The 57,470-nt window shown below is 39.8% G+C and carries 63 protein-coding genes and 8 pseudogenes (2 of these 71 running past the window's edge); 66 read left to right on the forward strand and 5 right to left on the reverse strand.

Translation table 11 applies throughout. The features are described 5' to 3' along the window. The 13 genes and pseudogenes from DW904_RS01915 to DW904_RS01975 all read left to right on the forward strand — a co-directional run. Positions 1-290, forward strand: the 3' portion of a protein-coding gene (locus DW904_RS01915; protein WP_118577833.1) for a type II toxin-antitoxin system RelB/DinJ family antitoxin. Its footprint begins 4 nt before the window's first position; only the last 290 of its 294 coding nucleotides appear in the window; its start codon lies off the left edge, out of view; the stop codon is at positions 288-290. Further along, positions 280-594, forward strand: a complete 315-nt coding sequence (locus tag DW904_RS01920) for a type II toxin-antitoxin system RelE/ParE family toxin (RefSeq protein ID WP_118577834.1) — start codon at positions 280-282, stop codon at positions 592-594. The genes DW904_RS01915 and DW904_RS01920 overlap by 11 nt, the downstream gene beginning before the upstream one ends. Before the next feature lie 315 nt (positions 595-909). Beyond that, complete coding sequence (locus DW904_RS01925) at positions 910-1,461, forward strand: sigma-70 family RNA polymerase sigma factor (protein WP_202187649.1); 552 nt, start codon at positions 910-912, stop codon at positions 1,459-1,461. Between the two features lie 90 nt (positions 1,462-1,551). Beyond that, positions 1,552-1,728 carry a helix-turn-helix domain-containing protein gene (locus DW904_RS01930; protein WP_117768279.1) on the forward strand — a complete coding sequence of 59 codons (177 nt, stop codon included), beginning with the start codon at positions 1,552-1,554 and terminating at the stop codon, positions 1,726-1,728. Between the two features lie 95 nt (positions 1,729-1,823). Continuing rightward, complete coding sequence (locus tag DW904_RS01935) at positions 1,824-2,273, forward strand: DNA-binding protein (RefSeq protein WP_243110259.1); 450 nt, start codon at positions 1,824-1,826, stop codon at positions 2,271-2,273. Positions 2,274-2,342: 69 nt separating this feature from the next. Beyond that, positions 2,343-2,783, forward strand: coding sequence for a helix-turn-helix domain-containing protein (locus DW904_RS01940; RefSeq protein WP_202187650.1), 441 nt, complete (start codon positions 2,343-2,345; stop codon positions 2,781-2,783). 1 nt (position 2,784) lies between these two features. Then, positions 2,785-3,987 (forward strand): annotated as a pseudogene (locus tag DW904_RS01945) (site-specific integrase). Between the two features lie 208 nt (positions 3,988-4,195). Beyond that, positions 4,196-5,344 carry an SLC13 family permease gene (locus DW904_RS01950; RefSeq protein ID WP_118577837.1) on the forward strand — a complete coding sequence of 383 codons (1,149 nt, stop codon included), beginning with the start codon at positions 4,196-4,198 and terminating at the stop codon, positions 5,342-5,344. A 512-nt stretch (positions 5,345-5,856) separates the two neighbouring features. Beyond that, positions 5,857-6,249, forward strand: a complete 393-nt coding sequence (locus DW904_RS01955) for a hypothetical protein (RefSeq protein ID WP_347561991.1) — start codon at positions 5,857-5,859, stop codon at positions 6,247-6,249. 276 nt (positions 6,250-6,525) lie between these two features. After that, complete coding sequence (locus tag DW904_RS23450; RefSeq protein WP_227200176.1) at positions 6,526-6,966, forward strand: DUF4869 domain-containing protein; 441 nt, start codon at positions 6,526-6,528, stop codon at positions 6,964-6,966. A 336-nt stretch (positions 6,967-7,302) separates the two neighbouring features. Beyond that, positions 7,303-7,431, forward strand: a complete 129-nt coding sequence (locus DW904_RS24450; RefSeq protein WP_267904431.1) for a hypothetical protein — start codon at positions 7,303-7,305, stop codon at positions 7,429-7,431. After that, positions 7,428-7,685 carry a hypothetical protein gene (locus DW904_RS01970; RefSeq protein ID WP_243110260.1) on the forward strand — a complete coding sequence of 86 codons (258 nt, stop codon included), beginning with the start codon at positions 7,428-7,430 and terminating at the stop codon, positions 7,683-7,685. The genes DW904_RS24450 and DW904_RS01970 overlap by 4 nt, the downstream gene beginning before the upstream one ends. Positions 7,686-7,706: 21 nt before the next feature. After that, the gene (locus tag DW904_RS01975; protein WP_118577839.1) at positions 7,707-8,123 is read left to right on the forward strand and encodes a hypothetical protein; all 417 of its coding nucleotides are present in this window, start codon (positions 7,707-7,709) and stop codon (positions 8,121-8,123) included. Between the two features lie 52 nt (positions 8,124-8,175). Here the strand turns inward: DW904_RS01975 and DW904_RS01980 are convergent, their stop codons facing one another. Continuing rightward, complete coding sequence (locus DW904_RS01980) at positions 8,176-8,691, reverse strand: helix-turn-helix transcriptional regulator (RefSeq protein ID WP_015541512.1); 516 nt, start codon at positions 8,689-8,691, stop codon at positions 8,176-8,178. Positions 8,692-9,071: 380 nt separating this feature from the next. On the opposite strand from DW904_RS01980, the gene DW904_RS01985 reads away from it, so the two are divergent. From DW904_RS01985 to DW904_RS23470, 19 genes and pseudogenes are all read left to right on the forward strand, one after another. Continuing rightward, a complete protein-coding gene (locus DW904_RS01985; RefSeq protein ID WP_118577840.1) occupies positions 9,072-9,323 on the forward strand; it encodes a hypothetical protein in 252 nt (83 codons plus the stop codon). Positions 9,324-9,459: 136 nt separating this feature from the next. After that, entirely contained in the window at positions 9,460-9,855 is a 396-nt protein-coding gene (locus DW904_RS01990; protein WP_147422279.1) for a hypothetical protein, read from the forward strand. A 31-nt stretch (positions 9,856-9,886) separates the two neighbouring features. After that, the gene (locus DW904_RS01995) at positions 9,887-10,102 is read left to right on the forward strand and encodes a hypothetical protein (protein ID WP_118577842.1); all 216 of its coding nucleotides are present in this window, start codon (positions 9,887-9,889) and stop codon (positions 10,100-10,102) included. Positions 10,103-10,122: 20 nt separating this feature from the next. Then, complete coding sequence (locus DW904_RS02000; RefSeq protein WP_117990283.1) at positions 10,123-10,533, forward strand: peptide deformylase; 411 nt, start codon at positions 10,123-10,125, stop codon at positions 10,531-10,533. 67 nt (positions 10,534-10,600) lie between these two features. After that, positions 10,601-10,942, forward strand: coding sequence for an arsenate reductase family protein (locus tag DW904_RS02005; RefSeq protein WP_118577843.1), 342 nt, complete (start codon positions 10,601-10,603; stop codon positions 10,940-10,942). Positions 10,943-11,041: 99 nt separating this feature from the next. After that, positions 11,042-11,309 (forward strand): annotated as a pseudogene (locus tag DW904_RS02010) (SDR family oxidoreductase); the annotation flags it as partial. A 169-nt stretch (positions 11,310-11,478) separates the two neighbouring features. Continuing rightward, positions 11,479-12,732: an ATP-binding protein gene (locus tag DW904_RS02015; protein WP_118577955.1), complete on the forward strand. Its 1,254-nt coding sequence runs from the start codon at positions 11,479-11,481 to the stop codon at positions 12,730-12,732. 135 nt (positions 12,733-12,867) lie between these two features. Continuing rightward, on the forward strand, positions 12,868-13,137 hold the full coding sequence (locus DW904_RS02020; protein WP_118577844.1) for a metalloregulator ArsR/SmtB family transcription factor: 270 nt from the start codon (positions 12,868-12,870) through the stop codon (positions 13,135-13,137). Positions 13,138-13,202: 65 nt separating this feature from the next. Further along, positions 13,203-14,072, forward strand: coding sequence for an AraC family transcriptional regulator (locus DW904_RS02025; RefSeq protein WP_195589499.1), 870 nt, complete (start codon positions 13,203-13,205; stop codon positions 14,070-14,072). An 89-nt stretch (positions 14,073-14,161) separates the two neighbouring features. Then, a complete protein-coding gene (locus DW904_RS02030) occupies positions 14,162-15,937 on the forward strand; it encodes a DHHA1 domain-containing protein (protein WP_118577846.1) in 1,776 nt (591 codons plus the stop codon). 14 nt (positions 15,938-15,951) lie between these two features. After that, positions 15,952-16,365: a hypothetical protein gene (locus DW904_RS02035; protein WP_118577847.1), complete on the forward strand. Its 414-nt coding sequence runs from the start codon at positions 15,952-15,954 to the stop codon at positions 16,363-16,365. Positions 16,366-16,577: 212 nt separating this feature from the next. Continuing rightward, positions 16,578-16,682 (forward strand): annotated as a pseudogene (locus DW904_RS23455) (GNAT family N-acetyltransferase); the annotation flags it as partial. After that, positions 16,657-16,878, forward strand: a pseudogene (locus tag DW904_RS02040) (SDR family oxidoreductase); the annotation flags it as partial. The pseudogenes DW904_RS23455 and DW904_RS02040, both read left to right, overlap by 26 nt. A 470-nt stretch (positions 16,879-17,348) precedes the next feature. Further along, positions 17,349-17,552, forward strand: a pseudogene (locus DW904_RS23460) (recombinase family protein); the annotation flags it as partial. Continuing rightward, positions 17,538-17,669, forward strand: a complete 132-nt coding sequence (locus tag DW904_RS23465) for a helix-turn-helix domain-containing protein (protein WP_243110272.1) — start codon at positions 17,538-17,540, stop codon at positions 17,667-17,669. The pseudogene DW904_RS23460 and the gene DW904_RS23465, both read left to right, overlap by 15 nt. 225 nt (positions 17,670-17,894) lie before the next feature. After that, a complete protein-coding gene (locus DW904_RS02055) occupies positions 17,895-18,602 on the forward strand; it encodes a FadR/GntR family transcriptional regulator (protein WP_118577956.1) in 708 nt (235 codons plus the stop codon). A 134-nt stretch (positions 18,603-18,736) separates the two neighbouring features. Beyond that, positions 18,737-19,867 (forward strand): Ldh family oxidoreductase, encoded by a 1,131-nt coding sequence (locus DW904_RS02060; RefSeq protein WP_118577848.1) that lies wholly within the window; start codon positions 18,737-18,739, stop codon positions 19,865-19,867. 90 nt (positions 19,868-19,957) lie between these two features. Beyond that, entirely contained in the window at positions 19,958-21,133 is a 1,176-nt protein-coding gene (locus DW904_RS02065) for a malic enzyme-like NAD(P)-binding protein (RefSeq protein ID WP_118577849.1), read from the forward strand. Positions 21,134-21,450: 317 nt separating this feature from the next. Beyond that, positions 21,451-21,855 (forward strand): annotated as a pseudogene (locus DW904_RS23470) (AEC family transporter); the annotation flags it as partial. 247 nt (positions 21,856-22,102) lie between these two features. Here DW904_RS23470 and DW904_RS02075 read toward each other — a convergent pair. Continuing rightward, positions 22,103-22,460 (reverse strand): annotated as a pseudogene (locus DW904_RS02075) (DUF4143 domain-containing protein); the annotation flags it as partial. A 372-nt stretch (positions 22,461-22,832) separates the two neighbouring features. Between DW904_RS02075 and DW904_RS02080 the strand changes: the two are divergent. The 34 genes and pseudogenes from DW904_RS02080 (at position 22,833) to DW904_RS02220 (ending at position 55,758) form a co-directional block, all read left to right on the forward strand. Next, a complete protein-coding gene (locus DW904_RS02080; RefSeq protein WP_118577850.1) occupies positions 22,833-23,237 on the forward strand; it encodes a YbaN family protein in 405 nt (134 codons plus the stop codon). Between the two features lies 1 nt (position 23,238). Then, a complete protein-coding gene (locus DW904_RS02085) occupies positions 23,239-23,577 on the forward strand; it encodes a nitrous oxide-stimulated promoter family protein (protein ID WP_118577851.1) in 339 nt (112 codons plus the stop codon). Positions 23,578-23,596: 19 nt separating this feature from the next. Further along, a complete protein-coding gene (locus tag DW904_RS02090) occupies positions 23,597-25,336 on the forward strand; it encodes an ABC transporter ATP-binding protein/permease (protein WP_118577852.1) in 1,740 nt (579 codons plus the stop codon). Next, positions 25,336-27,123 carry an ABC transporter ATP-binding protein gene (locus tag DW904_RS02095; protein WP_118577853.1) on the forward strand — a complete coding sequence of 596 codons (1,788 nt, stop codon included), beginning with the start codon at positions 25,336-25,338 and terminating at the stop codon, positions 27,121-27,123. Before DW904_RS02090 ends, DW904_RS02095 begins: the two co-directional genes overlap by 1 nt. Before the next feature lie 51 nt (positions 27,124-27,174). Beyond that, positions 27,175-27,261 (forward strand): annotated as a pseudogene (locus DW904_RS24850) (hypothetical protein); the annotation flags it as partial. Between the two features lie 323 nt (positions 27,262-27,584). Continuing rightward, the gene (locus DW904_RS24855; protein ID WP_347561993.1) at positions 27,585-27,956 is read left to right on the forward strand and encodes a hypothetical protein; all 372 of its coding nucleotides are present in this window, start codon (positions 27,585-27,587) and stop codon (positions 27,954-27,956) included. Beyond that, positions 27,953-28,660 carry a hypothetical protein gene (locus tag DW904_RS02100; protein ID WP_347561994.1) on the forward strand — a complete coding sequence of 236 codons (708 nt, stop codon included), beginning with the start codon at positions 27,953-27,955 and terminating at the stop codon, positions 28,658-28,660. Before DW904_RS24855 ends, DW904_RS02100 begins: the two co-directional genes overlap by 4 nt. Positions 28,661-29,024: 364 nt before the next feature. Next, positions 29,025-29,198 carry a hypothetical protein gene (locus DW904_RS22685; RefSeq protein ID WP_202187651.1) on the forward strand — a complete coding sequence of 58 codons (174 nt, stop codon included), beginning with the start codon at positions 29,025-29,027 and terminating at the stop codon, positions 29,196-29,198. A 36-nt stretch (positions 29,199-29,234) separates the two neighbouring features. After that, positions 29,235-31,295, forward strand: a complete 2,061-nt coding sequence (locus DW904_RS02105) for an ATP-binding protein (protein ID WP_118577854.1) — start codon at positions 29,235-29,237, stop codon at positions 31,293-31,295. A gap of 296 nt (positions 31,296-31,591) precedes the next feature. Next, positions 31,592-32,914 carry an MATE family efflux transporter gene (locus DW904_RS02110; protein ID WP_118577855.1) on the forward strand — a complete coding sequence of 441 codons (1,323 nt, stop codon included), beginning with the start codon at positions 31,592-31,594 and terminating at the stop codon, positions 32,912-32,914. Positions 32,915-33,030: 116 nt separating this feature from the next. Further along, positions 33,031-33,717: an MBL fold metallo-hydrolase gene (locus tag DW904_RS02115; RefSeq protein ID WP_118577856.1), complete on the forward strand. Its 687-nt coding sequence runs from the start codon at positions 33,031-33,033 to the stop codon at positions 33,715-33,717. Further along, a complete protein-coding gene (locus DW904_RS02120) occupies positions 33,714-34,070 on the forward strand; it encodes a VOC family protein (protein ID WP_118577857.1) in 357 nt (118 codons plus the stop codon). The genes DW904_RS02115 and DW904_RS02120 overlap by 4 nt, the downstream gene beginning before the upstream one ends. A gap of 55 nt (positions 34,071-34,125) precedes the next feature. Continuing rightward, entirely contained in the window at positions 34,126-34,584 is a 459-nt protein-coding gene (locus DW904_RS02125; RefSeq protein ID WP_118577858.1) for an Lrp/AsnC family transcriptional regulator, read from the forward strand. A 582-nt stretch (positions 34,585-35,166) separates the two neighbouring features. Then, positions 35,167-36,156 carry a LacI family DNA-binding transcriptional regulator gene (locus DW904_RS02130; RefSeq protein WP_118577957.1) on the forward strand — a complete coding sequence of 330 codons (990 nt, stop codon included), beginning with the start codon at positions 35,167-35,169 and terminating at the stop codon, positions 36,154-36,156. 256 nt (positions 36,157-36,412) lie between these two features. Next, positions 36,413-37,663 carry a sugar ABC transporter substrate-binding protein gene (locus DW904_RS02135; protein ID WP_118577859.1) on the forward strand — a complete coding sequence of 417 codons (1,251 nt, stop codon included), beginning with the start codon at positions 36,413-36,415 and terminating at the stop codon, positions 37,661-37,663. A gap of 74 nt (positions 37,664-37,737) precedes the next feature. Next, positions 37,738-38,064 (forward strand): sugar ABC transporter permease, encoded by a 327-nt coding sequence (locus DW904_RS02140; protein ID WP_118577860.1) that lies wholly within the window; start codon positions 37,738-37,740, stop codon positions 38,062-38,064. Further along, positions 38,061-38,642: a sugar ABC transporter permease gene (locus tag DW904_RS02145; RefSeq protein ID WP_118577861.1), complete on the forward strand. Its 582-nt coding sequence runs from the start codon at positions 38,061-38,063 to the stop codon at positions 38,640-38,642. Before DW904_RS02140 ends, DW904_RS02145 begins: the two co-directional genes overlap by 4 nt. Beyond that, a complete protein-coding gene (locus tag DW904_RS02150; RefSeq protein ID WP_118577862.1) occupies positions 38,635-39,519 on the forward strand; it encodes a carbohydrate ABC transporter permease in 885 nt (294 codons plus the stop codon). Before DW904_RS02145 ends, DW904_RS02150 begins: the two co-directional genes overlap by 8 nt. A 27-nt stretch (positions 39,520-39,546) precedes the next feature. Beyond that, on the forward strand, positions 39,547-42,018 hold the full coding sequence (locus DW904_RS02155) for a GH116 family glycosyl-hydrolase (protein ID WP_118577863.1): 2,472 nt from the start codon (positions 39,547-39,549) through the stop codon (positions 42,016-42,018). 2 nt (positions 42,019-42,020) lie between these two features. Continuing rightward, the gene (locus DW904_RS02160) at positions 42,021-43,490 is read left to right on the forward strand and encodes a glycoside hydrolase family 32 protein (protein WP_118577864.1); all 1,470 of its coding nucleotides are present in this window, start codon (positions 42,021-42,023) and stop codon (positions 43,488-43,490) included. 68 nt (positions 43,491-43,558) lie between these two features. Further along, entirely contained in the window at positions 43,559-44,182 is a 624-nt protein-coding gene (locus DW904_RS02165) for a sugar O-acetyltransferase (RefSeq protein ID WP_118577865.1), read from the forward strand. Positions 44,183-44,343: 161 nt separating this feature from the next. Further along, a complete protein-coding gene (locus DW904_RS02170; protein WP_279254380.1) occupies positions 44,344-44,709 on the forward strand; it encodes an MATE family efflux transporter in 366 nt (121 codons plus the stop codon). Between the two features lie 360 nt (positions 44,710-45,069). Continuing rightward, positions 45,070-45,234 carry an IS110 family transposase gene (locus tag DW904_RS22610; protein ID WP_147422280.1) on the forward strand — a complete coding sequence of 55 codons (165 nt, stop codon included), beginning with the start codon at positions 45,070-45,072 and terminating at the stop codon, positions 45,232-45,234. 235 nt (positions 45,235-45,469) lie between these two features. Continuing rightward, a complete protein-coding gene (locus tag DW904_RS02175; RefSeq protein ID WP_243110262.1) occupies positions 45,470-45,799 on the forward strand; it encodes a response regulator in 330 nt (109 codons plus the stop codon). Positions 45,800-46,305: 506 nt separating this feature from the next. After that, the gene (locus DW904_RS02180; protein WP_118577868.1) at positions 46,306-47,616 is read left to right on the forward strand and encodes an ABC transporter substrate-binding protein; all 1,311 of its coding nucleotides are present in this window, start codon (positions 46,306-46,308) and stop codon (positions 47,614-47,616) included. Positions 47,617-47,680: 64 nt separating this feature from the next. Further along, positions 47,681-48,577 carry a sugar ABC transporter permease gene (locus DW904_RS02185; protein ID WP_118577869.1) on the forward strand — a complete coding sequence of 299 codons (897 nt, stop codon included), beginning with the start codon at positions 47,681-47,683 and terminating at the stop codon, positions 48,575-48,577. Between the two features lie 3 nt (positions 48,578-48,580). Next, positions 48,581-49,375 carry a carbohydrate ABC transporter permease gene (locus DW904_RS02190; RefSeq protein ID WP_118577870.1) on the forward strand — a complete coding sequence of 265 codons (795 nt, stop codon included), beginning with the start codon at positions 48,581-48,583 and terminating at the stop codon, positions 49,373-49,375. A gap of 20 nt (positions 49,376-49,395) precedes the next feature. Further along, positions 49,396-51,279: a histidine kinase gene (locus DW904_RS02195; RefSeq protein ID WP_118577871.1), complete on the forward strand. Its 1,884-nt coding sequence runs from the start codon at positions 49,396-49,398 to the stop codon at positions 51,277-51,279. Beyond that, positions 51,272-51,706: a response regulator gene (locus DW904_RS02200; protein ID WP_147422281.1), complete on the forward strand. Its 435-nt coding sequence runs from the start codon at positions 51,272-51,274 to the stop codon at positions 51,704-51,706. Before DW904_RS02195 ends, DW904_RS02200 begins: the two co-directional genes overlap by 8 nt. A 35-nt stretch (positions 51,707-51,741) precedes the next feature. Further along, positions 51,742-51,996, forward strand: coding sequence for a helix-turn-helix transcriptional regulator (locus tag DW904_RS02205; protein ID WP_118577873.1), 255 nt, complete (start codon positions 51,742-51,744; stop codon positions 51,994-51,996). 19 nt (positions 51,997-52,015) lie between these two features. Continuing rightward, positions 52,016-52,270 carry a hypothetical protein gene (locus DW904_RS23475; RefSeq protein WP_243110263.1) on the forward strand — a complete coding sequence of 85 codons (255 nt, stop codon included), beginning with the start codon at positions 52,016-52,018 and terminating at the stop codon, positions 52,268-52,270. Beyond that, complete coding sequence (locus DW904_RS02210; protein ID WP_243110264.1) at positions 52,195-53,574, forward strand: ADP-ribosylglycohydrolase family protein; 1,380 nt, start codon at positions 52,195-52,197, stop codon at positions 53,572-53,574. Before DW904_RS23475 ends, DW904_RS02210 begins: the two co-directional genes overlap by 76 nt. Positions 53,575-53,588: 14 nt before the next feature. Further along, positions 53,589-54,521, forward strand: a complete 933-nt coding sequence (locus DW904_RS02215) for a BadF/BadG/BcrA/BcrD ATPase family protein (RefSeq protein WP_118577874.1) — start codon at positions 53,589-53,591, stop codon at positions 54,519-54,521. Between the two features lie 136 nt (positions 54,522-54,657). After that, positions 54,658-55,758, forward strand: coding sequence for a glycoside hydrolase family 172 protein (locus DW904_RS02220; RefSeq protein WP_226854187.1), 1,101 nt, complete (start codon positions 54,658-54,660; stop codon positions 55,756-55,758). 378 nt (positions 55,759-56,136) lie between these two features. Here the strand turns inward: DW904_RS02220 and DW904_RS02230 are convergent, their stop codons facing one another. The 3 genes from DW904_RS02230 to DW904_RS02235 form a co-directional block, all read right to left on the reverse strand. Beyond that, positions 56,137-56,418 (reverse strand): hypothetical protein, encoded by a 282-nt coding sequence (locus tag DW904_RS02230; RefSeq protein ID WP_118577877.1) that lies wholly within the window; start codon positions 56,416-56,418, stop codon positions 56,137-56,139. Positions 56,419-56,448: 30 nt separating this feature from the next. Beyond that, positions 56,449-56,604, reverse strand: a complete 156-nt coding sequence (locus DW904_RS22690) for a hypothetical protein (protein WP_202187652.1) — start codon at positions 56,602-56,604, stop codon at positions 56,449-56,451. A 306-nt stretch (positions 56,605-56,910) separates the two neighbouring features. Continuing rightward, positions 56,911-57,470: the 3' portion of a FadR/GntR family transcriptional regulator gene (locus DW904_RS02235; RefSeq protein ID WP_118577878.1), read on the reverse strand. Its footprint extends 163 nt past the window's final position; the window shows 560 of its 723 coding nt (coding positions 164-723); its start codon lies beyond the right edge, outside the window; its stop codon occupies positions 56,911-56,913.

Below are 57,470 nucleotides of genomic sequence, written 5' to 3' on the forward strand. Positions count from 1 at the left end.
CAAGTACAATTCAGATCAGGGTAGACGATGATTTGAAAAATAAATCAGATCAGCTTTTTAAAGATCTTGGAACTGACACGACATCAGCAATAAGGATGTTTTTAACGCAGGCGGTTGCATATAATGGATTTCCATTTGAAATAAAACGAACTGTGTATAATCCTTATACATCTATGACAGAAGAAGAGATGCTTCAAAGACTGGAACAATCCAGAGAATCTTCAAAAAGGGGAAATTACCGAAATGCAGATGATGTGATTTCTGATATGAGAGGAAAATATGGATTATAAAATAGTTGTAACAGCTGAAGCAGAAGAAGACTTGAATCAGTTTATACAGTATCTGTTTTTCGCTAAGAAAAATAAGCAAGCAGCGAAAAATGTGCTTGATGATTTTGAGAATACTATTAAAAAGTTAAAGTATGTAGCAAGTAGTTTGAAAGTATGCGACAATCCACGTTTACAGAGTCTGGGATATCGTCGAATAAATTTTCAACAGCACAGATATTTTATGTTATATAGAATAGAAAATGATGTTGTATATGTGGATGATATTTTCCATGAGTTACAAGATTATGAAAACAAAATGATATAAGAAGCGTAATTGATACTTTATAGCCTGTATTTGGGATACCTCTGATACTTCCGCCTGATACAATGATTATGCTGGAAGTAGAAGATCAGCAGGACAATTTAATAAAATTTTTTAAAGCTCTATTGGGTTAAATACTCAATGGGGCTTTTTTTGATGCCTGAAAATCAATGATTTCCAGCCAAAGCCACGGGTCTGTCTATGACCGCGTGATTGGGAAGGGAATCAGGCATGATCAGATGCATCAGCGGATCACGTGCATCTCCGCCCCTGGATTTGAAACAGAAAACAAGATTTCAAATTCAGGAGGAAAAGAAGATGTACGTACAGCATCCATATAAATACGAAGGAAAATATTATGCAAAGATTGATGGAGTATTCTATGAGATCTCCAAGGAAGTAGCAATGGCAATGTTTGCCGAGTATCGAAATGAAATTTACCGTAGCCGTAAGTGGGCACCGGAGTCAGAAGAAGATGATCAGATGGAAGATTTTCAGGATTTGGAAAATAAACAAGAGAAAGAGGAGCCTGCGGATCAGAAAGATAAGAAATGGAAGCGTAAAACCAAGAGATGTGAAATCCTGGATTGCGCTTTCAGTGCCAACAGCGATGGGCTTTCTATTGCCGATATGTCAGATGACACGCAGATGAGCATGGAAGAAATGATGATTCTGAAAGAGGAGAGCAGAATTCTTCATGAAAAGATCGACAAGCTTAGTCTTCAGGAACAGTTCATCATTAAGTCGATATATTTTGATGACATGAAACAGAAGGATGTGGCAGAAATCCTTGGTGTTACAAAAGGAGCACTGAGTCAGAGACTTAATACGATTCTCAGAAAGATGCGAAACATGTACATGGAAGGATAAACAACATTTTTATAATTTTTTGTTTCCTTGCCTAAACTTTCTCCGTGTTTTTTGTATTTAGAAACTGAATAAACAAGTAGAGAAAGTGAGATGGCAGATATGGACAAGAGATGTTATTCAGTAGCAGAACTGCAGGAGATTTTGGGTGTAAGCAGACAGTGTATTTATGAGCTGCTCAAGAAAAAGAAATTCAGTTGGGTGATGGTCGGTGGCAAGTACCGTATTTCCAAGAAAAGCTTTGATGAGTGGCTGGATCAGCATCAATAGAAAGAGCGTTTAGGATGATTTGTTTTGTGTAAACGATGACATCCTAACGCTTTTTCTGCAGATGCGTTATGTTAGTAATGTAGGAGGTGTCACAGTTGTATTACAATCCATTGACAAAGGAAGAGGAATTCCATGAACTGGTGAAAGAGATAGAAAGCCAGAGCGCATATAAAAGGCAGCCTCCTCTGGAAAAGAAATATATGTCCGTACCAGAAATGGGACGACTTCTGGGGCTGAAGAAAACAGACCGATACTGGCTGGTGCACAAGAACTTTTTCAAAACAGAAGTGATCCTTGGCAAAATGCGTGTGGAGTTGGAAAGCTTTGAAAAGTGGTATGCCAATCAGGTGAAATACCATAAGGTCACAGGAGAAGAGCCAGGACTGGAACTGAAGAAAAGTTCCTATTCACCACGGGATATTGCAGAGATGCTTCAGATATCTGAGAACCTGGTTTATGAAAAAATGAAAAAGGCCGGAGTGGAGTTTGTTTTGGTGGACTATTGGAAACGATACCCCAAAAAAGCATTTGATAAATGGTATTGAAGTCAGAAACGGTACCGAAATGCCGAGGACCGGGAGAAAGTTTGTGACATTGTAGAAAGCTCCATGTCTATGCCAGAGATGGCTAGGTTATTAGGTGTTCCCAGATCTACCGTATATGGTCTTCTGAATCAGTCAGAGATTCTGAAAACCATTGAGTTTGATGGTCGAAGACGAGTGACAAAGAAGAGTTTTTATGAATGGTATGGCAGCCAGAATGATTATCATATCGTATCGGACGAAATGCCAGAGACAGTGAAGGATGAAGATAATCGCAGGATTGAAGCTTATAGAAGAGCGGTTCTGGAACGGGATGGTCATAGCAAGAATATAGGAAATGATGTTTATCTGACAGTAAATGAGGCAGCAGTTCTGGCAGGAGTAAATCCGGCAACCGTGCACAAATGGATTAAAAAAGAAAAAGTAGAAGCAGTACAAAGCAGCAAAACGATTCGAATTCCAAGGCAGGAGTTTGAGGGTTGGCTGCAAGGCAGAGAGAAAGTGGAGGTTTAACATGGCATCATTAGTAGAAAGAAATGGAAGATATTGTGTTGTTTACAGCTATAAGGATAAAACCGGAAAGCGCAGGCAGAAATGGGAAACATATAAGACCATGCAGGAAGCGAAGAAGCGTAAAAAAGAAATCGAATATCGTGCAGATGTGGGGCAAATGGTTGTGCCTCATTGTAAGACCGTAAAAGATTTGATGGAGGAGTATATTACTTTATACGGAAAAGAGGCCTGGGCCTTGTCTACATATTCTTCAAATGTGAGTATGATCAATAATTATATCGTTCCGATCATTGGCGGGGATAAGCTTGAAAATATCAATACCAGGTTTATCGAAAAGTATTATCAGCGGCTGCTCAGAACTCCGGCTGTGGTCAATCCGGCCACCGGAAAACGGTAGTCAGAGTATGTGTTACCGGCAACGATCCGGGATATTCATAAACTGCTTCGGAGCTGTTTTCAACAGGCGGTAAAGTGGGAACTGATGCCGAAAAATCCGGCAATCTATGCAACTGTTCCAAAGTACAAGAGCGCAAAGCGTGAGATCTGGACAGCAGAAACGCTGATGCATGCACTGGAAGTTTGTGAGGATGAGCGCTTGAAGCTGGCTCTAAATCTGGCATTTTCCTGTTCTATGCGTATGGGAGAAATGCTCGGACTCACCTGGGATTGCGTTGATATTTCTGATGAGGCGATTGAGGAAGGCCGTGCATTCATCTATATCGATAAGGAAGTACAAAGGGTAGATAAAGCAGCGATTCAGGAACTGCATGGAAAAGATGTGATTCTGGTATTTCCGGAGGAGAGCAGAAAGAACAAAACTGTACGTGTACTGAAACTTCCGAAGACGGAGAGCAGTATCCGTAAAGTATTTCTTCCAAAATCAGTAGCGGAAATGCTGGTAGAATGGAAGAAAGGCCAGGATAAGATCAAGGAAACACTGGGAGACTCCGGTCATTCACAGATCAATATGGTTACGGATGTGTATTCTCATATTATTGATGACGACCGCAGGAAGAATGCAGAGCTCTTTGAAGAAGCTTTTTACGAGAAAAAAGATCTGGATCCGAGTATGCATGCCCATGCTGCCGGCAAGACTGTTGAGCTTCCAACGGATGTTGATGCGGAATTATTAGCCAAGGTTCTTTCAAATCCGGAAATGGCAGCACTTTTATCTACCCTGGCCAAATCCCTGGAGAAAAAATAGAGAGTACGAGTTTGATTGTTATATGTGGTGAAATGGTAGCCAAGTTGGCTACCAATGATGATAAAAAATCTATTCTACTGGCATCGTCCCCATCATTTAAAAAGAGTTGATAAAACTGGAAATCCACAATACAAAATGATATTCTTTTTTTCTGGATGTTTCTGTGATATACTTATACGCGGTCGTATCAGACCGGAAAGGAAATATTATGTTACAAAAATTATATGTTTTTTTCAGGAAAGAAACCGTTTTGTCAATTGCAGTGATCCTGGCGCTTCTTTCTATGTTCTGGGTCAGACCGGATAAGGCTTATTTTACTTATATCGATTTCAGGACTCTCGGGCTCCTCTTCTGTTTGATGGCAATTGTAGCTGGTTTGAAGGCTGTTGGTGTTTTTGATATACTCGCCAAAAAATTGCTGATGGGAACATCGGGAACTGTGGGTGTGATCAGGCTGTTGGTACTCTTATGTTTCTTCCTGTCAATGGTGATCACCAATGATGTGGCATTGATTACTTTTGTTCCTCTTGCACTGATCATTGTGCATAAACTGCCAAGGGAACTGGGCAATTACTGGCTTCTTAAAATAGTAGCCATGCAGACAATCGCTGCTAATCTCGGAAGCATGCTCACACCAATCGGAAATCCGCAGAACCTTTATCTATATGCCAGAGCAGGGATGTCCGCGGCAGAATTAATAACCCTGATGCTTCCCTATTCCGCCACAGCACTTATCCTTCTTCTGATATGGATACAGATAGCCGCTGCCAAAGCACCTCACGTATGCGGTTCCGAAAAAGATAAAACTCTTTTGGGATTCTCTGACAGAAAAGAACTTAACATGGAATACCTGGCCGCTTACCTGATCTTATTTACAATCTGCCTGCTCACTGTTGCACGTATCATTCCATACCAGATTCCTCTTGTATTGGTTCTTATATATATGCTGCTAAGAAACAGGGAAAATATAAGCAGGGTGGATTACTCCCTGCTTGCCACCTTTATCGCATTATTTATTTTTATCGGCAACCTTGGAAGGATTCCGCAATTCAGCAGTTTTCTGGAAAGAATCATGGCAGGAAGGGAAACACTTACTGCTGTTCTTGCCAGTCAGATTATGAGCAATGTTCCCGCTGCGCTTCTTTTATCCGGCTTTACAGATAATTACCGGGCTTTAATTGTCGGAACCAATATTGGAGGTCTCGGCACTCTGATTGCATCCATGGCAAGCCTGATAAGTTTCAAATATATTGCAAAAGAGAACAGGAATCTGAGAGGGAAGTATTTGGGAATATTCACAGCCTCCAATATTATATTCATGATATTCATGTTAATATTGTATTTTTTTCTTAGATAAAGGTTTTCCCGGAATTACAAAAGCTATAGCAATTCTTTCTTCGCAAAAAATTCTCCGCGGCACTCTCCCATCCTGGAAGAAAAGCTGCGGAGAAATAAATATATTTTCGGTGCCAATACAAAGATCATTAATCTTTACACCACTTTACAACTTTTTCATAAAAAAATATCGTACAGGGCTTTCTGATGTATAATGAGTTTGCTCCAAAACATTACAAAGGAAAGTGCCCCTGTACGACAAAGACATTATACAACGAAAAGACTCTGACTGGTAGACTTCACAAATATTTTTTGATTTATTTTGAAACTTTTTCTGCTCCAACAGCAGATACTTTGTTTTTACTCGTTTTATCAATACTAACATTGGAATCTGTACATTCCATTCGATTTTTATATCAGCACTTTTTGTCTGGGATTACCACAAAATCCCTCAATACCTTTTACCACGCATGTTCCTATGCAAAAGTTGATTATTCCCACTTTATGAATATCACAGCTAAAGTTGCTTTGAGAATGATACCGGATTCACTGGCAACACAGCCGATATTTCTTTGTGTGGATGATACCATGGTAGCAAAGGCCGGAACTCGGTTTGAGAATGTTTCAAAACTCTTTGACCATGCCGCACATAATGGTTCCAATTATCTGAATGGACACTGCTTTGTAAATATTATGCTTTGCATACCTGTATGGAAGAATGACAGGATGAAACATATTCCGCTGTTTTTGTACTCGTTCCGGTGGAATATTGAAACAAGCTACTATGAGCAGAAAACCTTCTGGTCACTTTGCAGGTATATGGTACGAAGCTGCAAGGGTATTGAAATGCTGGTAAATCTGATCAATATCTGTTATTGTGCAATGACAAAGGCTTTAAAACAGCTGATTCGTCAGCAAGTCTATTAATTATAAAGTTGTAAACTGGTGTAATAAACAGAATCAAAAAAAATTTGTCTAAAGAGAATAAGATATAAAAACAGAATATAAAGCGTAAGAGCATGTAGAATCTATCTATGTGCTCTATTTTTTATATTTTTTCAAGAAAAGGGACTAATAGTCCGGCAGAAAGGAAATGGAAGCGATATTGCTTGGGTATAAAAGATGGACTGAGCCTAAAAAGTACGGTAAAATCAGTATTAGAAATGAAGCTCTGAAATCGGGAGCTGATGGAGGATAATCGTTATGATCAGAAAGATGCAGAATACAGATATTAATAGAGTTGCTGACATATGGTTAAAGACCAATTTAAAAGCACATGATTTTATTCCTGAGCAATATTGGACAAGTAATTATGAATTAGTGAAAGAAATGATGTCACAAGCGGAAGTCTATGTGTATGAAGATAATAAAATGATTCAGGATGTGGATCATTGCACAGTTATCAGTTCACATGTTATTGACAGTCCTATACTGGGAGCCATAACGCCACGCGAATTGTCTGGTGGTGTGAAAGTTTTGATTCTTATGTTGAAGGATGATTCTTTTATTTACAACATGTCCGGAATTATAGGATTTCCGACAACCATATTTGTAGATAATGCAGGAAATATTGTAGGTGATCCAATAGTAGGATCAGATATTGCTGCAACGGAAGAATATATAAAAAGTATGAATAAGGAATAACGAACCGTAGTGAGATATTAGAGGAAGCAATAAACCAATTAATAACGCCGATACAGGATTTTTATAATCCTATACCGGCGTTTTGATGGTTACAAGAGAATGTATTTTACGCTTATTTTCCAAATGTATTGCTGGATTTTTCAGTTCATCATTTTCCAATATGACTTCAATCAATTCATCTTCAGGAACAATTCATGCAGAGGAATATAAAGACAGAATTCTTAAAATTCGAGAAATATAAAGATGCAATTCCTCATGGTGGATGTGTATTATGAAAAAGAAATTTGTTATAGTGACAATATCAACAAAAAAGCAGAATATAAATGGAGTGATCAGATGGAAGCAGCACAGAGAATTCGATTAATCCGGATAATAGAAAAGATGGAGAAAAACCCGGCATTCAGTAATAAGCTTGGTATAAAGAACACATCTGAATATTTAGCAGAAAAAGAGCAGAATAAATGAAAGACACATATCAGAATGAGTTTCAGAGGGAGAAAAAAATGTTATCGTTATTATTTACAATTTGTATAATTTGGTTTGTCGGAAAATTTTTTGTTTTTGGGTTAAGAGCATCCTGGGGAATTATGAAACTACTTTGCACAGTTATTTTCTTCCCGGTGATATTGATTGGCATGGTTGTAGGTGGACTGATGTACATTGCTTTTCCATTATTGATTGTCGGTGGCATTATAGCTTTGGTGACGTCACATTCATAATGGATCAGGAGGAGAAAACGAATGGGATATGATATTGAAAAAGAAAAGAGAGAAGCAATTGAAGCTGGGCGCAGAGCTTTGAACAGTCTTCAGGCAGCAAAAGAAAATTTAAACAGTGCAAAGAACTGGGGCCTGGTAGATATGTTTGGCGGCGGCTTTTTCACTACGATGTTAAAACATTCTAAAATGGATCAGGCCAAACGGAATATGGAACAGGCAAAGTATGATCTTCGTAATTTCAGCAGGGAATTAAATGATGTAAATATGGTATGTAACTTGAATATCGATACTGGAGATTTTCTTTCTTTTGCGGATTATTTCTTTGATGGTTTTGTTGTGGACTGGGTGGTCCAGGATCGAATCAATAATGCAAAAAGACAGGTAGAAGAAGCAATTCGAAGAACAGAAAGTATCATCAATCAATTACAGCGTATGTAAAGGAAAAGGCAATGAGTCAGAAATGGTTCATTGCCTTTCGTCGAGTTATGGCTTATTTTAATTTTTCTTTTTCGGCGTTTAAGAGTTCAAGATTAAGCCCCTGTTCTCCGGCTGTCTTATCTACCCAAAGATTCAAAGAGTCTATGGCTAAAGAAATTTCATCAAGTTTTTTACTGATATAAGCAAAATCTTTCATTTCATCATCGCTGATCTTACCGTCACGGGCAATCTGGATCAGACGACCGGTAAGAGGATTGATTTCATTCAGACTGGCAATTGTCTCCAAAATGATATTTGACAGATCGGTCACTTCTACTTCTGGAACATAACGATGGCCGATTTCGCATTTGTGAGAGCAATAATAATTGCAAAGATCTGGTCTTTTATAGGCATCTGCCATTTGGAGGATATCATAAGGCGTAGGTTCTTGTGTTTCATATTCAAATTTTTCAATTTTTGAATCAGAGACAGCATCCATTTTTTCACTGGCCTCTGCTCTTGTAAGTCCTGCCGCTTCTCGGCAAAGCTGGTAAATTGTTTTGTTTTCCCTGGTGGATTGTTTACCCATGAGAATTTCCTCCCCGTATATCGCCAAACATGCAGAGCATCTATGTTCCAGGCTGCATGCTGAGCGTGTATTTTTTATATGAATTTTATTATACATAAATTATGAACTAACAACAAGTAATAGACTTTGTAAAATTATCATTTTAGGGTTTATATCAAAGAATGCTCAAGGAAGTTTAGCCGGTTGGTTGTCGGGATTTTTGTACAGCCATTTATTGTAAGATGATAACATCAAAAAAGAAGAAAAATCCAAGGAGGACTGGCAAATGAAAGGTTATGACACAAGCAACGGATATATGGGATATGTAGAAGGCAAATACATTTTATTTGCCAGTGAGCAAGAGTATTTCGAGTTTATGGAAGATTAAGGGAGGAAAAATTATGTTTGGATTTGATAAGATGTTTGATTTTAACAGAGACGGGAAATTGGATAGTTGGGAACGTGCTGTACAGTTTCAGTTCATGGACGAAATGATGAAGGATGATGAAAAAAGTATCTTTGATGACGACGATGAGATCGATACTTTTGCGGATGCAGGGCTGGATTATGATGAATTGGAATTTATGGATCCGGATGAAAGAAGAGAAGTTTTGGAAGATGCAGGACTGGATCCGGATGAGTTTGATTTTTGAAACTGAATGATATAGTTTAGAATAGCTGAGGCTGATTAGGGTCTCGGCTATTTGCTTTGGCTGAGGGGAAGAAACAAGGAAAGCAACAAAATACGGAAAGTTATTTATGACAATTTATTACATGTAAGGTATAATAATGAACAAGAGGTTTAAACTGTACCTCTTGTCTATTTTATATGGATTTTATAACGATGGCAATGTAAGGAGGGCTGTAACGGAAGATGAAGTGGTGGAAAGTTGGAAAAGATTTTTTAATCGCGGCACGAACTGGAAAGATTTTCCACAAGTAACTTCTTATGAGGAGTATCGAAAGATAACAGACAAGCAGCATTTAAGCAAAGCCAAAAGTATGCCGATTAAGTTTTTAAAAGCTTCGGGTAAAGGATTTTTTATAGATAAGGACGGCTATGCATTTGGAATTCGAGATGAATTGGCAGATGTAATTAAAGTTGATGCATTTAAGAAGCAGGTGAAAGATATTATTGAGTATCGTACGATGGAATATTATCGGAGAAGGTATGTAGAAAACTGATTCTTAATATTATCTCAAGAGGAATTAAAGTATGATGTATACAGTAAAACGAATCGATGAAGACCTGGATTTTGGTTGTGAAGAACGACTGGATGATGCACCAGTCATGGCACTAGTGACTCTTGTGGATTCTTCTGGAAAAGAAGTGACAGTAAAAGCAGAGGATGCCAAGCTCTATGAGCGTAATATCAATGAAGGAGACAAAGTTTGTCTCGATGTAAATAATAAATTGGAAAAAGCAGAATGAAAGCTACAGGGAGAAAGTAAATGGTAAAGCAAATTGTAAGAGACGTTTTCTTTTTAGGCCAACCATCCGAACCGGCCACGAAAGCAGATATCCAAGTTGGAAAAGACCTGCAGGATACGCTGCAGGCGAACCGGGAGCGTTGTGTGGGTATGGCGGCAAACATGATTGGTGTAAAGAAGAATATCATCATTGTAAATATGGGCTTCATAGATGTTGTGATGTTCAATCCGGTGATTGTTTCAAAACGTGACATGTATGAGACAGAAGAAGGCTGTTTATCCTTAGATGGTGTTCGTAAGACGACCCGGTACCAGGAAATAGAAGTAGAGTATTATGATTTCAACTGGAAAAAACAGCGGCAGAAGCTGTCCGGATGGACGGCTCAGATCTGCCAGCATGAAATTGATCATTTGTCTGGAAAGATAATATAACTGAATGCGGACCTGGAATGTCCGCTTTACAAAATGATACATATGGCGATGGACAAGGAGAATTAATTTGAATATACAGATTTTTGGAACAAAGAAGTGTAATGATACAAAGAAAGCAGAACGTTTCTTTAAAGAACGTGGGATTAAGTTTCAGTTTATTGATATGAAAGAAAAGGGCATGAGTAAGGGCGAATTTAATTCGGTTGCCCAGGCAAATGGTGGACTGGAAAATATGATCAACTGGGAGGGCAAGGATAAGGATCTGCTTGCGCTCATTAAATACATTGCAGAGGAAGATAAACTTGAGAAGGTACTGGAAAACCCGCAGGTGATTAGGACACCGGTGGTTCGTAATGGAAAACAATCCACTCTTGGATATCAGCCGGATATCTGGAAAGCGTGGAAGTAAGAGATCGGAGGATAGGCAGCTAATGGAAGAATGTAGATTTCATATTGGTGATGTAGTCCAGCATTTTAAACGGGAAAATGTAAATTTGGAAACAGCAGAGTATTTGTATCGGTTACGGCACCATTTTATCTGGCAAAACTATTTCAGCCATATTTCTCTGAAGGAGCTGCCATTGTTAATATTTCATCTTCCCGTGACCGTATGAGTCAGCCGCAAACAGAAAGTTACACTGCAGCAGCCGGTTCATCGTGGCGGAAATCCTATGGATATTGCCAATATGGTATTGTTCCTTTGCTCTGAAAAAGCAGGCTTTATCACAGGTGAAAACATTTGTATTGACGGTGGTATGACAAAACAAATGATTTAGTAGTCGATTTTGACACTGCAATCAAAAAAATGAAAAGATATTTATCTTATATTACATAAAAATGTGCGGATACACATAAGATGGGAATAGATATTGAAGCTCAGATTGTTCTATGATAGAATATTATTACTAAAAAGTGTGCAAAAGCACGGAATTGAGGAATATAATGATAGAAATTAAAAGAGATGCTTATCTACAGCAGTTGACCATGCGAAAAGATAATGGAATGATAAAGGTGATTACCGGTATTCGTAGATGCGGCAAATCTTTTTTGCTGTTTAATATTTTCAAGAGATATTTACAGGAGAATGGTGTTGATGCCGATCATATTATTGAGATTGCCTTGGATGGTATTGAGAATGAGGAATTAAGAGATCCCAAGGTGTGCTTTAAGTACATCAAAGATGCCATGAAGGATGATGATAAGTATTATCTTCTTCTGGATGAAGTACAGTTCATGCCACGATTTGAGGAAGTGCTGAATAGCCTGCTCCGCATGAGCAACATTGATGTGTATGTCACCGGAAGCAATTCTAAGTTCTTGTCCAGCGACATTGTGACCGAGTTTCGTGGCAGAGGTGATGAGATCAGAATCTATCCCCTCTCTTTTGCAGAGTTTTATTCTGTCTATAAAGGTGATTACGACGATGCATGGGATGACTACATGACCTATGGCGGATTGCCGCAGGTCGTAGGTTTACAGAGCGAACGACAGAAGGCAGATTACCTGAAAAATATCTTTGCAAATGTTTATCTGAAGGACGTAATTGAAAGAAACAAGATCCAAAATGTGGATGAAATTGGCATTCTGGTTGATGTGCTTGCATCTGCAATCGGTGCACCGACCAACCCTTCAAAGATTGCTAATACCTTTGCCAGTGAGCGTCAGATGAGTTATACAAACAAAACGATTTCCAATCATATCGACTATTTGGCAGATGCGTTTTTGATTTCTAAAGCAAGCCGATACGATATTAAGGGCAGAAAGTATATCGGTGCAAATATGAAATACTACTTTACCGATCTGGGTCTGAGAAATGCCCGTTTGAATTTCAGGCAACAGGAGCCTACTCATATCATGGAGAACATTGTTTATAACGAGCTACTGATTCGTGGCTACAATGTTGATGTGGGTGTTGTGCAGATCTTTGATAAAGATAAAGAGGGCAAGCGTGTACGTAAGCAGCTGGAAGTTGATTTTGTAGTTAACCAAGGCAATCAGAGATACTACATCCAGGTTGCTTATGACATGACTTCAGAAGAAAAGCAGACTCAGGAGTTCAATTCTCTGCGTAATACCCCGGACTCTTTCAAGAAGGTTGTTATTGTAAATGGCAGCAAAAAGCCTTGGAGAAATGATGAGGGATTTGTCATCATGGGAATGAAGTATTTCCTTTTGGACGCAGATAGTTTAGAGTTTTGACATTGGATATAGATAAATTAAATTGGAAGTCATGGAGATAGTTTTATTATGATTTTGTGCTTTTCAGGACATTGACAAGCATCTATGCGTATGGTAATTTGATGTATAGATGATTATCTATGTGAGGCGGCGAAAATGGAAGCAAAGGATATGATACTAATATGTAAAGCATTATCAGATACAAATAGACTGGAGATTGTTCAGATGCTGTCAGACGGAGAAAAATGCGGATGTAAGATTCTGGATAAATTCAATATCACGCAGCCTACTTTATCACATCACATGAAAATATTGGTTAACTGTGGGATTGTAAATGACCGTAAGGAAGGCAAGTGGCATTATTATTCTCTGAACAAAAAAGTAATAAGAGTGGCAAGTTCATTTGTTGAAGCTTTGGGAAGGTAGGAAATGAAAGAAGAATGCAAAAGGCAGAATACCGTTATTATGAAATTTCTCAGGATCTTCCTGTTATGGCATTAAGTGGTAAAAAATGGGAAATTATTTATGGGACAGATAATATGCACTTTCATAATTGTTTGGAGATAGGATATTGCCATTATGGAAATGGAACCATATGTGTCGCAGAAAAAGAATTGCCATATCATGCCGGTACGATAACATTTATTCCAAAAAACACACCACATCGGACATGTCCTACACCGGAGGAGCGTGGAAAAAAACAAAAATGGGAATATTTATTTGTGGATGTGGAAGAAATTTTAAAAAGAGGTTTTGTGAATGTTCCAGAAAAATATATTTATGTTGAACAGAATCTATCGAAGAAAATAAGTGTTTTGGAGAATGCTGGAAGTACGAAGGCTGCGGCACTTATGCAGATGATAATAGAAGAAATACAGCTGAGACAAGCAAATTATAGATATACTGTTTCAACGCTTGCGTTTAATCTTGTGCTGTTTTTTGATCGTTTAGATAATGAAAACATAAAGTTTCAGAATAATTCCCGGGAAACTTCAGATTATACACGTAAAATAATAAGTTATATAGAATTACATTATATGGAGGACATCGGGGGAAAGGATTTTGCAAGGGCATGTAATCTGAGTGAGACACATATGCGGAGGATCTTTATAGAGTCTGCTAATATTACACCATCAGAATATCTAAATCTGGTTCGGATTAAGAAGGCCTGTGAAATGCTCGCAAAAGAAAAATGTTCCATAGAAAAAGTGTCTAATTCTGTAGGATACCCGGTGATATCTACATTTATGCGTAATTTTAAGAAAATAACGGGAATTTCACCAAATGCATGGCGGAGAAAAGCGTTGGAGAATCCGGAAAATGTGGCAGCCTACCAAGTATCAGTGTTTAAGGGGTGGTAAAATATATAGGGTGCCACCAGGAACAGTAAAAAAACAGTTGCCAAAAGGACAAACAGTCACAATCCCTGTATTTTCAGCTAGGTTTTACCATGTATGAGGAAGAAGAAAACCGCTGGCGGTGTTCCTTCCGATCTGATGGAAAATGGATTAATGTAAATGAACTTTTGCAGGCATTTTGCGGAGGTGGACATGCTGCGGCAGCAGGCGTGCGCAAGCGTACGAATGACGTAGAAAAATTCAGGCAGGAAATACTTGAGCGGATTGTTATGATGAGAAAGATTTCCGGTCAGAATAAAGAATTAGAAACGAAACACAGGAGAACCAGGAGATGTAGAATGATGGAAAAGAAAAGAACCTATATTGCAATCGATCTTAAGTCATTCTATGCGTCTGTGGAATGTAAAGAACGAAATCGGGATCCTTTGACGACCAATCTTGTGGTTGCGGATAAAAGCAGAACAGAGAAAACGATCTGTCTTGCGGTATCTCCAGCTTTAAAGTGTTATGGGATCCCCGGAAGGGCTCGTTTATTTGAGGTTGTTCAAAAAGTAAAAGAAGCCAACAGTGCCCGCAGGTGGAAAGCACCGAACAGAACATTTATTGGTTCCTCTGATGACAGTGCAGAATTAAATAGTAATCCTGCACTGGAGATTGATTATATTGTTGCTCCTCCCCGGATGGCTCTCTATCTGGAATACAGCACCAGAATTTACAGCATTTATCTGAAATATATTGCGCCGGAAGATATTTTCCCGTATTCGATTGACGAAGTATTTATTGATGTAACGGATTATCTGCATACTTATAATATGACAGCAAGAGAACTTGCAATGGCCATGATACAGGATGTGCTGAAAACGACAGGTATAACGGCAACTGCAGGAATCGGAACAAATATGTATTTGTGCAAGATTGCGATGGATATTGTGGCGAAGCATATTAAAGCAGATAAAGATGGTGTACGAATTGCGGAATTGGATGAAATGTCATACCGAAGGAAACTCTGGAGTCACAGACCACTTACGGATTTCTGGAGAGTAGGGAAGGGATATGCAAAGAAGCTGGAAGAATACGGGCTTTATACAATGGGTGATATTGCAAGATGTTCCATCGGAAAAGAGAATGAGTTATACAACGAAGATCTGCTATATAAACTGTTTGGCGTTAATGCAGAGCTGTTGATCGATCATGCCTGGGGGTATGAACCCTGTACCATGGAAATGGTTAAGGCCTACAAACCGGAAATGAACAGTGTTTGCGCCGGACAAGTACTTCATTGTCCTTATGATTTTGAAAAAGCAAAACTGGTCGTAAAAGAGATGACGGATCAGATGGTTTTGGATTTGGTGGATAAGAAGCTTGTAACGGACCAGATCGTGTTGACAGTTGGTTATGATATTGAGAATCTGAACAATGCCGACAGGAGAAAGCAGTATCATGGAGAGGTTACCATTGACCGCTATGGAAGAAGAATTCCGAAACATGCACATGGAACGACCAATCTGAAACGGCAGACTTCCTCAACCAAGATGATAACGGATGCAGTAATAGAGTTATATGACAGGATTGTTGACAGAAACCTGCTTATCAGAAGAATCAATATCACAGCGAACAGGCTTGTGGATGAAAGTTCTGTGAAGAAAGAAGAAGTGTATGAACAGCTGGATCTTTTTACGGATTATGAGGCGCAAAGGAAAAAGCAGGAAGAGGAAGAGGCTGCACTGAATCGTGAAAAACGTATGCAGGAAGCGATGCTCAGTATCAAAAAGAAATTTGGAAAAAATGCTGTACTGAAGGGGATGAATCTTCAGGAAGGTGCAACCGCCAGGAACAGAAATGAACAAATTGGCGGACATAAGGCGTAAAGGAGTTGGAAGGGATGAAAAATAATGCTTATAACGATATCATCAATTTACCACATCCGGTCTCTAAGAATCATCCGCAAATGCCACTTCAGGATCGGGCAGCGCAATTTGCTCCTTTTGCAGCTTTGACCGGACATGATGCTGCGATAAAGGAAACAGCAAGATTAACCGATGAAAGATTGGAACTGAGCGAGGAAGTGATTGCTCAGCTGAACGAAAAAATCAACATAATCAGAAATAATATTGGTATAGAACAGAATGTATCGATAACTTATTTTATTCCCGATGCAAAAAAAAACGGTGGATCCTATGTTATGTGCTCTGGTGTTGTAAAAAAGGTAGACGAATACGAGCGTGCTATAATCATGACGGATCAAACGGTCATTCCAATCGAACAGATAAGTGATATTAAATGTGAAGAGTGGTAAATTTGAGAAAAGATACAAAGAAGTTAGAATGTTTTTAAGGAAAAGCTGGAGGTGATGTGCCATGGCTTCATTTGATCAGAAGCTCCGTACGTTATCCGAAAATGATGATTGCCCGAACTAAACATCCAAAATATAGCTATGAAGGAGTCGAGATTCACGATATAACTGATTGGTTGTTACGGAGAAATCAAAGCTGATGGAGGATAATCGTTATAATCAGAAAGATGCAGAACCCAGATATTAATAGAGTTGCTGACATATGGTTAAAGACAAATTTAAAAGCACATGATTTTATTCCTGAGCAATATTGGACAAGTACGAGTCAATTCAATCTCTCCGGGATGGATAGATACTGACTTTATCGAATATACAGGAGCAGATGCAGTGCAGCAGCCGGTTCATCGTGTCGGAAATCCTATGGATATTGCCAATATGGTACTGTTTCTTTGCTCTGAAAAAGCAGGCTTTATCACAGGTGAAAACATCTGTATTGACGGTGGCATGACAAAATAAATGATTTACCATGGTGATTGTGGTTGGAGGCTTGACATGTCGCTTGATATGAAGAGTAAAAAATAGAATAGGAAGGAAAATGTACGAAAAGGAATACTGATGATTTTGTGAGGATCCCTTTTTTTAACGGCGACCACTTATGATCCTGGAATGTATATTCTGGTACTTTCAGTAATCTGTACTTTCCTAGAGCTTTGAAAACGAAATCTAATATTTTCAAAACTTCAATAAATAAACACAATTATCAATACAATACTCTTCATAAAAAATAAAATAGGATATTTTAATGGGAGATGAGCAGAATGATGGACAACTAGGGCTTTCTGTGAACTTTGTTCACAAAAATACCTCGCGGAACGTTACCAGTGAACAGTAGCTATTAAGAACAGAGACTTCATGACAGGATGTTAAAAATATGGTATTTTATAAGATATTAGAGTAGAATATTATTGAAAGTTGATGCCTTGAGTAAATATTATTCTGATGAGCAACTTAACCAGGTAATAAATGTAAAACCTAAAAACCGCATTACAATTGGATATTGTCGCATTTCCAATCATAAACAAAAAGATGATCTGGAACGGCAGATTGATAATGTTAGAATATATCTTCAGGCAAAAGGACAGCCATTTGAGATAATAAGTGATATCGGTTCCGGGATTAATTACAAGGAAAACAAGCTTCAGTATGCTGGTGCATCAAGATTTGCTTATAACTGGGTTTTGGCCAGCGAAGAAGAGAACTATGAAAAAGGTGGCAGATTCATTTCAGATCCAGAACTTAGAAAGTAAAGAAATTAGAAAAACAGAAACGCAGATTACAGCGTAGTCTCTCTCGTTCTTACGAGAAAAATAAGAAAGGGGTAAGTTACTGTAAAACAAATAATGTAATCAAAAAGGAAAAACTTTTATTAAAACGAAATAACAGATTAACAAACATCCGTAAAAATTATTTGAAGAAGGAATGAAACATAGAGGTTTATGACTTTTTATAAGTTTTCAGTAACGGAATGGATTATGTTTAGAGAAATTGGGGATGAGCGGGCTTTCGATGGGATTTTAAATCAGATTATAGAGAACATTCAGAATGGCAGTCTCAAAGCTGGAGCTGCCCTTCCGGCGGAGCGGACAATGGCGGAGACCATGGGAGTGTCCAGACCGGCAGTCAGAGAAGTTTTGAGAGCACTGGAACTGCTGGGAATAGTTAAGCCAGTGCCGGGAGGCGGGAATTATATTACAGAGGATCTGGATACCTGGCTAATCGGCCCCTTATCCATACTTTTTAAATTAAATAATGGATATCTGCGCCAGAATCAGCAGTTTCGTGCGGCACTGGAAAGAGAATCAGCAATTCTTGCAGCGAGGAAGTGCACACCGCTGAACGCAGCAGAATTATGGATGATTCTTGCACGGCTGGACGCCGCAGAAGATGAAAAGATACGGGGTAAACTGGATCGCGAACTTCACCAGAAGATTGCAAAGATCGCAGATAACCCGATGATTTACAGTGTCCTTGCGGCAGCGGATCAGCTTACGGAGAATATTGTTTCCGGGACGAGAGACTACATTATGAAAAAGAATAATTCTGCCAGAGAGGTTGATGACCAGCATCATCGGCTTGTTGAGGCAATCATCAACGGAGATGCAGAACAGGCGGAACGATGTATGTCCGAACATATGGATACGATTGAACGTTATATGGAAGAAATGCAAAAAAAATCCTAAGAAATTTTGGGCATTTTTACAGAGTTAATTGATATGACCTCTATTGTGTTTTGGTAATACCAGTGATATAATTAAAATGTAAATTGGTAATACCAATAAATAAAACCGGCAATACCAGAAAGAGGTGCGAAACAATGGGATATGTGAAATGGTCATATGAGACACTGAATCATTTTTGCGGAGACGTATTCAAGGCGTTTGGATTTACAGAGGAAGAAAGCAATCAGATCAAGGATGTGCTTCTTACGGCTGACCTTTATGGAATAGAAAGTCATGGTATGCAGAGAATGGTGCGTTATCATAAGGGAATCGAAAAGGGAACCATCCATCCGCAGGCAAAGCCTGAAGTTGTATTTGAAACACCGATATCTGCAGTGATTGATGGTCATAATGGAATGGGACAGCTTATTTCCGTTTACGCAATGAAAAAAGCCATCGAAAAAGCCAAAAAAACCGGAGTTGGAATCGTAACCGTCCGTGAGTCCAATCATTTTGGTATTGCTGGATATTATGCAAAGATGGCGTGCGATGAAGGACTTCTGGGAATGGCTTGCACCAATTCAGAGGCTATTATGGTTCCTACGTTTGGCAAAAAAGCCATGCTTGGATCAAACCCAATCGCAGTAGCTATGCCGGCAGACCCGTATCCGTTTTTCTTTGACTGTTCTACCACAGTGGTTACAAGAGGAAAACTAGAAATGTACAACAAAATGGAGAAACCGCTTCCTAATGGATGGGCGTTGGACAAAGATGGTCATGCAAGCACAGACGCGCCGGATGTCCTTGCCAATATTGTTGCAAAGAAGGGCGGCGGAATCATGCCCCTTGGTGGAAATGAAGAGGTTACAGGAAGCCACAAGGGATATGGATATGGTATGTTATGTGAACTGTTCAGTTCCATTCTTTCCATGGGTGTTACTTCGGATCATTGCTGCACATTCCCGGATAAAACTGGAATCTGTCATGGATTCATGGCAATCGATCCGGCTGCATTTGGTGATCCTCAGGCAATCCGCAGACATTTTTCAGAATACCTGGAAGCTTTGAGAGAAAGTCCGAAGGCAGAAGGCAAAGAACGTATTTATACACATGGTGAAAAAGAAGTTTTGGCAGAAAAAGAAAGAAGAGAACATGGATTACCTGTAAACGATAATACGATGGTCGAACTTGCTAATCTGTGTGGATATCTCAAACTTGACTTTGATAAATATTTTGACGGATATGAGCTTCCAAAAGATAGCAAATTCTTTACAGGAAATTATTAATAGATTAGAAGGCAACTGTTCACAGTAACAATAGAGGCAGCCGAATCATACGGTTTCACATAATTTAAGATACCAGGGAGGACAATAGAAATGGATTATGCAAAAGAATCTTTAAGACTGCATGGAGAATGGAAAGGTAAGATTGAAGTTGTAACAAGAGTACCTGTAGAAAATAAGGATGATCTGTCACTTGCTTATACACCTGGAGTTGCACAGCCTTGTCTGGAAATCCAGAAGGATGTAAACAAATCTTACGAACTCACAAGAAGATGGAACATGTGTCTGGTAGTTACAGACGGTTCTGCTGTTCTTGGACTTGGAAACATTGGACCAGAAGCCGGAATGCCGGTTATGGAAGGTAAATGTGTCCTTTTCAAGGCATTTGGTGATGTAGATGCATTTCCACTCTGCATTAAAAGCAACGATGTGGACGAAATTGTAAATACAATCTATATGATCTCCGGTTCCTTTGGTGGAGTAAACCTGGAAGATATTTCCGCACCGAGATGTTTCGAAATTGAAAAGAAACTGAAAGAAAAATGTGATATTCCGATCTTCCATGATGACCAGCATGGTACTGCGATCATCACACTGGCAGGTCTTACCAATGCACTTAAAGTTGTTGGCAAGAAGAAAGAGGATGTCCATGTTGTAATGAACGGAGCAGGAGCAGCAGCAATCTCTATCGCTCGTCTGCTTCTCACAGCCGGATTTAAGAACATCACACTCTGTGACAGAAAGGGTGCGATCTATGAGGGACGTCCGGAAGGAATGAATCCAGTCAAAGATGAAATGAGCAAGGTGACCAATCTGGATAAGAAAGCAGGTTCTCTGGCAGATATGCTGGTCGGCGCAGATGTATTTATCGGTGTTTCCGCACCTGGTGCCGTTACAACAGAGATGGTTAAGACCATGAATAAGGATGCAATTGTTTTTGCATGTGCAAACCCGACTCCGGAGATTTTCCCGGATGACGCAAAGGCTGGCGGAGCAAAAGTTGTTTCCACAGGAAGAAGTGATTTCCCGAACCAGATCAACAACGTACTTGCTTTTCCAGGAATCTTTCGTGGCGCATTTGATGTGAGAGCAAAAGAGATCAATGATGAAATGAAGCTGGCAGCGTCTGAAGCACTTGCAAATCTGATCGCAGATGAGGAACTTTCTCCGGAATATATCATTCCGAAGGCATTCGATAAGAGAGTAGGACCGGCGGTAGCCAAAGCAGTTGCGGAGGCAGCAAAGAGAACCGGCGTAGCCCGTATTTAAAAAATACAATTTAATAAGATAGACAATTTTCCCCGGCATAACTTATTATAGGGATAGCAAGGACGTGTGACAACAATAGATTTTACTTCAAGGAAACGTCCGCAGTATGCCGGGGATTTTCTTATAATTTTTTACGAATGAGTAGAGATTTATAGCTGGAAATAAGAAACCAACTATGGAAGGGAGAGCTGTGGTATAAACAGCTTCCGTCACAGACAGCGTAGGAGACCTGCAAGTAGCTGGACAAAGCATGCTATAATTAAAAATAGCAGACATCAGAAAAGAAGGGACAAAATATGCAAATCAGTTTATTACTAATGGAAGAGATTGCAAAGCTTTTTGCAATCATGCTTATGGGATATGCGGTTGTAAAAGCCGGCCTTATGAAGTCATCGGAGAGTAAAAGCATATCTGTAGTCATGGTTTATCTGGTTATTCCATGCGTAATTATCGACGCATTTCAGGTGGACTATACGCCAGATGTAAAAAAAGGACTGCTCCTGGCATGTGCGGCAGCAGTTCTGGTACATGTTTTATTTCTGATACTTACCACAATATTAAAACAAGTATTACAGCTGGATACGATTGAACGCGCGACGGTTATTTATTCAAATGCCGGGATACTGGTAATTCCGCTGGTACAGGATTTGCTTGGACAGGAGTACGTTATTTATTCCAGTGCTTATATTGCGGTACAGCTGATTCTGATCTGGACACACTGCAAAAATATGCTTTGCGAAGAAGATAGATTAGAGTGGAAAAAAGTATTTCTGAACGTAAATATTATTTCAATCATAGTAGGAGTGATATTGTTTGTCTGCAGAATCCAGATGCCTTCGGGAGTGCAGGATGTCATGGATATGATGAATAATATGATTGGTCCGATCGGAATGCTGCTTGCCGGAATGGTTATTGCGGACGTACCTCTTAAGATTGTATTTACTAAAAAAAGAAACTATCTTTCAACAGATATCCACGGCGAAGAAGCTCGATGCAAACGATGTTTTCATATACTCTGCCATAATCCATATTTTTGCTTCCCAGTATTGCATATCGAATACCGCTGTCACACAAATAGAACTTTTCAGAGCTTTCAAGGTATTTCTTACCTCGGATGTCGTATCTCTTAATATCATAAAATACAAAAGCATTGCACAAATACTTAATGTACTTGCCGACGGTTACATGATTGGTTACCAGATCGACGAATACCCGTGATGATCTTGATGTCAGGAGTGCCATTCAGTTCAATGATTCTATCGAGATATTTTGCTCTCGTGATTGTTTTCATATAGTCACCCACTTTCAAAAATTGAAGTTTTTTCATTTCTCGAAACCGCTTCGTTGTACTTAGTATACTGTCTGATAATAGTATATGCAAGATGTCGCTTTCAAAAACACAAATTTTTTTATTTTTTGAAAGTGGAAACTATGTAAAGGCAACCCGAAGGCTGTACTAGAGCGTGTTTGAAAAATAAAAACAGGATGTGGGAAATTGCGATTTAAGAATATATGGGGTATGCCTTATAAAGTTGTTGACATTGGATGACAAAGTATGATATTTTTCATGCAATGGGTTAGCTACGAGCAACTAAAGACCTTCTTGCAGAACTCAAGTAACCATAACTAAAAAATATTAGCAAAAACTAATACCACGATATGAAAAGGAGGAAAACTCCCACAGGAGAACAGAAAGAAGATGAAAAATTCTTTAAAAGTAATATGGACCGTGCTTGGCTTTCTTTGCCTTGGATTTGGTACGATAGGAATTGTACTTCCTGTTTTGCCAACCGTTCCGTTTTATATGGCAACACTGTTTTGCTTTGCAAAGAGTTCAAAGAAACTGCACGACTGGTTTGTAGAAACGAATTTATATAAGAATCATCTGGACAGTTTTGTTCAGAAAAGAGCCATGACAATGGGAACAAAATGCAAGATTATCGGAATGGTAACAGTAGTTATGCTGATCGGTTTTATCTGTATGAAGAATGTACCGATTGGAAGAATCTGTATCGCAATTGTGTGGGTATGCCATCTGCTATATTTCTTCTTAAGGGTTAAGACAGAAAATCCAGAAGTTAAAATGGCAGAAATGGGAGATTGAGATGGACAAAGTAGAAAAAAAACGGCAGAAAGAACAGTATGTTGTGGAAGAGATGATCCGGCTGTACTGCCGGAAAAACCATCCGAAAGAAAAAAGACAGGAGGGGAAGACATGTCCTGACTGTCAAAGACTTTTGGATTACGCAAAACAAAGAAGTCAGAAGTGTCCATTTATGGAAGAAAAAACGTTCTGTGCGAACTGTAAGGTACATTGTTATAAGCCGGAAATGAGAGAACAGATTCGACAGGTCATGCGTTTTTCAGGACCAAGGATGTTATTATACCATCCATTTCTTGCAATATGGCATTTGGTATGCAGTAAAAGAGAATCGAAAAAATAAACAAAAGGATAAGATTTTTATGATTAAAACAAGATTGATGGGGCTGTTGTCCCACGCAAAAAAGTATATTGCGTATACGATTTTGTGGCAGTGGGCAGCCCTTCTGTCGCAGGTATTGGCAGTCTTTTCTATCGCAGATTTACTGGAACAGGTGGCGTACCGGGGAGTAACCGTACCGATTATTGAACGGACAATACTGATTTTATTTCTGGTTCTGGTAATCCGGTTCGTATGTGAGCGGATGGGAGCAAGGTCTTCCTATCTGGCGTGTGTGGATGTAAAGCGGATTCTGCGTGAAAAGATTTATGAGAAAATGTTGAAGCTGGGAGCTTCCTACAGTGAGCAGGTATCCTCTTCAGAGGTCGTACAGGTGTCGACCGAAGGTGTGGAGCAGTTGGAAACATACTTTGGAAAATATCTTCCACAGTTATTCTACAGCCTGATTGCACCACTGACCTTATTTATCATTCTTTGCAGAGTAAGTCTGAAAGCGAGTGCCATACTGCTGATCTGTGTACCGTTGATTCCAATTTCCATCGTGGTGGTACAGAAAGTAGCGAAGAAATTATTGAGTAACTATTGGAGCATCTATACCGGACTAGGTGATTCGTTCCTCGAAAATTTACAGGGACTTACCACTCTGAAGATTTATCAGGCAGACCAGCAGAAAGCAGATGAGATGGATGTGGAATCTCAGAACTTCCGCAGGATTACGATGAAGGTGCTGACCATGCAGCTTAATTCCACCAGTGTGATGGATATTGTGGCGTATGGTGGAGCAGCCATCGGTATGGCAGTTGCGGTATCCGAATTCCTAAAGGGGAATATCAGTGTAGCAGGAACTTTATGTATTGTCCTGCTTGCAAGCGAGTTTTTCCTGCCACTCAGACTGCTTGGTTCGTTTTTCCATATTGCAATGAATGGTATGGCAGCCAGTGATAAAATTTTTAAGATTTTAGATTTACCAGAACCACAGGCCGGAGAAAAAGCACTGCCGGAGGTTGCGTTAGATGTTACATTAAAAGATGTGTATTTTTCTTATGAAGAGGACAGAGAGATCTTAAAAGGAATCAGCTTAAATCTGCCAGCAGGAAGTTTTGTATCACTGGTTGGTGAATCCGGATGTGGTAAGAGTACGATTGCCGGAATCCTTGCAGCAAAGAATCGGGGATATAGCGGAGAAATTACCATCGGTGGTGTACCGCTTAATGCGGTAAATGAGGAAAATCTGATGCAGAAGGTTGTTCTGGTTCGCCATAACAGCTATCTGTTCAAAGGTACAGTAGAAGAAAATCTGAAGATGGCAAAGCCGGACGCAACGAAAGAAGAGATGGAAGCAGTTCTTCAGAAAGTCAATCTCTTAGGGTTTTTACAGACACAGGATGGATTGCAGACACAGTTGCTGGAAAAAGCAAGCAACCTGTCCGGCGGTCAGTGCCAGAGACTGGTGATTGCCAGAGCATTGCTTCGGACAGACAGTGCGGTTTATATTTTCGATGAAGCTGCATCCAATATCGATGTGGAAAGTGAAGAACTGATTATGAATGTGATTCACGAACTGGCAAAGACAAAGACGGTGCTTCTGATTTCCCACAGACTGGCAAATGTTGTGAAATCTGATAAGATTTATTTCTTAAAAGACGGAGAAATTAAAGAAAGCGGAAAGCATGACGAACTGATGAGACAGAATGGTGCATACAGACATCTGTATGAAAGCCAGATGGCATTGGAAAACTATGGAAAAGGAGGAGTGGCATAATGAGTGAAAATATAAATACAACAAAACGCAGAAGTGCCATCCGGATCATGGGAAGTCTGATTGGTCTGGTAAAACCCTTGCTCCATATTATGCTGGCGGCAATCATCCTTGGAACATTAGGTTACTTGTGTGCGATTTTCCTGACGATATTGGCAGGACAGGTTATCGTGCATGGACTTCTGACAGGATCAGCCGGAATAATTGTTCCGGTGGACAATATGTGGCTGGCATTTATCCCGGTAAAAACCATTATAACAGTCATGATTGTGATTGCAGTGCTTCGCGGAATCCTACATTATGCAGAACAGTATTGTAATCATTTTATCGCTTTTAAGTTGTTAGCAATCATCCGTCATAAAGTGTTTGCTTCCTTAAGAAAACTCTGTCCGGCAAAACTGGAAGGACGGGACAAGGGAAATCTGATTTCTATTATTACAACGGATATTGAATTACTGGAAGTGTTTTATGCACATACCATTTCCCCGATTGCGATTGCAACACTGACCTCGATGGTTATGGTGATTTTTATTGGAAGATATCACTGGTTAGCGGGAATGCTTGCACTGGCAGCTTATCTGATTGTCGGTGTAGCCATCCCGATGTGGAATGGAAAACGTGGCAGCCAGAAGGGAATGGAATTTAGAACAAGCTTCGGAGAACTGAACAGTTTTGTTCTGGACTCTTTACGAGGACTGGATGAGACTATCCAGTACGGACAGGGTGAAAAGAGAAAAGAGCAGATGTCGGAACGTTCGAAAAACCTTGCAGGAATACAGAAGTCATTAAGCAAAATGGAAGGCTCACAGCGTTCATTCACAAATATGGTTATTTTGCTTGCATCTTTTGGAATGCTGGCGCTGACCATCTGGCTGTATGACAAAGGTGCGATAGGATTCGAGGGAATCTTAACCTGTACCATCGCAATGATGGGTTCTTTCGGACCGGTAGTGGCATTATCAAGCCTGTCTAACAATCTGAACCAGACACTTGCAAGTGGTGAGCGTGTTCTTTCCCTTCTGGAAGAGACACCGCTTGTGGAAGAAATTCCGGGTGATGTGGAAACTCCTGGGACAGAGAGTGTGGAACATGAATTTACAGGAGCAGAGGCAGAGAACGTAACATTTGCTTATAAGGTGAATGGCTTGGAAGGAGACAGAGAGGACGGCCTTGGCCGCGATAATGAGGTTATTTTAGATAACTATTCACTGAAATTACAGCCAGGGAAGATCACAGGTATTCATGGTGCGAGCGGTTCCGGAAAATCTACGCTCTTAAAACTGCTGATGCGGTTCTGGGATGTTCAGGATGGAAGTATATCGGTAGACGGTACAAATGTCCGAAAGATTCCAACTAGGCATCTGAGAGATATGGAAAGTTATGTCACACAGGAAACGCACCTGTTCCATGATTCGATTGCAAATAATATTGAGATAGCAAAGCCGGGAGCATCCAGAGAAGAAATTATGGAAGCGGCAAAGAAAGCGTCTATTCATGATTTCATTATGACATTACCGAAAGAATATGATACAGAAGTCGGAGAACTGGGTGATACATTATCTGGTGGTGAGAAACAGAGAATCGGAATTGCAAGAGCATTTCTCCACGAATGCCCTCTGATTCTGCTCGATGAGCCTACATCAAACCTGGATTCTTTAAATGAGGGAATTATCTTAAAATCATTGAAAGAATCGGCCAGGAAGAAAACGGTTGTCCTGGTATCCCACAGAGTGTCCACAATGAATGTGGCAGATGTGGTTTATGAAATGGAGAACGGCAGAATTTCTTAAGAGCATGTTCAATGGATAAGCTATTTAAATCTGTAGCCATAATAATCGGCTGAAACCGAACCATCTGAAGAAAACAGTCCTCTTTATACTATGAATAATGTCATTTTGACACCTCATATAGGATGGAAAGGGCTTGAGTAAAAGAATAATAAGATAATTACAATCAATAACGCCGATACGGGATTATAATAAATCCTACTCGGCGTTATTGATTTCTGCATAGCATTCTTTGCTCTATAAGAAGTTCACGAAATTTACCACATCGAGTTGGATTTGTTGACAATCATATTGGCTTGGAATATACTTGGTTTATCAAGCGCGGCTCGAAAAAATCTTTATTGTCAGAAAAAAGTCAATCCAAAAGGGGAACTGGAGATTATTGACAGTTAAATATAACATATAAAATCATATAAGTAGATGTTGAGCTCAAGAAGCTAAAACTTTCATAAAGAGGTGTCAGAATGGATAAAAAAACAACGTTGGAAATGATTGCAGCAATTTCAAATGCAAACGGTACATCAGGCTTCGAAGATGAAGTGGTTGCTGCAATTCGTCCTTATGCAGAAGGACTCGGAGAAATTACAGAAGATCGCATGCGCAACCTATATATCCGCCGTAAAGAAAATAACGGCAAACGTCCGGTTGTTCAGCTTGATGCACATAGTGATGAGGTTGGCTTTATGGTGCAGGCTATCTGCCCGAACGGAACTCTCCGCATCATTCAGATCGGAGGTTGGGTGAACCACAATATTCCCGCTCATAAAGTCCTGGTTCGTAACCGATTCGGAGATATATTCCAGGTATTACTGCCAGTAAGCCTCCGCATTTCATGACAGAGCAGGAGCGTAAAGCACCTCTGGATATGAAAGATATCACGGTAGATGTTGGCGCTGTTTCTAAAGAAGAGGCGGTTGAAAAGTTCGGCATTCGTATCGGTGAACCGGTAGTGCCAGATGTGACATTTACATATTCAGAAACCACAGATCTGATGGTGGGCAAGAGCTTTGACTGTCGTTTGGGATGTGCGGCAATTCTTAAGACCATGCATACTCTGGCTGGTCAGGATTTGAATGTGGATATTGTTGGCGCTTGTGCAGCACAGGAAGAAGTTGGTGTACGTGGTGCCACTGTGACAGCACAGGTAATTAAGCCGGATATCGCAATTGTTTTTGAAGGCTGCCCGGCAGATGATACGTGCGTTGAGCAGTATATGGTTCAGACTGCTATTAAGCGTGGCCCGATGCTTCGTCACATTGATTCACGCATGATTACCAATCCACGTTACCAGAGATATGCGCTTGATCTGGCAGAAAAGCTTGGCATCCCGGTTCAGGATGCAGTTCGCAGTGCTGGTTCAACCAATGGTGCAGTTATACATCTGACTGAAAAAGCAGTTCCGGTCATTGTTATTGGTGTTCCGGTTCGCTATGCGCACACACATTACGGGATTTCAGCTTATGCTGATTTTGATAATGCGGTTAAGTTGGCATGCGAAATTCTTAAAAGACTTGACGAAGAGCAGATTATGAGTTTTTAAAAAATATAATGATGTGCTGAAAGCGACAGGTATAACGGCAACTGCCGGAAAAGGATATGCAAAGAAGCGCATCACAGTTATTTAAACTTTTATGTGACAAACGTAACGGTCTGTGATATTATGAAAGTGGTATAGGCGAAAATGACTTTTGCAGAAACGAAAGTATTTTCAAATTTTATTTAAAAATATACTTCTTCTAATAGATTAGAAAGAAGTTATATAGATACGGAACGGTATGAGTACAAAGAACATTACCAGCGAACAGTAATGTAGGAGAACAGTTCGAACATATGTATCGGCTGTTCTCCTTTTGTTTTCAGGCATTAATGGGGGAATATTTTCTATATAAGTGTTGGGAGATTTTATGGAAAAGTTTAAGGCAAATGATAATAAGAATGAAGAACATGAGATTAACTACAGACAATTTAACAAAAAGCTGGAACTTCTGAATCAGATTCTGTCTCTAATATCAGACATTAATCAGGCAGCGGATGAGAAAGTGATAGATACCATTCGATTTTATTGCACAGCCCGCTGAAAAACAGTTGGAAGAAAACATAATGAGGAAAATTCAATGAAAATAAATGGTACAGCTGCTAAACATATTAAGAAATATTGTTATATTGTTGGCCTTCTCTCTTTCCTGCTTGCATTTTTTGTGTGTAGCCAGATGATCCGATATCAGGAAAAAGAAAAAAAAGCAGTGGGAACTTATATGGCACAAAGCACGATAAGGAGAGTCAAGGAAAAGCTGGACAATTATATAACGATTTCTGATCTTCTGGGAAATTATATCATTGATGGATCGGATATGGATGAAAACACTTTTTCAGAACTGGCAGAAAAGATTCCCAATGAGGATGGTGTGGTAAAGGCGTTTGAGCTGGCACCGGAAGGGATCATAACCGAAATCTATCCTATGCAGGGAAATTCAGAGGCTCTTGGCCTGGATCTACTGAGGGAACATGAACGGAAAAAAGATGCAGTTCTGGCTAAGGAAACCAGAGAGTATACACTTGGTGGTCCCTATCAGTTAAAGCAGGGAGGATCCGGAGCTTTACTTTTTAAACCGGTTTATCAAAACGATGATTCTGGAAAGAGTAGTTTCTGGGGATTTGTACTCCAGGTAATCGACTGGGATTGTTTCATGAGTGACATAAATCTGAAATCTTTAAGTGAGGCGGATTTCAGCTATAAGATCTGGTCTTATGACAGAAGCAGTGAGGATAAGAATATTCTTGCCCAGAGTCAAGAGGATATGCCGGAAGACTGCCTGACGATAGAATGTGAAATCCCGAATAACACATGGTATTTTGATATTGCGCCTTCGAATGGGTGGATTCCGGTTTCATACTGGCTCCTCGCTATTGCCGCTTCTTATATATTTTCATTATTGGTCGCTACGATTTATTATCAGATATCCGGCAAAAAACACAGAGAAAAACAATATGCTGCTGATCTTAAGAAAGCCGCGGAACTGGCGAAAAGTGCAAATGAAGCAAAAACGCGATTTCTGTTTAATATGAGCCATGATATACGGACGCCGATGAATGCGATTATAGGTTTTTCCGGATTACTGGAAAAGAATCTTCAGAACGAGGAAAAAGCAAAGGAATATCTGGGAAAAATCTGTTCTTCCGGAAATTTGCTGATGACGATTATTAACCAGATCCTGGAGATAGCCCGTATTGAAAGCGGTACTATAGCGCTGCAGTTGAAAGCTGAGGATATAAACGCAGTGTTTCATACGGTAAACACAGTATTTGAGGAAGATATAAGGAAGAAGAACCTGCAGTATTCGGCAGATTTGGATGTATACCATACGTTTATCTTTTGTGACAGAGTGAAACTTCAGGAGATAATGCTGAATATTATCAGCAATGCAATAAAGTACACGTCCGATGGGCATGCGGTCCATGTAAAGATATATGAGAAAGATTCAGAGAATCCCCGGAAAGCCCGGTTTATTTTTACTTGTGAAGATACAGGCATTGGCATGAGTGAGGAATATCTTCCACATATCTTTGAAGAATTTTCCAGAGAACATACAACCACAGAGAACAAGGTCGCTGGTACAGGACTGGGCCTTCCTATTGTAAAATCCATGATTGAGCTGATGGGCGGAAGTATCCAGGTAGAAAGCACGCAAGGTGTCGGGACAAAATTCACTGTAGATATTTCTTTTGATACAGCATCAGAAGCGGATGTATATAGGAATCAGATATCTGAACAGCCAGATATATTAGAAAAGCTGGAAGGAAAACGTATTCTTCTTGCAGAGGATAATGATCTGAATGCAGAGATCGCGATAGAACTGCTTGCGGAACAAAAGATCATTACAGACCGTGCGGAAGATGGAGCAGAGTGTCTGGATAAGCTGGAGAAAGCAGTCGCCGGATATTATGATATGATTCTTATGGACATTCAGATGCCGGTGATGGATGGATATGATGCTGCAGCCAGGATACGCAGGATGAAAGATGAGAAGAAAGCCTCCATCCCCATTGTTGCAATGACAGCAAACGCCTTTGCAGAGGACAGACAGAAGGCAATATCAATGGGAATGAATGATCATGTGGCAAAACCAATTGATATGAATGTACTTTTACCGGTGATAGCAAAATATATAAGGTGAAATATCAGTGTTACTGTTCACTGGTAACGTTCCGCGAGGTGTTTTTTGTGAACAAGGTTCACAGAAAACCCGAGAATCTCAGCGCGAAATCATGCGAATGCATGATTTCTGTGCATCGCGAAGTGAGTTACTGGTCACGGAGTGACCAGTAACTCAGAGTAAACGGCGACTTGACTTATTAGTTGCAACCACATATAATTGCTTCGGAACGTAACTTAAAACTTACATTTCGAATAAATAAATTCTTATGAAGGGAAGAATAAATGAAATTATGAAACCTGTGGAGGCATATGATAATGTCAAAAGATGAATATTTAATCACAGATGCGCCGCTTAAAGCGCTGACAGTTTTCGCAATGCCGATGATTCTCGGCAGCTTTTTTCAGCAAATATACAATATGGCTGACTCCATTATCGTCGGTCAGTTTGTGGGTTCCTCTGCACTTGCAGCTGTCGGTGCCTGTGCAGCGCTGACCAATGTTTTCATTTGTGTGGCACTGGGTGCCGGTGTGGGTGCCGGTGTGCTCGTGAGCCGCTATTTCGGTGCCAGGGAGTATGGAAAAATGAAAACCATCGTGTCAACGTCCTTGCTTAGCTTTTTTATTCTAAGCATAGTCCTTGGTATTTTTGGCTTTGGCTTTTCCCATTGGATGATGAGCACGTTACAAACCCCTGCCGATATACTGGACGATGCAGTGCTGTATTTGCGGGTCTATTTCGTGGGTTTTCCTTTTTTGTTTATGTACAACATTCTTTCAACGATGTTTACTTCCATAGGCGAATCAAAAATTCCACTGGGACTCCTGATATTTTCGTCAGTCTTAAATATTTTTATGGATCTTTGGATGGTGGCTGGTCTTGATCTCGGCGTGTTCGGTGCGGCGCTTGCAACCTTGATTGCACAAGGCATTTCCGCCGTGTTTTCGCTTTTGATTTTCTTTCACCGGATGCGGCGATATAAAAGTCCCTTTGACTGGTTTGACAGGCAGGAGTTATATTCCATGTTTCAAATTGCTGTACCTTCGGTTCTTCAGCAGTCTACAGTGTCTATCGGCATGATGATCGTACAGGCTGTTGTAAATCCCTTCGGCACACAGGCGCTTGCGGGATATGCGGCGACGATGCGGGTTGAGAACGTTTTTTCCCTGATTTTTGTATCCATCGGCAATGCAGTTTCGCCATATGTTTCACAGAATCTCGGCGCAAACAAACCCCAGCGTATCAAAAAAGGCTACCAGGCTGCATTGGTGCTGGATGTGTGCTTTGCAGCCATTGCTTTCATCGTTATTGAAACGCTGCATACGCAAATTTCCTCGTTGTTTCTTGGTAAAGACGGAACCGCTCTGGCCTATCAGGTATCCGGGGATTATATGAGATGGCTTGGTTATTTCTTCATTTTTATGGGAATCAAAATGGCAACCGATGGAGTCCTTCGTGGTCTGGGAATCATGCGCCCGTTCCTCATTGCAAATATGGTGAATTTGGCGATTCGCCTGTCTGTTGCTTTGATTTTTGCACCGCGTTTTGGCATTGAATTCGTCTGGCTTGCTGTACCAGCAGGTTGGTTTGCGAACTTTTTAATATCCTATGTGGCGCTCAGAAGATCATCAAGTCTATAGTATCTGGCTGTATTTTGCAGAAAGCTTTTTTTAAACATGCTATAAGAAAATGTTTTTCATTTGACGTGTTGCTTCAGAAATAGCTGAAAGAGAACGCGGGAAATGAAGGAGGTATCATGAAAGTTACTTACATTAACCACAGTGGGTTTTTAATTGAGACCAGAGACTGCTACTATATTTTTGATTATTATAAGGGTGAACTATCGAACCTTGACAAGGAAAAAGAAGTAATCGTTTTTTGCAGTCATTTCCACCAGGATCATTTTAACCCACAAATCTTTGGGATTCTTGAAGATATGGGGATGACTTATCAGGCAGTCCTGGCGAATGATATACGAAAAAGGAATCATTTATCGGATCTGAAGATCACATATGTTTATCATGATCAGACTTATAATCTGGATAATGGCACTGAAGTTGATACTTTGCTGTCTAACGATAGTGGTGTCGCATTCATTGTCAAAACAAAGGAAGGCATCATTTATCATGCCGGCGACTTAAACGACTGGTACTGGGATGGTGAGCTGAAAGCTGACAACCAGAGGCTTACTTCTGCATATCGTGCAGAGATCAAGAAAATTAAGGGTATGCATTTTGATGCTGCATTTGTTCCCTTAGATCCGAGGCAGGGAGATCACTATGCCGACGGGATCCTGTATTTCCTTAAAAATGTAGATTGCAATGTCATTTTTCCAATGCATTACTGGAATGATGCCAGTGTAATTAAGCGGTTCATTACTGAATATCCGCAATATAAGTCACGCATTAAAAACACAGAATGTACAAAAGGAGAAGAAGTATGAAATTTAAGATGATTCACGAAAACTATAATGTGTCAGACCTGGACCAATCTATTAAATTTTACAACGAGGCCCTTGATCTGCACGAGGTGAGAAGAAAGACTACCGATGATTTTATCATCGTGTATCTGAGCAACGATGTAAGTGATTTTGAGCTGGAACTTACCTGGCTTAAGGATCATCCACAGCCATATAATCTGGGTGAATGCGAATTCCATCTGGCATTCCAGGCAGAGGATTACGAGGCTGCGCACAAGAAGCACAAAGAGATGGGCTGCATTTGCTTCGAAAACGAAGCAATGGGAATTTATTTCATCGTAGATCCAGATGGCTACTGGCTTGAGATTGTGCCGTAAAGCTGGTTGGGAAATCGAATAAAGCTGACGGATATTATTTTACAGGAGGGCACTTATGTACCTGGATAATTTAGATGAACTGGATCAGAAGATTATCCAGTTACTTATAGAAAATGCACGTATCTCCTACTCGGATATCGGTGAAGAAACCGGCATTTCCAGAGTGGCAGTAAAAGCCCGGATTCAGGCTATGGAGAAAAAGGGGATAATTGAAGAATATACAACAATAATAAATCCTCAAAAAATCAGTGGTGCTGTATCCAGTTATTTTGAAATTGAAATAAAACCAGATCATTTGTCACAGGTGACAGATATCTTATACAAAGACGATACAGTCACACAGATTTACCGTGTCACAGGAAGAGACAAATTGCATGTACATGCTGTTGCTTCATCAAGTGATGAAATGGAGCACTTCCTGCACAACGTCATTGATACACTGCCCGGCATTATCAGCTGTAGCTGCAATACGATCTTATCACGGATTAAAGATATTAAAGGGTTACGGTTGTAGAGGTCAAAATTGAGGTGACGCATTAAGGCTTATTTTGAGAAGAAAGACTGGTATAAGAAACATTACCAGGAGTATCTGGAACTGGCGGAAGCGGTCAATAAATTAAGTTGAAAATAAAAATTGCTATAAAATTTTGAAAAAACCTCAGAAAATGCAGGTTGGTATTCAGGAAAGGTGAGTACTGCCTGTATTTTTTGTTCCTTTAAGAGTGATATCGTCGGTAGATGGTCTGCCCATTTAAAAACAAGAATAGTGTGAAAGAATGATCGTATTATTGTTTTAATGTTTAATCAGAAAATTAATTAAGAAATGTCTGATGTGGAGAGCGTGAAGTTGCGTATTTTATTCGAAGATTGTGAAGGAATAGTTTGGAAATTAGTAATTACAAAAGAAATAAATTGTACAAAATGGCATATAAAGAACGCTTGACAAATAAGTGTTTGTGAAAAATGTATAAAAAGAATTGTAAAATAGAATATCAAATGATATACTATTGACACAATAAAAAACAGGATTGGGATGGAACGTTACAATGAGGCTGCGAAGAAACCCTGTTACAATATGTATGAAGGAGGCGATTATTTGGCTAGTATAAAAGAAGTAGCACAGAAGGCTGGAGTTGGTGTTGGTACGGTATCGAGGGTTTTAAATTCTACAGGGTATGTATCGGATGAGACACGAATTAAAGTAGAGACCGCAATGAAAGAATTAAATTATATTCCAAATGAACTTGCAAGAAATTTGTTAAGTAAGAAAAGTGGAATTGTCGCAATTATTATTCCCAAAATATCACATCCGTTTTTTGCAGAGGTAGTTTTATATGCTGAAGCAGAACTAATGAAAAAGGGATATAAGACAATGATCTGTAGTACCTACAGTGAGCAGAACTACGAAAAAGAATACATTAATATGTTGAACAGACATATTGTGGATGGGATCATAGCAGGAAGCCATATGCTGGATTTTGAGGAATATCAAGGTGTGCAGGGACCCATTGTTGCGTTGGATCGTTTTTTGGGTGAAAATATTCCTGTTGTTTCAACAAATCATAAGATTGGCGGAAAATTGGCGGCAGAGGAATTGGTTAGAAATAATTGTCGTTGTGTGTTACAGATTCAAGGCGCTCGAGTAGTTGATTCTCCGTCACATGAAAGGCATTATGAGTTTGAGCGATACATGAAAAAACGTGGTGTGACTGTTTATTCCCATGAAATGGACTGGAATGATTTTGATTATGGACAGTATGATGTAATGGCAGATATGCTTATGGATAAGTATCCGGATATTGATGGGATTTTTGCAGTGGATATGGTAGCAATTGCATGTATAAGACAGCTATTAAAACGCAAGAAAAAAGTTCCAAGAGATGTAAAGGTAGTAGCTTATGATGGAACTTATGTAGCGAAAGTTGGAGTTATGAACCTGACTGTTGTACAGCAGCCTATTGAGGAACTGGCAAAACGTGCAGTTAATATTTTGCTTAATATGATACAGGGGAAAAAATATCATAATAAAAAAGTGTTTTATGAGCCTACGTTACTTCTGGGAGATACGACAGATGATAAAGAATAAAACGTGGAAGAAAGTGTTACAATTTATCCTAATTAAATTTGTACAAAATGAATAAAAAATATAAAAATGGAACGGATTCCATATAAAACTATTGACAAAAATAGGAGCAGAGTATATACTCGTAACCATAAAGGATGAGCGCACATCTAGGTAACTCGTATCAAATAATGTATTGGAGCTAAGGATTTCTGAAAGGAAATTCTTTTTAAAACACAAATGTGGAAACCTTTCCACGTTAAGGTATGGAGGTTTTAGAATGAGAAAAATGATGAAAAAAGCGATTGCATTAAGTCTTATAGCAACAATGTCTATGTCAGCAGCTACTATTGTTCATGCAGAAGATGAAGTGACTCTTAGAGTATTAAACTGGGGAAATACTGATGAGGAAAAGATTGCAAATGATGCCATTGCTCGTTTTAATGAGGAAAATCCAAATGTAAAGGTGGAACAGACTTGTGTACCGGTTGAGTCATGGTCAGACTTTATTCAGAAATGGATTACCATGTGTACTTCAGGAGAAGCTCCGGATGTAATCAGCCTTGGTCTGGAAGCTGTTAATATGGCTGTAAGTAATGATTTACTGGTACCACTTGATGACATTATTACAGATGATGAAGAACTTACGGCTAAGAAAGATCAGTATGCACCATCTTTACTTGAAGGTTTTACTGTAAATGATTCTCTGTATGGTCTCCCGAACGGAACTCAGACAATGGTAGTTTATTATAATAAGCATATGTTTGATGATGCTGGTTTAGAGTATCCACAGGATGGATGGACATGGGATCAGTTCAGAGAAACTGCTGAGAAGCTTACCAAGGATGGTGTTTACGGATTTTGTTTCCCATGCACTTATTTCCAGCTTACACCGTGGTGGTCAACTAACAATGCAGCATTAGTTGGTGAGGATGGCGAGACACCTACTGTTAACAGTGAAGGTATTGTGGAAGCAGTAGATTTCTTAAATGGTATGTATAAAGATGGTATTTGTCCAGAACCAATCAGCTCAGACGGATACTCCATGTTTGCAAATAATCAGGTTGCTATGGTTGGTGCTGGTCGTTGGGTATTAAATACCTGGCAGGATGCAGGATTAACAAATGATGATTTTGATTGCGTTCAGTGGCCGGTAAAAGAGAAAGACGGTTCTGTATATGGAGGATCTGCATGGTGCATTGGTTCCACAACAGAGCATCAGGATCTTGCAATTGAGCTGTTAAAAGAAATGGTATCTGATGAAACATTAACAGCTGTTGCAGCAGGTGGCCAGCAGGTACCGCCAACAGAAGCATTGGCAACATCTACAGATATTATGGGAACATGCCCTGATAATATTATGGGAATCTGGAAAGCAGTTACAATTGCAGATCCAATTGCGGCTCCAAGTTATTTCGGAGATCTTGAGCAGACTTTCTTACGTGAGTTGGAGGAGGTGTTCTCTGGAGCGAAAGAACCTCAGGCAGCAATGGATGAAGCGCAGGCTCAGATTGAGAGCGCAATTCAGTAAAAGATATGGCCAGGAGGGATTTATCCTCCTGGCATACTGTAAGACCGTTTTATCCGTAAAGGAGGAAAAAATCGGTGAATAAGAAGAAAAACAGACATAAATGGGATAAAAAAGAGTTAAAAGCAGCGTATCTTTTTACACTTCCATCATTTATTGGCTTTATGTGCTTTGTACTCATTCCAATTATATGGGTAATTGTAATTTCGTTTCACAAATACAACGTGTTTACAGGTGCCAGTACTTTTGTAGGGATGGAAAATTATAAAAAAATATTTACAGATGTCAGATCTTTAACTGCTCTGAAAAATACTTTATGGTACACCATATGTTGTTCATTGGGAAATACAGCAATAGGACTTATTTTGGCTGTGCTGGTTGATAATATTCTGCCAAAAAAATAACGGTATTTTTTAGATCTATTTATTTCTTTCCATCATTAGTGGCACTAACGTTTGTGGCAATTATCTGGCAAGCCTTTTTTCAGACGGACGCAGGAGTTATCAACTATTATCTGGGACAACTTGGAATCGCTAAAATTGGATGGTTGAATGATCAGGCTTATTCTAAACTGTCTGTTTTGATTCTGGATACCTGGAAAAACTCTGGCATGTCAATGCTTTTGATATTAGCAGGACTACAGAATGTAGACCAGGGACTTTTGGAGGCTGCCAGCATTGATGGCGCGAATGTAGTACAGCGCTTTTTTAAGATAATTATTCCAGTAGCATCACCACAGATATTTTTTGTTCTTGTTATGAATGTAACAGGCGCACTGAGAATATATGAATCTATTTATGTATTGACGAACGGAGGACCGGGAGATTCATCAAGAAGCTTGGTTATGTTGATTGCTGAAAAGGGATTTACATCGTTTGATTATGGAACAGCGTCGGCACTATCAATTATGCTTCTGATTCTTATTGGTATTGTAACAGTATTTCAATTTGTAGGAAGCAGGTGGTGGGTGCATTATGAATAAGAAAATACATTTATTTGGGAAAACAATAAAAGTAAGCCATATCCTGCTGACTATTATCATGTTTGGTATAGCATTTTTGATGATTGCACCATTTCTTTGGGTGCTTTCAGCATCATTCAGAACATATAGTGAAGCAATTTCATTACCACCTAAATGGCTGCCTCCATTTTTTACAGAAATGAGATTAGGATATTTTAAAAAATTATTTTCAAATACTATTCCGTTTTTTGTATTTATGAAGAACAGCTTAAAAATAAGTGTGATTATTACACTTGGCATGAGTCTGCATGGTGCTATTGCAGGATATGCATATGCAAAGTTTGATTTTCCAGGAAAAAATATTATGTTTGCATTGCTGATGGTTGCAATGATGGTTCCAGTTCAGGTTACGATTGTAGCACTGTACAAGATCATGACGATGCTAGGAGTGATTAATACATCCTGGGCAGTTACGCTTCCATCAATTTTCGGTGCAAGTTGTCCCGGTCTGGCAGGTGCATTTGGAGTCTTTATGATGAGACAGTTCTTTATGGGAGTTCCTAAAGAATTGAATGAAGCAGCTGCAATTGATGGCGCAGGACCAATCAGAACATTTATTTCAATTATGCTGCCAATGGCGAAATCAACATTGGCATCGTTAGCAATTATTGTGTTTACATATTCTTGGAACGATTATTTTACAACATTTATTATGATCAATGATACGGAGAAACTTACACTTCCAGTCGGAATTTTGTCAATAAAACAGCCGTTCTCAACAGGAGACAATGTAGTATTTGCAGCAGTAGTTCTTGCTATTCTGCCAGTTCTTATTGTATTTCTGATTGGACAGAAATGGATTGTCAAGAGTATGACCCATGTAGGAGTGAAAGGATAATAAATAATATAACAGGAGGCTAATGACATGAACAAAGATTTATTACATTCCAAGGTTGAGCTGTTTGAAACAGGCGGAGAGATTTCTTATCAGGGAGATGCAAACGTGGCAAAATTCCTTCTTGGTGGAATCGGAACAGGAAACATTGCAGTAGGTGCAAGAGGACAGTTATTAGATTGGGAAATTTTTAACTGGCCTGGAAAGGGACAGTTTGTACCATTCTCTTTCTTTGCAATTCGTACAAAGGAAGAGGGAGAAGAACCTGTAAGCAGAATTCTTGAATCAAAAATCAAACCCCCATTTTATAAATCCCATGGATTTCTGAATGGCGAGTTAGCAGGAATTCCAAGATTTGAAAAATCCAAAATGGTTGGAAAGCAGCCATTTGTTTATGTAGATTTGGAAGACAGTAAAGTTCCGGTAAAGGTTCGTATGGAAGCGTATACACCTTTTATTCCGCTGGATGCAGACAATTCTGGTATTCCAACAGCAATTATAAAATATAAAGTGTCTAACCCGACAAACAAACCTATTGATGTGTCTGTTGTTGGTACAATGGCGAATGTAGTTGGCTTTGATGGATATGATGTTTTCAATAATGTTAAACTGGTAGATCAGGTTGAAAATGAATATCGTGAAGAAGCTGGATTAAAAGGCTGGTATTATAAAGCAAAAAATCTTACAGAGAAAGATATGAAATTTGGTTCCATGTCAATTGCAACTACAAATGAAAGTGGAATCAGCAGAAAGAAATGGCTTCATGGTCAGTGGACAGATAACGCACAGGATTTCTGGGATGATTTTGTTGAAGATGGAAAATTAACAGAAGAAGAGGAAATTGAAGCAAAAGGATGTGACCTTCTTGCTCATTATGACTTCAGTTTCTTAAATCTGAAGGAGAGAATCAGTTCTATCTGTTGTTCTGAAACAATCAAGCCAAACGAGGAAAAAGAATTTGAATTTTTAATTTCCTGGTATTTCCCGAATCGTCCTAAGGGCTGGATTGAGTATGATGCTGATTTAGAGCGCTACAGAAATGGTGGTTATGATATTATCCGTAACTATTATGCTACTTTATTTAAGGATGCATGGGATGTAAGTAAATATGTAGTAGACAAGAAAGACTATCTTGAAGGAAAATCCAAAGATTTTGAGAATGCATTATTTAACACATCACTTCCTGCATATGTTATTGATGCAGTTGCCTCAAATATTATGTCAATGAAGAGCCATTGCTGCTTCCGTATTGAAAATGGCAATTTCCTTGGATGGGAAGGTATTCGCGATTACGTTGGATGCGGACAGGGAAATGTTAACCATGTATGGAACTATGCAACTGCTGTTGCAAATCTGTTCCCAGAACTTGAAATTACAATGCGTAATGTAGAGTTTAACGTAGAACTGGATGATGATGGATGCATGCCTTTCCGTGCAAGAAAATGTCTGGGAGAAAGCAGATGGGATATGATTCCAGCCTGCGATGGAGAATTTGGTTCTATTCTCAGAATTTACAGAGAGTGGAAATACACTGGTGATGATGAATTCCTTAAAGGCATCTGGGACAATATGATGAAAGCGCTGGAATTCTCTATTAAAGAGTGGGACACAGATGGAGACGGTGTTCTGGATGGAAAAATGCATGTCACATATGACATTGAGTTCTATGGTCCAAATACAATGACAAACACCATTTATCTGGGTGCCATCAAGGGTGTTGTAGAAATGGCAGAACATCTTGGTAAACAGGATATTGCAGATAAATATCGTGCTTTGTATGAAAAGGCTTCTGTATTAGTTGACGAGAAGTTGTTTAACGGTGAATATTATATTCAGGAACTTGAAGACGTAGACGCATATCGCTATCAGTATGGTATTGGTTGTCTTACAGATCAGCTCCTTGGTCAGTTCATGGCTCAGGCAGCAGGACTTGGCTATGTGCTTCCAAAGGCTCATGTAAAGAAGGCTTTGCAGTCTATTTATAAATATAATTTCAAGGAATGCATGGATGATGTTCCTAATGTACAGAGAACATATGCGTTGAATGACGAGGCAGGACTGGTTCTCTGCTCATGGCCGAAAGGTGGAAGACCGAGATTCCCATTTGCATATTGCGATGAGGTATGGACTGGAGTTGAATATCAGGTTGCTGTAACTATGATTAAAGAAGGTATGATTGAAGAGGCTTTTACAATTATCAAGGCTATCAGAGATCGTTATGACGGTTATAAGAGATGCCCATGGAGTGAGACAGAAGCAGGTCATCATTATATCAGACCAATGTCCAGTTATTCCCTGATTCCAACACTGGCAGGCTATAGCTGTGATATGGTAAATAAGACAATGTCATTTGCACCTGTAATTAATGAAAAGGATTATACAACATTCTGGATCAATGGAAAAGGCTGGGGAACTTATCATCAGACAATTGACGATAAGGGAGAAGTCAAGAAAGAAGTAACCGTATTATATGGAAATATTGATGATGTAAAGGTAGAATAATTATGGAGCAGGCTCTTGAAAGAGCCCTTAAAAGATCAGAAACTGAAGGGAAATGGCGGCAAAGATATCATTTTACGCCGCCGGTTTCCTGGATGAATGATCCCAATGGGCTAGTATATTATAAAGGACTTTATCATCTTTTTTACCAGTATAATCCTAAGAGCTGCAAATGGGATTCGATGCATTGGGGACATGCTGTCAGTGAGGATATGATTCACTGGAAGGATATGCCGGTTGCATTAAAGCCGGATCAAGAGTATGACTGCCATCCAGAAGGTGGCTGCTTCTCTGGAAGCGCTGTAGAGAAAGATGGTGTCTTATTCCTTTTTTACACGGCAACAACGCAAATTGACGGAGTTGTACATCAGACACAGTGCATTGCAACGTCGAAGGACGGCATGACTTTTGAAAAATACCCAAATAATCCAGTGATCAAAGAACCACCGCAGGGATTTTCCAATGATTTTCGTGATCCGAAGGTGTTTAAACACAATGGAAAATGGTATATGGTTGTTGGTGGCTGCATAGGAAGCGCTACTTTTGATGGAGATGGCCGTATTTGCCTGTATGAATCGGATGATCTTTATAATTGGAAGTACAAGGGAAATGTGCTGGAGTCCAATGGTAAACTGGGAACTATGATGGAATGTCCGGATATGTTTGAACTGAATGGAAAATGGGTAGTTACATGTTCCCCTATGAATCATCCTGATTATAATAAATCTCTTTATTGTGTAGGAACAATGGATTTTGAAAATTGTATTTACACAATTGAAAAAATGGGTAATATGGATGTGGGATTTGATTATTATGCTCCACAGTCATTTACAGACAAAGAAGGAAACAGAGTGTTGATTGCATGGCAGAATGGATGGCTGTGGATGCCCTGGTGTATAGACTGGGGTCCAACCAGTCTGGAAAATTGGAGAGGCTGTCTGAGTGTACCGCGTAAAGTACAATTGGATAGTGAAAACAACTTGTGTATGTATCCGGTAAAGGAAGTTGAATCTCTGATTTCGCAGACTGTTACCTATACAGACATGGAAATTGGTGAAAAAGCAATCAAGTTATATGATGATCCAAACAGAAGTAATCGTATAATTTTGAAATTAGATATTACTAAGATTGAATCAAGAAATCTGGAGATTTGTGTCCTTGGAAAAGAATCCAGTTATACGGCAATTCAGATTGATTTTCTGTCTAAGATTATTACTCTGGATAAGAGCTACGGAGACCACTATGAAGGTGGCAGAATGAACTGTCCATTTGAGCTGCATGATAATTATCTGGAACTTTGCATTTTGGTTGATCACAGCAGTGTTGAGGTGTATGTAAATCATGGAGAAAAGTGCATTACAACAAACGTGTATCCGGAAGAAAACCAAACAGAGTGCTGGATCCGCACACCGTATAAAAAAGCAGTAGTGGATTATGTGCAGATAGATTTTCTTACTTCATCATGGGAAGTGTAAGAAGTCTGTAAAGTTATAAGGTACTGGCTGCTTGTTTCATTCGAATAAAATATGTGGGGAATCAAAAAATGGACAACGTTTACAGAAGAGATCATGAAATGCCGTACATTGCCGATGACGCAGTTACATCACAGCAGAAAGAAACCAAAAAAGCCATCAGGGAGTATAATGAGACAATGCCTTTTGAATTGGAAAAAGGTATGGAATGTCTGGAACGTGCAGGAATCAAACATAAGGAAAATGTATATTTTGAGCCGCCGTTTTACTGCGAATACGGAAACCATATTGAAGTTGGGGAGAATTTTTATGCCAATACTCACTGTGTAATGCTGGATGTGGGAAAAATTACTATCGGAAACAACGTATTGTTTGGACCAAATGTAGGTATTTACACAGCTGGACATCCTATTCATCCGGAGAGTCGGAATTCAGCATTTGAGTATGGAATTTCTATCGCCATCGGGGATAATGTGTGGATTGGCGGAAGCTGCTGTGTCCTTCCAGGAGTAAAGATTGGAAACAACGTTGTGATTGGTGCGGGAAGCGTGGTTACAAAGGATATTCCAGACAACGTATGTGCCGCTGGAAATCCTTGCCGCGTGATTCGTGAGATTACTGATGCGGACAGGCCATATTATTTTAAAGACTGTAAATTCGATGAGGAAGCATGGACAAAAATAAATGAGAAATAAAAGAGCTCCGGTATTTACCAGAAAGCTTATAAGTCTGGTAATGCCCATAGCATTCCAACAGTTTATGCTAGCCCTTGTCAGTGCGTCTGATGCTTGGCGTAATTTCTTAGGATTCACTGTCTGCGGTATCTCTGGCAGGATAGGTTACTTTTATTCACAGCCTGCTTCTAGAAGCTATGACTATTGGTCTTTCTCTTATAGCTGTCCAGTACTGGGGCAAGGGAGATATTCTGGCAGTAGAGAGGATATTCGCCTTTGTGACGAAAGTTACAACTGTGATATCACTAATCTTTACCTTATCTGCACTGCTGCTTTCGGGAATGCTGATGAGAATTTTTACAAATGACCTGGTCTTGATCTGGAGAGGTTCCCTGTATCTTAGGGTGATTGCTGCATTTGTACTGAAACTTCCGGTGCTTGCAGTTTACTTTATCATCAGTCTGGATGAAATTGTAAAGATCCCGGTTGTGTACCTAAATTATAAGAAATATAGATGGGGGAAAGATCTGACAGTCAAAAGTGAATAAATGTATAAACAGCAGAGCGGTATATTCTGAGATTACAGGTAATATACAGCTCTGTTGTTTTATATGAAAATAAATTTCCAGGAGCGTCCTGTATACTTTAAAGAGTAAAAGGAATTGACCAAAAAGAATACCTCAAGTAAATTTAGATTATTACTGACCGGGCAGTTAGTAAAAATCTAAAGTACAAGAGGTATCTTAAATGAATGTTAAAGCAAATAAGACAAAAAAGCAAGCAAATGTAGAAAATCAGGCAGTGAAACTCATTATATAAGGGCAATCGACATCCGAGGAAGGGAATTAAGCAGAAAAGCATTTGAATTCAGTGACATGGCAGAGGGCTTTGAAGCAGCTAAAGCATGAATGCTGGAGCTTGCAGTACAGAATAGAAAAAGCCAGATTGTCCTGGGGCTTGAAACGACTGGCCACTACTGGTTTACACTGGCTACATGGCTGATCACAGCTGGAATCTTCTTACCCTACCATGGTTTTTTCAATATTATTTACAGAAAAAGTCGTTGGCTTTAGAAGCTGGCGGCTTTTTTGCGTAAATAGTGCAAAACCTTTCCTCTTTCTTGTTCTGAAAATAAATTCATGCTATGATAAAAATTAAAAAAGGGCTGAACATAGACAAAAAGGTTCCTTTCTCCAAATTTTGCATAACCGTAATGGAAAGTAGGAGACGTTCAAACGGACCTGTGAAGGTTGTTTTTTTGCGGGAAAATAAGGAGAATATAGAGTATGTATATTGCAATTGATGGAAGTGGAACGAAGACAGAATATTAGCTTCTGGATCGCAACAGAACTATTAGCGGAAGAAGGATGTATTGTTGAGACTGCAAATGATGGAGTTGCATGTGTTGATATGATTGAAAAGGCAGACGCTGATTATTACAAGATGATTCTTATGGATATTCAGATGCCGGTTATGAATGGTCTGGATGCAGCAGCTATCCGAAATCTGGATCGAAAAGACGCAGAGTTTGTTCCGATCATTGCCATGTCTGCAAATGCTTTTGCAGAAGATATTATCAACTGTAAGCTGGCAGGAATGAATATGCATCTGTCGAAGCTCCTGGATGAAACAAAATGATCACTGCGCTGAAGTAGTGTTTGGCAGATAACAAAATCATAAAACTGCGGGATGATTTATAGAATAAAAGGAAAGCCGTCCAGGTTTTTGTGAACATATACACAAAGCCTGGACGGCTTTTCTTTACAGTGAACACAGATTGAACGCAGATAAGCATTCCTCCGCTTCAAGTGCGCGGAGTACTAAGTGGCGAGTAAGGGGAAATCATTCTTCAATGATATCTCTGAAGGAGGTAGCCAGTACACGGGGGGAGTGCATTTTCTTTTGCTTTCTCAAGAGAAATATTCAGAAATTCCTGTAAATTCATAAAATGATTTGTGCTCTTTGCGGGATCATACCATGTGTATGCTTTGCAGAGGTTCCTCAATGGATATGGTCAAAATATATAGGAAACTAATTTTTTGACACATTTTCATAATAAAAATGACTATCGAAACAACGGTGGAAATGATAAATTATAGTCAAATAAAACAACCGTGATTCTTAAATGAAAGGAGAATTAAAACATGAAAAAGAAAATGGTATGCATCTTAATGGCAGGCGTTATGGCCTCACTTGTACCGGCACAGATGGTCTTCGCAGAGGGCGACAGCGGAGAGAAAACAGTTGTAAAATTCCAGACCTGGAACCCTGGAGATGAGGAATATACACATGCAATGCTGGAGAAATTCGAAGAGGAGCATCCGGACATTCAGATTGATTATACTTTTATGCCGTATACAGATCATGTAGAGAAGCTGAAAGTTGATCTTTCAGCAGGAGATGCTGCAGATGTTTATGGAGTTCAGACCGGAGCAATGTATAAAGAATTCCGTGACTTTGAAGAAGATCTCACTCCATATCTGGTAAAAGAATATGGTGATGACTGGGCTTCCAATTATAACGAATACGCAATGTCTCTCCTTAAAGGCGATGACGGCGAGTATTATGCAGTTCCTCTGGGACTTAGCTATGCAGGATATGTATGGGCAAACATGAAATACTTTGATAAATATGGCCTGGAGCTTCCAACTAATTATGATGAACTGAAAGAGGTTTGCAAGACATTCCGTGACAATGGAGAATATCCTCTGGTGATCGGAGCGAAAGATTCCTGGATCAACATTGATACCTGGATGAATATTGCGGCCGATATTAATACTGAGAAGCTGTATTCCGCAATTGAAGGCGAGACTCCATTTACAGATGAAGATCTTGTTCAGTCCTTCCAGATCTGGCAGAACTGTTTCACAGACGGTGTTTTCCAGGATGGAGCACTTGGAGTTGGAATGTACACAGATTCCACAGATATGTATCAGAAAGAGGGATCTGTTCCAATGATCCTGAATGGTTCCTGGTCACTTGGTGCTTATATGGACAGTGATGAGCAGAGCCAGGAGGTTTACAATGGCGAGGGCGCGAACCATAAAATTTTCCTGATGGACTGGAATAACGATGGCAAGATCGCTCCGGTTGAAGAAGCTGTTGACGTATCCCTTGCAATTAATAATCAGTCCAAGGTAAAAGATGCAGCATGGACATTTGTTGACTGGATGATTCATGAAGGCGCAGATACTCTTGTAAACGGACAGTTACAGTACATGCCGGCACGTAACGACATGGAGCTTAATGTAGAAGGTCTGAACGAGAATGGTACTGAAAATCTTGAATACTGTGTAGAGCAGGGTAAAAATAATGTAGGCGGATACAGAGAAATGGCTTATGCAGAGCTGAAAGAGACAATCAGCAATGAGCTTACAGAACTTGCTCTGGGAGATGTTACACCAGAAGAGGCAGCAGACACGATTGAAGCAGCTTCCCAGGCACAGGAAAGATAAATTTTATTAAGTATAATAAGGCTGCCCTCACTTTGGGCAGCCTTTTATAAAAAGGAGGAAAATTATGGCTTCAGCTAGAAGAAGGAAGGATTGCTTTACCAGCTTCCTGTTCGTACTTCCCCTTTTGACACTGTTCCTTGTGTTTTTCGCTTATCCCATAATTTATAATATTGTGATCAGTTTTTATGACTGGAACGGAATCAGTGTGGAAAAAGTTTTCGTAGGTTTCGCAAACTACAAAAAACTCTGGGCAGATTCCGTAATGCAGAAAACATTTCGAAACTTTGTCATTATTGCAATATCTACTACAGTTATTCAGTCAGCACTTGGACTTATGCTGGCATCCTTTTTTATCAGAAAAATAAAACTTTCCGGATTATATAAGATTCTTTTTTATCTACCTGCAATCTGTACCTCCACAATTGTTGGTACTGTTTTTTCGAAAATTTTCGAAACAAACCGTGGTTACCTGAATGTGATCCTGCGGGCACTTCATCTGGATTTCCTTTGTCAGCAGTGGCTTGCAACGCCAAAAACTGCACTTGCCTGTCTTTTGTTTGTAAATATCTGGCAGTGGACCGGTTACAGCATGCTGATGTACTACACAAATATGCTGAATATTCCCCAGGATCTTTATGAGTCAGCAACCATCGACGGAGCAGGAAGCTTTAAACAGTTTATCTACATAACCTTTCCGCTTCTTCGCGGTACTCATATTACCCTGATCATTCTGGATATTCTGGGTGCTCTGAAGTTTTTCGATCTTTCTTATGTATTGACAGATGGCGGTCCGGCTCATGCTACTGAGACCTTTTCCACATATATATACACGAAATCCTTTAGCACCTTTCAGCAGGGACAGGCATCTACCATTGTTGTATATATGTTCCTGATCGCCATGGTGCTGACGGTTATTCAGCTGAAGATTTATTACAAAAAAGACAAGAAGGAGATGAGCTAGCTGATGAAAAATTCATTACCATATAAAATCATCACTCAGGTTATCTGTGTGGTTCTGCTGGTCATCCTGGTCTTTCCACTGTATCTGATGCTGGAAAAATCACTGGCTGTAAGTGGCTTTGGAAACTACGCAAAGGTGTTTGAATATTTCAACTTGATTCCAAATGTTATTACCAGTATCATTGTGGTAGGAGGAACGCTTATTGTTGTCTCAATTGTAGTTTCCATGGCAGCATACGCATTTTCCAAACTGGAATTTCCACATAAGCAGGCTGTTTATTATCTGATTCTTACAGGTATGATGATCCCTACATCTGCATTAATCTTTCCGCTTTATCAGATCGTAAGGGGACTTCATCTGAACAATACCGGATGGTCATTGGTATTTCCATATGCCACAGCAAGTGCCTGCTTTAATCTTATGGTTCTGACCAACTACTACAATGCATTGCCGGATGAACTGATCGATGCAGCGAAAATCGATGGTGCAAATAAGTGGACTACATTTATACAGATCATGCTTCCAATTGCAAAACCAGGTCTTGTTTTTGTACTGATCCAGACCTTTTTATCTGCATGGAATGAACTTCAGATGGCGATCATTTTCATTAATGATACTTCGAAACAGCCGCTTTCTGTTGTGCCGCTTCGGTTTGCACAGACAACTTCCAGTTCCGGCTTTACTATTAATAACCTGTTTGCAGCGTGTATTATCTGTCTTTTGCCGATTGCGGTTTTCTATATCTTTGCATCCCGGCAGCTGATGGCAGGACTTACTGCAGGAGCTGTGAAGGGTTAAGCTAAAGGACGGCCTGTTTTATGAAAAAAAATTCTTCGCACAAAACGCTTAGTATTGTGAAACGTATCAGCATTACGAATATTGGAATCTTTATCATTGCCTGTATCTTAAGTATTGTGGCAACTTTAAAGCTGAATGTGGAGTACCATATTGACCGGGATGCACAGATGATGAAGGTCTATATTTCCAATACCCTAAGTTCGATTGATAATACTCTGAAAGATATGGGAAGGGTTTCGCTGATCGCGTTTTCCGATCAGATGGTGCAGGATATTCTGAAAGGTACTGATTATTCTTTTGATGAGAAAATGGAGAACGAAGAGTATCTTACAAAACTCTATTCTTCTATGATTTCAATCAGGGATGATGTGCGGGGAATTTATATTTTTAATAATGAGGATATGGTGTTTTACAGTGATACCTGGAATCCATTTTTGGGATTTGACTGGAATGTAGAATCTTTTTTTCAGGATGTAAAGATAAATTCTGACCTTTCTACAAATATTTCGGGATGCCATATGTATGTGGGTACGCTGCCTGAGGGATTTAAGTACACACAGACTTATACAAAGAACATTTTCCAGGAGAATAATATTTATCTGGTCCGTCCCATCCGCAGTTTTTCCCCCTTTGAGGTAATCGGTTATATTGCACTGCGAACCCCTATCCTTACTTTGCAGAAAATATGCAGCAATTATCTGGAGGATAATATTTCCTATATTGTTGCTGACGAAAATAACAATATTGCATGCAGTTCCAATGAGAGGATCATCAGCCAAAATCTGAAGGATGTCTATCCAGAGCTACTGGATCATATGAATGGCGCAAAAGGATCTTTTAGTCTGACATTAAATCAGGAAAAATATCTCTGTGCGTATCAGCGTTCCGATTACAGCAACATGCTTCTGATCACTCTGAAAACATATGAATCCATTTATGATGAATTAAATATTCTGGTGATAACCTGTATTATAATCACTGCGATAAGTGCACTTGTTGTATTGTTCTGTGTATATGGTTTTACCAGGAAAAATCTGAAAAGACTTACGGATTTTTCCCTTGATATCCAGAATTTCCAGCCAGGAGATCTTACCAGGCAGTATGATGTGGGGTATATGGATGAGGTTGGCGTATTGAAGGATTCCTTTAACAAAATGATCCGCCGTCTCAATGATCTGGTTATTTCGGAATATCAGGCAAGGGATCAGCTTCAGAAGGCTGAAATTTCCGAACAGAAAATGGCTATGCTGTATCTGAAACAGCAGATCAATCCTCATTTTCTTTACAACACGCTGGATATGATCCGGTTGAAGGCGGCGATCAATAAGGATACGGAAGTATCACAGATGCTGATGAAGCTGGTCAGTTTTTACCGCTTGAGCACCAAGGTGCATGATTCTATGGTGACGGTCAGAAAAGAAGTGGATATGCTGGATGCGTATATGAGTCTGATGTGTTATCGGTACCCTGAGATCAGGTATCACTCGGATATTATGCCGGAAGCAATGGATATGGAAATTCCCAATTTTATTTTGCAGCCATTGCTGGAAAACAGTCTGATGCATGGTTTGAAGGACAGACGGTATCAGGGCTCGGTTACGCTGAGAATCTGTGTAAATGAACAGGATAACAGCGAATTGGATATCTGGCTTTCTGATGATGGAATCGGAATTCCGGATGACAAAATGGAAGAATTAAATGCGTATAATGCAAAAGACAGTGAAGCTCTTTACCGGGTGCAGACCCAAAGTCAGGGAGACCGCACACATCTGGGCGTGATCAACGTGATCAGCAGACTGAAGCTTTATTATCAGGAAAATGCAGAGGTCATTTATACGCGAAATAAAACCGGAGGAACTACTGTAAAAATAAAAATTAAGACAGCGAGTGAAAGACATGAATAATTGCAGAGTACTTTTAGCGGATGACGAGGCTGCTATTCTGGAAGGCTATAAATTGCTTTTTGATTGGGAAAAATATCAGTGTGAGATTGCAGGGACGGCTATGGATGGTCAGGAGGCTGTGGAGAAAGCGCGTGAACTGAAGCCGGATATTGTGATCATGGATATCAATCTTCCCAAGCTGAATGGCCTTGAGGCAATACGCGCTATTCAGGATACGGCTCCGGGGGATCATCCGATTTATATGATCGTGGTTACCGGATATGATGAGTTTTCCTATTGTCAGGAGGCTTTAAGGCTCCGTGTCTCGGACTTTCTTCTGAAACCTATTGATTTCGATGTTTTCGGGGAAGTTATTCAGGGAATTGTCCAGAAAATAATGGAGAATCCAAACCGGCAGCCTGTATTATCTGAAACGTTGAAAAAATAGTCGGTTATATCAATGAAAATCTCGAGAATGAGGATATGCGGCTGACTCTGCTTGCAGAAAATATGAATATGAATCCCAATTATATCAGCCAGCTGTTTAAAAAGGAGCTGGGATGTGGATATCATGCGTATTTGAACCAGGCACGTGTGGAAAAAGCTAAAATTTATCTGAGACAAACCAACGAGCCAATCACAGCTGTGGCAGAGAAAGTTGGTTTTAGTGATTATCGTATTTTTACGAAAATATTTAAGGGAATTGTAGGAGAAACGCCTTCACAGTTCCGAAAATAAACATATGGGAGGTAAAATTATGGTTTTAAAATTAAACGAGTTCCGTGACAAGCTGGCAGGATGCTGGGCTGGAAAAAATGTAGGCGGTGTTCTTGGTGCACCTTTTGAGTGTAAGAGAATGGTTCCTGATGTGGATTTCTATATCCAGGATCTTTCCATGGGACCACCTGCAAATGATGATCTGGATCTTCAGATCGTATGGCTGGCAGCAGTGGAGCGCTATGGCAGAAACGTGAATGCTCCATTCTTGGCGATTACTGGCTTTCCTATGTGATCCCAAACTGGGTTGAGTACGGAACCGGAAAAGCAAATCTGAAAGCCGGAATTGTTCCGCCTATGTGTGGTGATGTGGACAATACTTATAAGAACAGTAATGGCTGCTGGATCCGTTCTGAACTTTGGGCGTGTCTGGCACCGGGACATCCGGAAATTGCAACCAGATATGCATTTGAGGATGCAATTGTCGATCATGCAAACGAGGGAATGTATGGTGAAATTTTCACAGCTGCGCTTCAGAGTGCTGCGTTTGCAGAAAGTGACCGTGAGAAACTGATTGATATCGGACTTTCCTATATTCCGGAGGACTGCGCTGTTGCAAGAGCAATCCGTAAAACAGTAGAATGCTATCATAATGGCATTGATTATCTGGAAGCAAGAAAAATTGTGCACAATACTGCGCCGGGAACCTTTGGTATCCAGGAATACAAGCTGAGTGAGATTCCAAAGGAAAACAATGAGGGAATGGAGATTGGAGAGCCTGGCTTTGATGCACCAGAAAACGTTGCCTTTGTAGTACTTGGTCTTCTCTACGGAGAAGGTGATTTCGGAAAGAGTCTTATTATCGCCAATAACTGTGGTGAAGATACAGACTGTACCTGCGCAACTCTTGGCGCGCTTCTGGGTATTATTTATGGTGCTTCCGGACTTCCGGAGAAATGGACAAAACCACTTGATGACAAAATTGTAACCATGTGTATTGATAAAACAAGTCATGGAATCTGGGTTCCAGATACGGCGACAGAGCTGGCAGAGCGTATTCTCCGTGTGGTACCGGGCTTTCTGGGACAGGATCTCTGCGATGCTTTTGCAGAGGGCGGAATGACCATTGAGTGCCTGGAAAAAGATGCTCTGTTCTGCAATAAGACAACAGATTATCTGCCGTTGATCAACGGAAACGGAAAATCTGAGGAATTGCCGATCTGCGATCTGTGTGCTCTTTCTTCTTATGTGGCAAGATATCAGTTCCCCGCATTTAGTGTTATGGTGGATTATGAGGATTCTGTTTTCTTTACACCTGGCGAGAACAGAAAGTTTAAGATTAAGGTTGTAAATTCTAATACCATGAGAGAGCAGCAGTGGGTAAAAATCAAGCTGTATCTTCCAGAAGGAGCTACTGCTGTGGGTGCATCTACAGCAGAGCTGCCATTGAATAACCTGTATCTTTCCTGTGCAGAAAAAGAATTTGAAATCAATACAGAGGGCTTTAGTGACAGCCGGCTGGAGCTGATCGTGGATGTTTCCCTTACAGGAAGACATTCAAACGGACCTGTGAAGGTTGTGTTATTTGCGGGAAAATAAGGAGAATATAGAGTATGTATATTGCAATTGACGGAGGTGGAACGAAGACAGAATATCTGCTTCTGGATAAGCATTTCCAGGTAGTGGATTACTACCTGGGCGGTTGTCTGAACCATGATCTTCTGGGAAATGGGTGGGCAGATGTTTCGTTGGCTTTAAAAGCTTCCATAGATGTTTTGCTGGAGCGTAATGGCTTGACTGTTTCTGATATTGAGGCAGTTGCGGCTGGTATTTCCGGGCTGGATACTGCAGGGGATCAGCTGCAGGCTGATGAGTGTTTCTCTTCAGCTGGTATTTCCCGTTTTCTTGCAATTAATGATGGATATCTCCCCATTGCAGCCGAGAACCCGGCTGCGTGGGGAGTTTCTCTTAATTGTGGAACAGGAATGTGCTGTGCGGCAATTGATTCTTCAGGTAACCGGATCAAACTGGCCGGAATGGATGAATGGTCAGGGGACGCAGGGGGCGGAAACTGGATTGTGATGCAAATGTATCGCAAGGTTTACGAAAACCTGATTTTAAAGGATGTTAGTACACCGTTTGTAATGGAATATATGAAAGTGATGAATCTTGGCAGTAAGGTCGATTTTATAAATTCATGGTCAGATTTGAAAGACGGGGAGAATACAGAATGTAAGGTTCAGCATCGTAAGATCATCCGGCTTTTTTTTGAACTTCTCGAGCGCTCTAATCCAGAGGTGCAAGCTCTTGCAGATCAGATGATAAAGTGCGCGGCCTACACCATCGATGCTGCAGTTCGGGAGCTTCATTTTTCCGGTGAGAAAATTCCGGTATATCTTTCAGGCTCTATTTTGACCAAGGCTGCTTCCGCGGGGTATCTGTCGATGCTGAAGGAAGCTCTTTCCTGCATCTGTCAGGGGAAACTGGAGGTGCATATGTGCACGAAAAGGCCTGTGGAGGGGGCAGTGCAGCTGCTGAAAGGGTAAGAAAAAGAACAATAATATTATTATCCCAACATATTTGAGTATTTCCCAAAATGTGCTATTATTGGGAGAAAGAAAAGAACAAAATAGGATAGTAAAAAATAGCGCAGAGTGAGAATGTTGCAGATAGGAGCAAATGATGAATATATTTCAAGATATTTTACCATATGGCGTATTTGGAAAATCGAGAGCAATTAATGCAGAAAATCCCACAGGCGAAAAGGGAAAAGGAGGAATGGCTTCCAGTAATCTTGGAAAGGGAAGAAAGGGAAGTCCATGTCTTAAAAACGTAGAACCTGGAAGTACTACTGTGCTTGCGGATATTTCAGGATGTGGAGTAATTAATCACATTTGGATTACTGTGGATAATAAAACAACTGATGGAGACTGTTTTGTACTGAGGGATCTTATTTTGCGCATGTTTTGGGACGATGCCAAAAATCCGGCAGTAGAAGTACCACTGGGTGATTTTTTTTGCTGTGGATTCGGAAAAGAATGTTATATTAATTCCTACCCAATAGTAGTTGCACCATCAAGAGGCTTGAATTCTTATTTTTCAATGCCATTTAGAAAAAAAGCCAGAATTGAGCTGGTTAGCCAACATAAAAATGTAATCCCCGCGTTTTTCTATCAGATTGATTACTGTCTTTATGATACATTGCCAGATACCATGTTATATTTTTTCGCAAAATGGAACAGAGAATCTGTAACTGTTAAAAAGAAAGATTATACGATTCTGGATAATGTATATGGAAAGGGAATTTATGTAGGAACCTATCTGGCATTACAGACCTTGGAAAGATATTGGTGGGGAGAAGGAGAAGTAAAATTTTATTTGGATGGAGATGAGGAATTTCCAACCATCTGTGGAACTGGAATGGAAGATTACGTAGGAGGATCCTGGAGCTTTGCAAAAGAGAACCAGGAAAAAATGACAGAGCAGACGTATTCGACTCCGTTTCTGGGATATCCTTATTATTCTAATCATGATGATTTAACAGTTCATCCGTATCATAATGATGATTGTCCACCAATGCGTGGAATGTATAGATTTCATATTCCGGATCCGATTTATTTCCAGCAGAATATTAAAGTGACGGTTCAGCAAATTGGAATGTCCCATAATGGGTTATTTGAGCGTCAAGACGATGTTTCAAGTGTAGCCTACTGGTATCAGGAAGACAAGGAGATTACAGAATATTGTCCACTGCCGCCGAAGGAAGAAAGATGGCCGAGGTAGAATAATTATGGAGCAGGCTCTTGACAGAGCCATCAAAAGATCAGAAATTGAAGCAAAACAGTTATACGGCAATTCAGATAGATTTTCTTACTTCATCATGGGAAATGTAATAAGATGTCTGTATAGTTGTAAAGGAACGAAAAAATTGTATATTATTATTGAGAAAAAGGGGCTGGAGTATTCCAGTCCCTTTGAAGCTTATTGTAACGCACATCTTGCAGAAAGCCTTTTTCAAACAGGCTCAAGAGAATTATTTTGCCACTAGTACAGCGAATATTAAGTAACCACCATATTGACTTGTCTGATTTTTCATATGCTGCGTCAATATTGCTTTTTGAGTGGATGTCACTTTCAAAAAATGAAAATTTCAATTGAATTCTATTTATTTTTTACAAACAGGAATGCACCGCCAGCCAGAAGCAGAAGTGAAAAAATGATTGAAAAAACAGATGCTCCAATACCCGGTACACCGCCCTGTTTAATGGCTGTTTCCCGATCCATTGCATCTTTTAGCAGATTATCTGTGATTTCCGGTACCGATCTGAGTGTCTGTCCGTCCTGTATGCCAAGTGCTGTTACAGTGTCTCTGGTTTTGAAATCAGAGGCGTTGTAAAAATAATGGAAATCATTTTCGACATGAGTTCGCTGTGTCTGTGACAATGGTTCTATGAAATCCTTCTGCGTAAAATCCTAATCCTGCGTATGGGCATAACCGGCAGTATTCAATTCATTCTCATCATACTGCGCCCATGTTGAATTCGTTCTGATAGCATCAATAAAATCCTGTGAAAGTGTATAATCGCCAACCTTACCTTCTCCGATAAAAGTCTTTTCAGAAGTTGTCATGCCCCACTTCAGAACACCGTATAGTTTTTCTTGTTCAGTTAATTGGTGTAGCTTTTGCTTCACTATTCCCGAGGCAAATGGCTTACAAACATTACCAGAGATTTTGAGTGATCAGGAGTTATTGTGACAAGATTATTCTGAAAAGCCAAGAGAGTGACATCCATGGCACAGCTGTATGATAAAACTGCTGCATATGCGAGCTCCTTGTATGTACTTACGACACTGCTGTTTAACACACAAAGGCCAGCAAATCCGCATTTAATTTTCTTTAAGGAAAATGATTACGAGTTTACTGGTCTTTGTGTGTTACTTCTGGTTGGAAGATTTTGCAGTCTTGGAATTGTTATGTATAAGTTCCATATCTTGTGTTGTAATATTCAGGTGCTTACGCATTTCTTCAACAGCAGAACTTGGGTTACGCATTTCGAAGCACAGGAGAATACGTTCATGAGGTTCTACCGCATTTTTGTAGACCATTTTATTGGTAAAAGAGTCACCACGGTAAATTCGAAAACGCTCCAGTAATTGTTTATTTATATTGATCAGCAGTTGGTTATTGGTGAAAGTAATTATTTTTGTATGAAAAAGTTCATCCAACATGATCATCTTCAGCATATCGCGTTTTTCTGTAGCTTCTACAAAGGAAGTATGAATTTCACGGAGTTCCCGGATCTGCTTGTCTGTTGCACGTTCAACTGCCAGACGTACGGAAAGAGTTTCAATAGCCATACGTACTTCCATAAAATCATAAAATTTTACACCTTCAACGTCATACCACAGGGAACTATTATCAGTACTTTTCTGATAGTTGGCAACGAAAGCTCCTTTTCCTGGACGAATTTCCACATATCCTATTGCTTGGAGAA

The sequence above is a fragment of the Ruminococcus sp. AM42-11 genome (assembly GCF_003480145.1).
Lineage (GTDB): Bacteria > Bacillota > Clostridia > Lachnospirales > Lachnospiraceae > Blautia_A > Blautia_A faecis.

Excerpts from the sequence above, each read along its gene's own strand:
- DW904_RS01920 (WP_118577834.1), top strand. The coding sequence starts at position 280 with ATGGATTATAAAATAGTTGTAACAGCTGAAGCAGAAGAAGACTTGAAT.
- DW904_RS01925 (WP_202187649.1), top strand. The coding sequence starts at position 910 with ATGTACGTACAGCATCCATATAAATACGAAGGAAAATATTATGCAAAG.
- DW904_RS01930 (WP_117768279.1), top strand. The coding sequence starts at position 1,552 with ATGGCAGATATGGACAAGAGATGTTATTCAGTAGCAGAACTGCAGGAG.
- DW904_RS01940 (WP_202187650.1), top strand. The coding sequence starts at position 2,343 with ATGCCAGAGATGGCTAGGTTATTAGGTGTTCCCAGATCTACCGTATAT.
- DW904_RS01950 (WP_118577837.1), top strand. The coding sequence starts at position 4,196 with ATGTTACAAAAATTATATGTTTTTTTCAGGAAAGAAACCGTTTTGTCA.
- DW904_RS01955 (WP_347561991.1), top strand. The coding sequence starts at position 5,857 with ATGATACCGGATTCACTGGCAACACAGCCGATATTTCTTTGTGTGGAT.
- DW904_RS23450 (WP_227200176.1), top strand. The coding sequence starts at position 6,526 with ATGATCAGAAAGATGCAGAATACAGATATTAATAGAGTTGCTGACATA.
- DW904_RS24450 (WP_267904431.1), top strand. The coding sequence starts at position 7,303 with ATGGAAGCAGCACAGAGAATTCGATTAATCCGGATAATAGAAAAGATG.
- DW904_RS01970 (WP_243110260.1), top strand. The coding sequence starts at position 7,428 with ATGAAAGACACATATCAGAATGAGTTTCAGAGGGAGAAAAAAATGTTA.
- DW904_RS01975 (WP_118577839.1), top strand. The coding sequence starts at position 7,707 with ATGGGATATGATATTGAAAAAGAAAAGAGAGAAGCAATTGAAGCTGGG.
- DW904_RS01980 (WP_015541512.1), bottom strand. The coding sequence starts at position 8,691 with ATGGGTAAACAATCCACCAGGGAAAACAAAACAATTTACCAGCTTTGC.
- DW904_RS01985 (WP_118577840.1), top strand. The coding sequence starts at position 9,072 with ATGTTTGGATTTGATAAGATGTTTGATTTTAACAGAGACGGGAAATTG.
- DW904_RS01990 (WP_147422279.1), top strand. The coding sequence starts at position 9,460 with ATGAACAAGAGGTTTAAACTGTACCTCTTGTCTATTTTATATGGATTT.
- DW904_RS01995 (WP_118577842.1), top strand. The coding sequence starts at position 9,887 with ATGATGTATACAGTAAAACGAATCGATGAAGACCTGGATTTTGGTTGT.
- DW904_RS02000 (WP_117990283.1), top strand. The coding sequence starts at position 10,123 with ATGGTAAAGCAAATTGTAAGAGACGTTTTCTTTTTAGGCCAACCATCC.
- DW904_RS02020 (WP_118577844.1), top strand. The coding sequence starts at position 12,868 with ATGGAAGCAAAGGATATGATACTAATATGTAAAGCATTATCAGATACA.
- DW904_RS02025 (WP_195589499.1), top strand. The coding sequence starts at position 13,203 with ATGGCATTAAGTGGTAAAAAATGGGAAATTATTTATGGGACAGATAAT.
- DW904_RS02030 (WP_118577846.1), top strand. The coding sequence starts at position 14,162 with ATGTATGAGGAAGAAGAAAACCGCTGGCGGTGTTCCTTCCGATCTGAT.
- DW904_RS02035 (WP_118577847.1), top strand. The coding sequence starts at position 15,952 with ATGAAAAATAATGCTTATAACGATATCATCAATTTACCACATCCGGTC.
- DW904_RS02055 (WP_118577956.1), top strand. The coding sequence starts at position 17,895 with ATGTTTAGAGAAATTGGGGATGAGCGGGCTTTCGATGGGATTTTAAAT.
- DW904_RS02060 (WP_118577848.1), top strand. The coding sequence starts at position 18,737 with ATGGGATATGTGAAATGGTCATATGAGACACTGAATCATTTTTGCGGA.
- DW904_RS02065 (WP_118577849.1), top strand. The coding sequence starts at position 19,958 with ATGGATTATGCAAAAGAATCTTTAAGACTGCATGGAGAATGGAAAGGT.
- DW904_RS02080 (WP_118577850.1), top strand. The coding sequence starts at position 22,833 with ATGAAAAATTCTTTAAAAGTAATATGGACCGTGCTTGGCTTTCTTTGC.
- DW904_RS02085 (WP_118577851.1), top strand. The coding sequence starts at position 23,239 with ATGGACAAAGTAGAAAAAAAACGGCAGAAAGAACAGTATGTTGTGGAA.
- DW904_RS02090 (WP_118577852.1), top strand. The coding sequence starts at position 23,597 with ATGATTAAAACAAGATTGATGGGGCTGTTGTCCCACGCAAAAAAGTAT.
- DW904_RS02095 (WP_118577853.1), top strand. The coding sequence starts at position 25,336 with ATGAGTGAAAATATAAATACAACAAAACGCAGAAGTGCCATCCGGATC.
- DW904_RS24855 (WP_347561993.1), top strand. The coding sequence starts at position 27,585 with ATGGATAAAAAAACAACGTTGGAAATGATTGCAGCAATTTCAAATGCA.
- DW904_RS02100 (WP_347561994.1), top strand. The coding sequence starts at position 27,953 with ATGACAGAGCAGGAGCGTAAAGCACCTCTGGATATGAAAGATATCACG.
- DW904_RS22685 (WP_202187651.1), top strand. The coding sequence starts at position 29,025 with ATGGAAAAGTTTAAGGCAAATGATAATAAGAATGAAGAACATGAGATT.
- DW904_RS02105 (WP_118577854.1), top strand. The coding sequence starts at position 29,235 with ATGAAAATAAATGGTACAGCTGCTAAACATATTAAGAAATATTGTTAT.
- DW904_RS02110 (WP_118577855.1), top strand. The coding sequence starts at position 31,592 with ATGTCAAAAGATGAATATTTAATCACAGATGCGCCGCTTAAAGCGCTG.
- DW904_RS02115 (WP_118577856.1), top strand. The coding sequence starts at position 33,031 with ATGAAAGTTACTTACATTAACCACAGTGGGTTTTTAATTGAGACCAGA.
- DW904_RS02120 (WP_118577857.1), top strand. The coding sequence starts at position 33,714 with ATGAAATTTAAGATGATTCACGAAAACTATAATGTGTCAGACCTGGAC.
- DW904_RS02125 (WP_118577858.1), top strand. The coding sequence starts at position 34,126 with ATGTACCTGGATAATTTAGATGAACTGGATCAGAAGATTATCCAGTTA.
- DW904_RS02135 (WP_118577859.1), top strand. The coding sequence starts at position 36,413 with ATGAGAAAAATGATGAAAAAAGCGATTGCATTAAGTCTTATAGCAACA.
- DW904_RS02150 (WP_118577862.1), top strand. The coding sequence starts at position 38,635 with ATGAATAAGAAAATACATTTATTTGGGAAAACAATAAAAGTAAGCCAT.
- DW904_RS02155 (WP_118577863.1), top strand. The coding sequence starts at position 39,547 with ATGAACAAAGATTTATTACATTCCAAGGTTGAGCTGTTTGAAACAGGC.
- DW904_RS02160 (WP_118577864.1), top strand. The coding sequence starts at position 42,021 with ATGGAGCAGGCTCTTGAAAGAGCCCTTAAAAGATCAGAAACTGAAGGG.
- DW904_RS02165 (WP_118577865.1), top strand. The coding sequence starts at position 43,559 with ATGGACAACGTTTACAGAAGAGATCATGAAATGCCGTACATTGCCGAT.
- DW904_RS22610 (WP_147422280.1), top strand. The coding sequence starts at position 45,070 with ATGCTGGAGCTTGCAGTACAGAATAGAAAAAGCCAGATTGTCCTGGGG.
- DW904_RS02180 (WP_118577868.1), top strand. The coding sequence starts at position 46,306 with ATGAAAAAGAAAATGGTATGCATCTTAATGGCAGGCGTTATGGCCTCA.
- DW904_RS02185 (WP_118577869.1), top strand. The coding sequence starts at position 47,681 with ATGGCTTCAGCTAGAAGAAGGAAGGATTGCTTTACCAGCTTCCTGTTC.
- DW904_RS02190 (WP_118577870.1), top strand. The coding sequence starts at position 48,581 with ATGAAAAATTCATTACCATATAAAATCATCACTCAGGTTATCTGTGTG.
- DW904_RS02195 (WP_118577871.1), top strand. The coding sequence starts at position 49,396 with ATGAAAAAAAATTCTTCGCACAAAACGCTTAGTATTGTGAAACGTATC.
- DW904_RS02200 (WP_147422281.1), top strand. The coding sequence starts at position 51,272 with ATGAATAATTGCAGAGTACTTTTAGCGGATGACGAGGCTGCTATTCTG.
- DW904_RS02205 (WP_118577873.1), top strand. The coding sequence starts at position 51,742 with ATGCGGCTGACTCTGCTTGCAGAAAATATGAATATGAATCCCAATTAT.
- DW904_RS23475 (WP_243110263.1), top strand. The coding sequence starts at position 52,016 with ATGGTTTTAAAATTAAACGAGTTCCGTGACAAGCTGGCAGGATGCTGG.
- DW904_RS02210 (WP_243110264.1), top strand. The coding sequence starts at position 52,195 with ATGGCTGGCAGCAGTGGAGCGCTATGGCAGAAACGTGAATGCTCCATT.
- DW904_RS02215 (WP_118577874.1), top strand. The coding sequence starts at position 53,589 with ATGTATATTGCAATTGACGGAGGTGGAACGAAGACAGAATATCTGCTT.
- DW904_RS02220 (WP_226854187.1), top strand. The coding sequence starts at position 54,658 with ATGAATATATTTCAAGATATTTTACCATATGGCGTATTTGGAAAATCG.
- DW904_RS22690 (WP_202187652.1), bottom strand. The coding sequence starts at position 56,604 with ATGACAACTTCTGAAAAGACTTTTATCGGAGAAGGTAAGGTTGGCGAT.